The following is a 55761-nucleotide window of genomic DNA, read 5'->3' as shown; positions in this document are numbered from 1 at the left end:
ACGCGCGGCAGTTCCTCCCACTGGCGCCGGCTGGTGCGCGGAACGGTGACGCCCGCGTGCGCCCACGCCCGCGAGGTGAGGCCGGAGCAGTCGAACGCGTCGGGGCCCTCCGCGCCCCACGCGTAGGGCTTGCCGAGCTGGGACAGGGCCCACTCCAGCGCCAGTTCGCCGGCGGGTGACGGGGGCCGCGCGTCGTCGCCCAGGGCGCCGGAGGCCAGCAGGTCGCCCTGGGCCTCGTCGGCGCCGGCCCGGGCGAGGGCCGCGAGGTCGGCGGCCTCCTCGGGGGTCAGCCCGGCCAGCAGCGCGGTCAGCTCGTCCAGCCGCCGGTGGATCTCGTCGCGCTCCCGCCGCAGGCGCTCCGCCAGGGCCTCCTCGGCGTCGAGTGCCTCGCGGGCGGCGGTGGCCAGTTCGTCGGCCCGTTCCTCGTGGGCGACCAGCCGGTCGATCTCCGCCGCCTGGGCCGCCGCCGCGCGGGCCGCGACCGTTCCGTCGTGCAGGGCACGGCCCGGGTCCGCGCCGAGCAGCAGGCCCAGCGCCGGAGGGAGCGTCAGGCCGCCGCCGCGGGACTCCCCGGCGGCCAGCCGGCCCGCCAGGCGGCGGGCGGCGGCCAGGTCGGTGCGGGTGCCGGCCAGACGCTCGGTCAGCTCGGCGGGCTCGGCGCGCTGGGCGCGCAGCCGTTCGTCGGTCTCGTTGAACGCCTCGGTGGCGGCGCCCGTCTCCCGGTACAGCAGCTTCAGCTCCGTCAGCAGCGCCTCGGCGTCGGGCGGTTCGGCGGCGGCGGGCGGCGCGGCCAGGGCGGTGAGCGCCAGCGCGGTCAGGGCGCCGGCCAGGGTCTTGATCATCGACGGCACGCACGACACCCCAGCACGGCCCGCGCGGGGGCGCGCGCCGGGGCGTGCGAACGGGTGGTCAGCTCCGCCGTCGGTGGGCGCGGCCCGGCTCGGCGCCGGGCGCGTACACGTAGCGCCAGCCGCGCGGCAGGCGCAGCAGCCGGGTCGCCCCCGCGGCCTGGAGCCGGTAGACGTGCACCGTCCCGGGCCCGCCGTCCGCGTCGGGCACCGGCACCTCGTAGACCCGGGGCGGCTTGCCGGTGGGGCCGACGAGCACGGGCAGTACCCGGCCGTCCAGGGGGCCGCCGACGAACGGCGTCTCCTCGCTCCTCACGACTCGCCGGACCCCAGCGAGTCCACGGAGTCCAGGGACGTGACCGGCGCGACCGGCTTCCCGGACTCCGCCGGTTCCGCAGGATCGAGGGGGCCGAGCCGGCCGAGGTCCACCGAGGAGCCGAAGATGTCGAAGATGGCCAGCATGCGCATGATCAGGGAGTCGATCCGGCCGCCGGGCTCCTCGACGGAGGCGGCCACCAGCACGGCCCGCGCCGTCTCCTCGTCCCGCGCGGCGGTGGACGCGAGCTGGAGCAGGAGCTGGTCCACCAGCCAGTCCCGCAGCTCCTCCACCGGCTGCGCCCGGTCCTCGTCCAGCCAGATCAGCGACGCGGCCTCGACCGCGGTGATCCAGGTGCGCACGGCCATGGCCAGCCGGTGGCCGGGCGCCGGGGCCTGGAGGTGCGCGAACACCTGCTGGGCGGCGGCCCGGCGCACGCTGTCCACGATGGCGCTGGTGCCGGAGGTCTCGACCACACTGCCGCCCTTGAGCAGCGCGGCGAAGCCCTCGCCGTGCTCCACGACGAAGGCCAGGTAGCGGTCGAGGCCGCTGGCGAGGCGGTCGCTGAGCGGGCCCTCGGCGGGCACGGCGAAGCACAGCTCCAGTTCGGTGGCGGCGCTGCGCAGCGCCGCCTCGTAGAGCTGCTGCTTGCCGCCCGGGAAATACCGGTAGACCAGGGGGCGGGAGACCCCCGCCTCGCGGGCGACGTCGTCGAGGGAGACGTCCTCGGGCGGGTTGTGGGCGAACAGCCGCAGTGCCGTGGTGATCAGTTGCCCGCGGCGTTCCTCCACGGTCAGCCTGCGGTACGCACGGCCGGGTAGTGCGGGGCGGCTGCTCATGTCCTGAAGGGTAACCGCCGCCGCCCGCCCGCGTGCGGTCAGGTTCGCGGGCCGCGGCCCGCCCCCGACCTGGCCGGCGGCCCGGGGCGGCGCCCCGCCGGGCCCGGATTCACGAACGCGACGGAGAGCGGCAGGGCGGGCGCGCCGCGGACTGGTGCGCGCAAACGTTCGCGCGGCGGGCGGGCGTCGCGCGGCCGGTGCGCGGGCGTCGTCGCGCGCCGGCTGTACACCGATGCGGGCCCTGCCGTTCACCTCCGAGTTCACGCCGCCCGTTCATTTTCGCGACACGGGTTCCCGGCCCTCCGGTAACCGGCCTTCGGTGTGCTGGGTGACTATGACGCGACGAAGGACGGTCCGGCTGCCGAGCTGGAGCACCATCCGGGGCCGGGTGGCCATCGTGCTCGCCGTGCCCACCTGCCTCCTTCTCGTGCTGGCCGGTGCCGGGGTCGCCGACCGCGCGGCCGACTGGTCCGCCGCGCGCGAGAGCGGCGACCGGGTGAGCCTCGCGCTCGACGTGCAGAACCTCGTCCGCGAGTTGCAGCGCGAGCACGGGCTGACCAGCGGCCTGCTGGTCGGGGCCGGTCAGTACTTCCCCGAGCTGGCCGACACCCGGCGCCGGGTCGACGCCATCCTCGGCGAGCTGGACCGCCGGGTGGACGAGGGCGAGGCCCCGGCGTACGAGGACGCGCTGACCGGGCTCGGCCAACTGCCCGAGGTGCGCGTGACCGTGGACGACGACTCGATCGACTCGGCCGTCCGCGCGGAGAGCCTGAGCTACTACTCGGACGTCATCGCGGACCTCAACGACGCGCAACTCGCCGAGTACGGCGGCCATGGCGACCAGCGGCTGAGCGACGGCATGGCCGCGCTCCAGGCGCTGTCCGGCGCGATCGAGGCCCTGGCCCGTGAACGCGGCCTGATGAACGGGGTGTTCGTCGCCGGTCACTTCGCGGAGGGCCAGTTCCTGGACTTCGCGACGGCCCGCGCCGACCGTGAGTCGGCGCTGCGCTACTTCGGGCAGTTGGCCACCGAGGAGCAACAGGCCACGCTGGACGCCGCGTTCGCCACCGACGAGGCCGGCGTCGTCGAGGACATGGAGGCCCGGGCCGAGGCGGGCGCCAACGGCTCGGACCTGGACGTGGACGCCGACGAGTGGTGGGCCGCGGCCACCGGGCTGACCGACCGGCTGCACGAGACGCAGCAGCGCATCGGCACCGATGTCGCCGACCGCACCGACGCGTTGCGCGCGGCGGCCACCCGGGAGCTGGTCGGCTTCGTGGTGCTGGGCGCGCTGATCCTGGGCGTGGCGGTCGCGCTCGCCCTGCTGGCCTCGCGGTCGATCACCCGGCCGCTGGACGAACTGACCCGGCAGGCCGAGAACGTCGCCGGCCGCCGGCTGCCGGAGACCGTCCGCGCCATCCAGGAGGCCGAGCCGGAGGAGGCCGAACGTCTCGAACCGCCCGCCCCGGACCCGGGACTGGGCGGGGGCGCCGAGGAAGTGACCCGGCTGGCCGCCGCGTTGCACGACGTGGAACGCGCCGCCGTCGGCCTGGCCGCCGAGCAGACCGTGCTGCGCCGCAACGGCACCGAGTCCCTCGCCAACCTCGGCCACCGCAACCAGCGCCTGGTCCGCCGCCAACTGCGCCTGATCACCGCGCTGGAGAGCAAGGAGCTGGACCCGGACGCGCTGGCCGAGCTGTTCGAGCTGGACCACCTCGCCACCCGCATGCGCCGCAACGCGGACTCGCTGCTCATCCTCACCGGCCAGCCGCTGCCGCCCCGGGTGTGGACCGGCACCGCGCAGATCGCGGAGGTGGTGCGGTCGGCGGTCTCGGAGGTCGAGGACTACCGGCGGGTCTCGCTGGTCGAGGCGGAGCCGTGCCAGGTGCAGGGCTGGGTTGTGTACGAACTGTCGCACCTGCTCGCCGAGTTGATCGAGAACGCGCTGACCGCCTCGCCGCCCGCGCGGCCGGTCGAGGTGTACGGCTGGTGGGACGGCGCCGAGTACTGCCTGGCCGTGGTGGACCGGGGCAACGGCATGACGGAGGAGGAGCTGGCCCGGGCCAACGCCCGGCTGGCCGGCCAGGAGAACTTCCTGGTCGCGCCCACCCGCTTCCTCGGCCACTACGTCGTCGGCACCATCGCCGCCCGCCTCGGCGTCCAGGTCGAGGTCCGGCACACGCAGAGCGCGCCCACGACGTCGATGGCGCGCGGCGCGGGCGTCTCGGCCTATGTGGCGCTCCCGCCCAGACTGCTGAGCCCCGTCGTGGCACAGGAACACCACACGGACACCGTCTCCGCCTGACGGGCCGGTGCCCGCCGCTCAGGCGCGGCGCTCGGACGGTGGCGGCAGCAGCCGCGCGCGCTCGTCGTCGGGGGAGTCCAGCCAGAGCCGGTGCGAGCCGTCGGCGCCCACGGTGAGCCCGTACCGCTCCGGCCCCGGCCGCCCGGCCGCCGTCCAGTCGGCCAGCAGCGCCGCGCGCTCGGCCCACAGGTCGCGCGGGCCGTCGTACTGGATGCTGGCGGTGCCGTCGTCGCGGGGCGCCAGCCGCGCCCAGGACTCGCCGGCCGGGTGCACCAGCCCGTACAGCCGCCGCCCGTCCGCGTCGATCAGGCTCAGCTCGTGCACGTCGGGCTGCGCGAGCGCGCCGAGGAACCGCGCCATGTCGCCGCCGGGATCGGCGGGCACCCCCACGTCCGCCTGCCGGCCCAGCGGCACCAGGAGCGCCGGGATGTAGCTGCGGGCGGCGGGTGGGGTGACGGCGGACGGCCGGTCGAGGACCGGCAGGAACCGCCCGGCGGCCGAACCGTCCTCCCGGACGGTCAGCACCGCGACGCCCAGCCGCAGCGCGACGACGAGGTTCCCGCCGGGCACGACCTGAGCGGCCCACGCCGCCGGGACCCGGCCGCCGGTGCAGACGGCGAGCACCCCGGCGAAGGGCGCGTGCTCGGGGCAGCCGCGCGCCGGGTCCCCCAGCACGACCGTGGGCGCCGCCGAGGCCCGCGCCATCCGGGCCGCGGCGGCCTCGGTGGCCAGCGACACCACCCGTTCGTTCCCGAGCCCGTGACACAGGAGCGCCGCGCCGTACCCGTTGCCCTGGCCGACCTCCAGCACGCGCCCCCGGTCGGGCAGCCCCTCGCCGAGCGCCTCCAGCATGGCCGCCGCCGTGCCCGGCCGGACACCCAGCAGCGGTTCGTCGGAGTGGACCGCCGCCAGGTACTCGGGGTCCCCGGGCCGGTGGGTGTGGAAGGCGGAGACGAAGATCTCCCGGGGCACGGCGGCGAACGCGGCGTGCCAGCGGCCGGGGCGGAGCAGGCCCTCGGCGGCGAGCGCGTCGGCGAGCTCCCGGCGGAGCTCCGCGGCCGGTCGGGTGGCGGTGGTCATGGGCGGTTCCTCCAGGACGTCGGCGTCACACGGGGTGACTGCGGGGTGTCGCGGTGGTACGCGATACCCAACGACCGGCCGCGCGGGACGTAGTGCCACCGGAGGTTTCCTGCCGGACCGGAAACGCCGGGCGGCCGTTGCCCGTGGCCGCCCGGCGTCGTCCGGGACCGGGTGTCCGGCCGCCCGCGCGTCAGTCCCGGATGCCGAGGGTGTCCCCGGCCGCGTCGGCCAGGGCCGCCGGTTCGATGCCGAGCCGCTCCAGGACCCGGGCCGCCGTGCCGTGCCGCAGGTCGGTGACGGCCAGGACGATGTGCGCGCCGCGCAGCCGCCCGGGCCGTGCCTTCTTGGACAGCGCCGCGGCCTGCTGGAAGACCTCGCGCAGGGTGCCGGTGCTGCGGTACGGCGCGAGCCTGGGCGCGCGCGCCGGGGTGGCCTCCGCCAGGCGGGCGGTGGTGGCGTCGATGCCGAGCGGGCCGAGGGCGGCGGCGTGCGCGGCGCCGACCGCTCCCCGGCCGCCGTCCGCCGTGACGCCGAAGGCGGCGAAGGCCCGCCGGCCGGTGTCGTCCTCGCGCAGGGTGAGCGCCGCGAGCAGCAGGTGCTCGGCGCCGGGGACCTCGTCGCCGAGGGCGCGCGCCTCCCGCTCCGCCGTCGTGAACAGCTCGTTCATGATCCGGATGTTCGTCACCGCGTTCCGCAGTCCCATGGTTCCCCTCGTCCCCTCCGCCGCCGCGGTCAGATGTCGTCGTCGAGCGGCTTGCGCCGGGAGGGCGCCAGCCGCTTGTGCGCGGCCTGGCCCGTCATCCCGAGCGCCTCCCCGATCCGGCTCCAGGTCCATCCCTGGGCGAGCGCCTGGTCCACGGCGGCCCGCTCCAGGGAGGCGGCGAGCCGGCGCAGGGCGACCACGGCCGCGAAGGCGTCGTCGGGGCGGTCGGGCGGAGGGATGTCGGCCGCGTCGATCATGCGTCAACTTTAGTTGATGAGGAGAGAGTGCGTCAACCAAGGTTGATGAGCGGTGGGGGTGCCGGGCGGTCAGGCGTTGATCAGGGCCTGGAGCGCCGGGCGGAGCAACTCCGTGATGTCACGCGGCGGCAGGTCGCGCAACGCCTCGACGCCCAGCATCTGGTGACCGATCGTCACGCCGACCGCGACACAGATCAGCAGCGCGGCCCGCACGTCGGCGTGGGGGCCCGGCAGCACGGCGGTGATCTCCGCGACCTGCCGCCCGAAGGTCTCCCTGGCTATCTGCCCGGCCTCGGGGTGGGTGAGCATCGAGCGCAGCATCGCCACGGTGGTCGCGGGCAGGCCGTCGAGCTTGCCGCCGAGCGTCGCCAGCAGGGCCTCCACGATCTGGTCGGCGTCCCTGGTGGCGGCCGGCACCAGCGGGTCCGGCACCTGCGCGGCCCGCGCGAACAACTCCCGCTTGGAGCCGTAGTACTGCATCACCAGCGCCGGGTCCACCCCGGCGGCGGCGGCGACCGCGCGGATCGTGGTGCGTTCGAACCCCTGCTGGGCGAACAGGTCCCGTGCCGCGTCCAGAATCCGTTCCTGTGTCCGCCTGCGGCGCTCGGCGCGGGTGAGACCTGGGGGGCCGGACGACGCGGGGGACTCGCTCATGGGCCCAGACTCTACTGCCGTGTTCACGACGGGAAGCCGTCCTTCCATATCCCCCGCGAGACCCTCGCAGGTCAGCGCGACCCACGCGCCATACCCCCGCGTATGCGGCCCGCGTGCCGATCCGCCACACCCTTTCTAGACTGGCTCCATGGCCCGGCCGAACGAGGAGGTCGAGGCGCTCCTCCAGGAGTACGCCGACCTCATCGCGATCACCGGCGGAGACGCGTTCAAGCAGCGCGCCTACGAGAGAGCCGCGCGCGCCATCGGCCGCCACGCGGAGGACATCGCCACGCTCGACGCGAAGAGCCTGCGCGCGATCCCCGGCGTGGGACGGTCCATCGCCGACAAGGTCGAGGAGTATCTCCGCACCGGCCGCGTCGCCGCCGTCGAGGAGAGCCGCACCGCCGTGCCGCCCGGGGTGCGGGAGCTGATGCGGGTGCCCACCCTCGGGCCGAAGAAGGCGATGACGCTCTACCGGGAGCGGGGCATCGCCTCCGTGGACGAGCTGGTCACCGCGCTGCGCGCCGACGGGCTCGACGGCCTGAAGGGCTTCGGGCCCAAGTCGCGGGAGAACATCCTGCACGGCATCGACGTCCAGCGGCAGTCGGGCGGGCGCGTCCTCCTGGACGCCGCGACGCGCCTGGCGGACGAGGCCGTCGCCGGGATCGCGCGGGCGCCCGGCTGCGAGCGCTGCGCGTGGGCCGGGTCGCTGCGGCGGATGCGGGAGACCGTCGGCGACATCGACCTGCTGGCCGCCGCCGACGACCCGGAGCCGGTGATGGAGGCGTTCACCGCGCTGCCGCTGGTCGCCGAGGTGATCGCGCGGGGGCCGACGAAGACGTCGGTCAGGACCGCCACCGGCTTCCAGCTCGACCTGCGCGTCCTGCCGCCCGACGCGTGGGGCGCGGGCCTCCAGTACTTCACCGGCTCCCAGGCGCACAACATCCGCGTCCGCGAGATCGCGGTGCGCAAGAAGCTGAAGCTGTCGGAGTACGGGCTGTTCGAGGCGGAGAGCGGGAAACGGATCGCCGCCAGGACCGAGGAGGAGGTCTACGAGCGGCTCGGCCTGCCGTGGATCCCGCCCACGCTGCGCGAGGACCGGGGCGAGGTCGCCGCCGCGCTCCGCGGCGAGCTGCCCGAGCCCGTCACCGAGGACGACATCCGCGGCGACCTGCACACCCACACGGACCTGACGGACGGTCTGGACACGCTGGAGGACATGGTCCGGGCGGCGGCGGCGCGTGGCTATGCCTACTACGCCGTCACCGACCACGCGCCCGAGCTGCGGATGCAGCGCATGACGCGGGAGAAGACGCTCGCCCAGCGGGAACGGCTCCGCGCGCTGGACGGCGAGCACCGGCGGATGCGGCTGCTGCACGGCACCGAACTCAACATCGACCCCGAGGGGAACGTGGACTGGCCCGGCGACTTCCTGGCCGGCTTCGACCTGTGCGTGGCCTCGGTCCACTCACACTTCGGGCTGGACCGGGACGCCCAGACCCGCCGCCTGATCCGGGCCTGCGAGAACCCGTACGTCAACATCATCGGCCACCTCACCACCCGGAAGATCGGCCGGCGGGCGGGGATCGACGTGGACCTGGACGCGGTGTTCGCCGCCGCCGCCCGCACCGGCACCGCCGTCGAGGTCAACGGCCACCCCAACCGTCTCGACCCGCGCGACGAGCACATCCTGCTGGCGCGGCGGCACGGCGTGCGGTTCTCGATCGACAGCGACGCGCACGCGACGGCCGAGCTGGGCACCATGCGGTTCGGCGTCGGCACGGCGCAGCGCGGCTGGCTCACCAAGGACGAGGTGATCAACACCTGGCCGCTCACGCGGTTGAGGCACTTCTTGAAGAAGGGCCCGAAGCGGCGGCGGTGAAGTGGGTCAGGAACCAGTCGCGGGCCAGCTCGGCCACCTCGGACAGGGCGCCCGGCTCCTCGAACAGGTGGGTGGCGCCCGGGACCAGGGTCATCTCGGTGGGGCACCGCAGCGCCTGCCGGGCCGTCCGGTTCAGCTCGATGACCTGCGGATCGTTCCCGCCGACGAGCAGCAGCGTCGGGGCGGTGACCTCCGCCAGCCGGTGGTCGGCCAGGTCCGGGCGCCCGCCGCGCGACACGACGGCGGCGATCCGGTTCCGCCGCTCCGGCTCGGCCGCCGCCCAGAGCGCGGCGGCGGCCCCGGTGCTGGCGCCGAAGTAACCGATCGGCAGTTGCCCCGCGTTCGGGGCGGAACGCTCCACCCACCGGGTGGCGGCGGTCAGGCGGCGGGCCAGCAGACCGATGTCGAAGACGTTGGTCCGGTCGTGCTCCTCCTCGGCGGTGAGCAGGTCGAACAGAAGCGTGCCGAGGTTCGCGTGGTTGAGCGCCTCCGCGACGAACCGGTTGCGCGGGCTGTGCCGGCCGCTGCCGCTGCCGTGCGCGAACAGCACGACGCCGGCCGCGCCGACGGGCACGGACAGTTCGCCCGCCAGCTCCGCGTCCCCGGCCGGGAAGGTGACCTCGTGGGTGGTGCCGTGCTCCAGGCAGGCCACCACCTCGGCGTCCGTCGTCGGCTCGAAGTGCCGGTAGAACTGGCCGACCGCCGCGAACTGGGCCGGGGTGTCCGGGCAGATCACCTCGTCGGCGTCGCCTCCGATCCGCGCGGCCGTGCCGGGCGGCGCGACCGGGACGGCCAGCACGCCCCGCGCGGCGCCGCGCGCGCGGGCGGATCGGCAGGCGGCGCGGGCGGTGGCGCCGGTCGCGACGCCGTCGTCGACGAGCACGACCGTCCGCCCGGCCCCCGAGACCCGGGGCCGCTCGCCCCGGTACTCGCCGGCCCGCCGCGCCAGCTCGGCCCGCTCGGTCTCCTCGACGGCGGCGATCTCGCCGTCGCCGATCCCCGCCCGGCGCACCACCTCGTCGTTGATCACCCGGGCGTCGTCCTCCGCGATGGCGCCCATGGCGACCTCCGGCTGGAACGGGACGCCGAGCTTGCGCACCAGGCAGACGTCGAGCGGCGCCCGCAGCGCCCCCGCCACCTCGGCCGCGACGGGGACGCCGCCCCGGGGGAGTCCGAGGACCACGACGTCCCGGCCGCGCAGCGGCTCCAGCGCCCGGGCCAGCCTCCGCCCGGCGTCGACGCGATCGTCGAAGATCATGCCGGTACCTCCGGTACCTCCTCGGGAGTGCTCCCCTCCATGGAAGCGCCTCCGGCGGCCCCCCGCGCGGCGGGCGCCGGCCGTCAGCCGGCCGGGGCGACCTCCACGGCCAGGTCGTTGTCCACCGTGTAGTACGGGCGGACGGTGGTCGCGCCGACCGTCGCCGCCGGGTAGAGGAAGACCTGCTTCTTGTCCGCCACGTCGTCCAGCAGGCGGGCCACGCGGACCCGGGGCGCCTTCGCGGCGGGCCGGACGAACACGTCCCAGAACGCCGGTCCCGGTCCCGGCGGCGGCGGGAAGTCGTAGGCGGCGGTGAAGGAGAACGTGCCGGGGCCGTCCGTCCGTACGGGCGTCTCCACGACCGGGCCGCCCTTGCCCCGGCAGCGCAGCAGGGCCGCCGCGCCCTCGCCGAGGGTGGTGCCCAGCAGGCGGCCGGTGACCGTCATCGCGCCGTCCGTCACCTCGATCGCCGCCGCCTCCGCGTGCGCGGTGCGCAGCCAGGCGCGGAGGGCGAACCAGCGGTCCTTCGTCGCGTAGGGGACCCGGACGGCCAGCGGCGCCTCCGGGGCCTTGTCCGGGTGCCGCCCGGCGGCCAGGACCCGCAGGTCGCGCAGGCCCGGCCGCAGCCGGCGGCGCTCGGCGCCGGGGCCGGTCCGCGCGTACACGTCCCAGCGGCCCTCGGCCAGCACGGGCTCGGGCTCCAGGACGGCCCGCAGCCGGCCGGGGGAGCCGGGCACGGGGGTGAGGGCGAGGGTGTGGGTGGTGGTCTCCGGCTCGTCCTTCTTGGGGCGCAGCCGCAGCAGCAGCCGGGGGTCGTCCCCGGCCCCGGGCAGCGTCAGCTCGATCGTGGTGCGGCCTGTCGCGTCGATCGCGCAGTCCGCGCGCGGCGCCTCGTCGTTCCCGGTGCTCATCGCCGGCCCTCCTGGCCCTGCTGGTCCTGCCTGTTCCGAACGGTGCGCAGCGTGGTGAGGGCGACCGCCCAGGCGGCGTCCTTGACGGCGTGGCCGCTGCTGACCAGCCGTTTGCGGAGGGGGAGTGTCAGGCGGGCGTTCCGGCCGCGTTTGGCCGCCAGCAGCTCCGCGAACAGCTCCTCCGCCCGCTCGACCACGGGCACCGGGTCGTAGCGCCGCGAGTTCCGCAGCGCCGCGGCGCCCATCCGGGCCCGCAGCCCGTCGTCCCGGACGAGGTCCAGCAGGGCGGCGGCCAGGGCCTGTTCGTCGCCGACCGGGACGAGCCTGCCGTCCTCGCCGTCCCGGATGATCTCGGCCGGGCCGTAGGGGCAGTCGGTGGAGACCACGGGCAGGCCGCAGCGCATGGCCTCGACGATCGTCATGCCGAACGGCTCGAAGCTGGAGGTGACGCAGGCGATCGAGCCCTTGACCCACTCGGCCTCGATGGGGGTGACGGCACCCATCAGGAAGGCGTTGTTGTTCAGCCCGAGACGGTCGATGAGGGCGCGCAGGTCGTCCTTCTGGTCGCCCTTGCCGTAGATGCGGAGCTGCCAGTCGGGGTGCGCGGCGGCGACGTGCGCGAAGGCGCGGATCAGCAGTTCGTGCCGTTTGGAGCGGACCAGCCGCCCGGCGGCGACGATGATCCGGCCGCTGGTGTCGGCGGGCGGCAGGACGGGTTCGGGAACGCTGTTGGGCAGCGCGGTGACGCGGACGTCCGGCAGCCGCATCTTGCGCCGGTACGCCTCGGCGTCGGCGTTGGTGACGGTGGTCAGCGCGTCGAGGCGCGAGTAGACGCGGCGCAGCTCGTTGCGCAGGGCCGGGGGGTGGCTGTCGAGGGTGAGGTGCTCCTGCCCGACCAGCACGGCGTTCGGCGGGCCCTGGAGGGCGAGGTGCACGTTCAGCCCGGGGCGGGTGCCGATCACCACGTCCGCGTCGAGGGTGGCGAGGGTGTCGGCGATCCGCTCGTCGGTCAGCTCGCTGTACTGGTCGTGGCGGTATTCGGCGGCGGGGAAGACCCGCGGCGGCTTGAGGTGCCGGGGGTCGTCCTTCTCCGTCCGCAGGTCCACCAGGGCGCGCATTCGCACCTTCGGACCAAGGGTGAAGTTGGGCTCTTCCCGGTGTCTGTTGATGGAGATGATCTCGACGTCATGCCGTTCCGACAGGGCCTGCGCCAGGTTGAACGTGGTCTTGATGGTCCCCCCGATCCCGTAGCCGTTGTGGAGGAGGAAGGAAATCTTCATGGGGACGTAGACCTCTGTGGTGCGCGTGCGGTTGCCCGTCGTCTTCGCGGGACACGAACGTAGCGCAGCGGTCCGCGCCCGGACACTCACCCTGTGCGATCGGGTGGCTCCCGGCGCCCCCCGGGTGGCGTGCGGGGGTGGCGCGGGCGTCAGTCGCGCGTCCCCGCGCCGCCCTCCCACTGCCAGCCGGCGACCTCGGGCAGGTCGGTGCCCTTCTCGCGGATCCAGTGGTGGTGGCGGTAGCGGATGTCGGCCATCCGCTGGCGCAGGTGCGCGGCGCGGACCGCGAGGCCGGGTACGCGGTCGATGACGTCCATCACCAGCCGGTACCGGTCGAGGTCGTTGCTGACGACCATGTCGAACGGGGTGGTCGTGGTGCCGCGCTCCAGGTAGCCGCGCACGTGGGTCTGTTCGTGGTTGGCGCGCTTGTAGGTGAGGCGGTGGATCAGCCACGGATAGCCGTGGTAGGCGAAGATCACCGGCCGGTCGCGGGTGAACAGCGCGTCGTAGTCCCGGTCGGGCAGGCCGTGCGGGTGGGCCTCGGACGGCAGCAGGCGGGCGATGTCCACCACGTTGACGACGCGGACCGACAGGTCGGGCAGGTGCTCGCGCAGCAACTGCGCGGCGGCCATGACCTCCAGCGTCGGCACGTCCCCGGCGCAGGCCAGGACGACGTCCGGCTCGGTGCCGTCCACCTCGGTGCCCGCCCACTCCCAGATCCCGGCGCCGCGCGCGCAGTGGGCGCGGGCGTCCTCGATGCCGAGCCAGTCGAAGCACGGCTGCTTGCCGGCGACGACGACGTTGACGTACTCGCGGCTGCGCAGCACGTGATCCGCCACCGCCAGCAGGGTGTTGGCGTCCGGCGGCAGGTAGACGCGCACGACCTCGGGGGACTTGTTCAGCACGTGATCGACGAAGCCGGGGTCCTGGTGGCTGAAGCCGTTGTGGTCCTGGCGCCAGACGTGGGACGTGAGCAGGTAGTTGAGGGAGGCGATCGGTCGGCGCCAGGCCAGGCGGCGGGCGGTGAGGAGCCACTTGATGTGCTGGTTGGCCATCGAGTCCACGATGTGGATGAACGCCTCGTAGCTGGAGAACATCCCGTGCCGGCCGGTGAGGAGGTAGCCCTCCAGCCAGCCCTGGCAGAGGTGTTCGGACAGCACCTCCATCACCCGGCCGCCACGCGCCAGGTGTTCGTCCACGGGAAGGGTCTCGGCGTCCCACGCCTTGTCGGTCGCCTCGTAGACGGCCTGGAGACGGTTGGACGCCGTCTCGTCCGGGCCGACCAGCCGGAAGTCGCGGCGCTCGCGCGTCGCGTCCATCAGCCGGGCCAGCAACTCGCCGAGCACACGCGTCGGTTCGTGGGCGGTCGCGCCGGGGGTCGCCACCGGCACGGCGCAGTCGCCCAGCGGTGGCACGGGCAGCTCCCGCAACAGCAGGCCGCCGTTGGCGTGCGGGTTGGCGCCGAGGCGGCGCGGGCCCTCCGGCAGCGCGGCCAGCACCGGATCGGTGGGGGTGCCGTCCTTGTGGAACAGCTCGCGCGGCCGGTAGGAGCGCATCCACGCCTCCAACTGCCGCAGGTGGTCCGGGTTCTCGCGGGCGGAGTCGAGCGGGATCTGATGGGAGCGCCAGGTGCCCTCCACCGGCAGCCCGTCCACCTCGGCCGGGCCGGTCCAGCCCTTCGGGGTGCGCAGCACGATCACCGGCCACCGGGGGCGCTCGGTCGCGCCGTCGAACCGGGCCGCGCGCTGGGCGGCGTCGATCCGGTCCAGCGCGGTGTCCATGGCGCGGGCGAGCGCCTGATGCACGGTGGCCGGGTCGTCGCCCGGCTCGCCCGTGACGTACAGCGGCTCGTGGCCGTATCCGCGCAGCAGCGCGTCGAGTTCGTCCCGGGGGAGGCGGGCGAGGACGGTCGGGTTGGCGATCTTGTACCCGTTGAGGTGCAGGATGGGCAGCACGGCGCCGTCGTGCACCGGGTCGAGGAACTTGTTGGCGTGCCAGGACCCGGCCAGCGGCCCGGTCTCGGCCTCGCCGTCGCCGATGACGCAGGCCACCAGCAGCCCCGGGTTGTCGAACGCGGCGCCGTAGGCGTGCGCCAGGGAGTACCCCAGCTCGCCGCCCTCGTGGATCGAGCCGGGTGTCTCCGGCGCGACATGGCTGGGGATGCCGCCGGGGAACGAGAACTGCTTGAACAGCCGCCCCATGCCGGCCTCGTCGCGCGTGATGTCGGGATAGGTGTCCGTGTAGCTGCCGTCCAGCCAGGAGTTGGCGACGACGGCGGGACCGCCGTGGCCGGGACCCCACACGCAGATCGCGTCGAGGTCCCTGGCCCGGATCACCCGGTTGAGGTGCGTGTGCACGAGGTTGAGGCCGGGGGAGGTGCCCCAGTGGCCCAGCAGCCGGGGCTTGATGTGCTCCGGGCGCAGCGGCTCGGTCAGCAGCGGGTTGGCGAGCAGGTAGATCTGGCCCACCGACAGGTAGTTGGCGGCCCGCCAGTGCGCGTCGAGCGCGGCCAGCTCGTCCGGTCCGAGGGGGGTGGGCGGGGCGGTGGTGGGGGCCTGCGTCATGGTGGCGTGCTCTTCCTGTCCTGACCGAGGGGCCTGTCCTGACCGAGGGGCCTGTCCTGGCCTGGCCGGGTGTCGCTGTGCCGTGCCGCGGTGAGGTCCCGGGCGCTCAGCGGCCCCTGGCCTTGCGGGTGTCGGAGCGGTTCTCCTTGCGGATCGCGTCCAGCAGCTCGGACTTGCTCATCCGTGAGCGGCCCTCGACGCCGAGCTTCTTGGCCACGGCGTACAGATGCTCCTTCGACGCCTGCTCGTCCACGCCCTCACCGCTGCGCCCGCCCTGTCCCCGGGGCCGGGCCGACTGGGGGTCGGAGGGGCCCTTGCGGTTGTTCTCCTTGGGCTCCCAGTGGTCGCCCACCTTCTCGTGCGTGTGCTTGAGCGCCCCGAAGGCCACCCGGTGGGCGCGCTCGCCCTCGCCGTACTCCCGTACCGCGGAGTCGTGTGCCTTGATCCAGGTGCGCTGCGCCTTGGCGTCCGAGCGCTCCAGCGTCGACGGCAGTTCCTGGCGTCCCGGCACGGTCACCACCTCCATGATCGGACTTGGTTCGCATGTGATCGTTCGCGGGATCTCAGCGGGTACCCGTCCGGGTCGGCGCGAAACCGGCACATGCCGGGGCTCCGGGAACGCGGCCGGTTACCGCCGGGGGCGCGGGAGTGCGTAGCGTTCCCCGCGTGACGCTTTCCTCCGCTTCCCTCGCGCAGACCTCGGACCCCGGCGGGATCACCGGGTGGGCCACCGGGCTCATGGAGGCGCTCGGGGCGCCGGGCGCCGGTGCCGCCATCGCTCTGGAGAACCTCTTCCCGCCGCTGCCCAGCGAGGTGATCCTCCCGCTGGCCGGATTCACCGCGGCCCAGGGGAAGATGGGGCTGTGGGCCGCGCTGCTGTGGACCACCCTGGGATCCGTGGTCGGCGCGCTCGCGCTCTACGGGGTGGGGGCCGCGCTCGGCCGGGAGCGGCTGATCGCGCTCGCCGTCCGGCTGCCGCTGGTCAAGGTGAAGGACATCGAGAAGACCGAGCGGTGGTTCCTGCGGCACGGCGCCAAGGCCGTGTTCCTGGGGCGGATGATCCCCGTGTTCCGGAGTCTCATATCCGTGCCGGCCGGCGTGGAACGGATGTCGGTGCCGGTGTTCACGGTGCTGACCACCGTGGGGTCCGCGATCTGGAACACCCTGTTCGTGCTGGCCGGTTACCGCCTCGGCGAGGACTGGGAGCGGGTCACCGAGGCGGTCGGGCTGTACTCCAAGGCGGTCATCGGCTTCGCGGCGCTGGCCGTGCTGGCGTTCCTCGCCGTGCGCGTGGCCCGTCCCGGGTCCGGCCGGCGCCGGGCCTGAAACGGGCCTGAAGTCACGCGCGGGTCAGACGAGTTCGACGCCGGGGCGGCCGTTCTCGACGCGCAGCCGCGCCCCGGTGCGGGCCGTGGCCGCCGGCCGCAGCACGGTGTCCACCACCCGGAGCCGCGCGTCGACGCCGTCGCGGTCGATGTCGAACAGGTGGTAACCGCGGCGCGGGTCCAGCAGCTTCCAGTGCGGGTTGTCCGGCAGCCGCGGGTCCCACTCGGCGCGGAACGCGGCCTCGTCCTGGTCGCCGTTGGAGCTGATCGAGCAGCCGACGAACTCCGCGCCCACCACCCGCGACGACGGGTCGGCGAAGTCCCGCTTCAGGTCGGCGACCATCGTCAGGTGCCGGTCGCCGGTGAGCACCACCGGGTTGGCCACCTCGTCCAGCACGCCCAGCAGCTCGTCGCGTTCGGCCTGGTAACCGTCCCACGCGTCGTAGTACCAGCGCTTGCCCGCGCCCGGCAGCAGGTCGGTCTCGGCCATCATGATCTGCGAGCCGATGAGGTTCCAGCGGGCGGGCGACCGGCGCAGCCCGTCGATCAGCCACTCCTTCTGCTCGGCGCCGAGCATCGTCGTCCAGGGGCTGCGCGCGCCCTCCTCGCTGGTGGCCTGGTCGCTGCGGTACTGCCGGGTGTCCAGCACCTGGAGCCGGGCCAGCCGCCCGAAGTCGAGCCTGCGGTGCACGCGGATGTGGGCGCCGTCGGGGACGGCGGTGGCGCGGACCGGCATGTGCTCGTAGTACGCCTGGTAGGCGGCGGCCAGCCGCAGCGCGAACGCGGCGGGCGACTGCTTGTCCGGGTCCTGCGGGATGCCGCCCGCGTAGTCGTTGTCCACCTCGTGGTCGTCGAAGGTGACGATCCACGGCGCGGAGGCGTGCATCCGGGCCAGGTCCGGGTCGGAGCGGTACTGGGCGTAGCGATTGCGGTACTGGGCCAGGGAGTACGGCTCGCCCGTGCCCTCGTGGGGCCGGACCGCGGTCGAGGACGGGCCGGACTCGTAGATGTAGTCGCCGACGAACAGCACGGCGTCGACGTCCTGTTCGGCCATGTCGGCGTAGGCGTTGAAGTAACCGTGCTGCCAGTTCTGGCACGAGGCGAGGGCGAGCCGCAGGCGCCCGCCGGCGGCGAGCGGGTGCGGCGCGGTGCGGGTGCGGCCGGTCGGCGACAGCTCGCCCCCGGCGCGGAACCGGTACCAGTGGTCGCGGTGGGCCCGCAGCCCGCGCACGTCCACGTGGACGCTGTGGCCGTAGGCGGGTTCGGCCGTGGCGGTGCCGCGCTTGACGATCCGGCGGAACGCGGCGTCCTCGGCGACCTGCCACTCCACGTCCACGGCGCGATCGGGCATGCCGCCGCCCGCCAGCGGGTCGGGGGCCAGCCGTGTCCACAGCACGACGCCGTCGGGGAGCGGGTCGCCGGAGGCGACGCCGAGGGTGAACAGATCCGGGGGGAGGGGGCGGGTCGCGGCGCGGACGGAGCCGGTCATCGGGCCGACGGCTGCCGCCCCGACCGCCGCCGCGCCACCGACGAGGAATCGACGCCTGGCGGTTGCGGACATGTGGGGTCCCTCTCGTCGATCGTGCGATCTGGCTTGGTGACCGAGAGGGACGGTGACAGCCGAGCGGGACGGTGCCCTGGCCGCGTCCTGAACGTCCGGGATCGGGGACATGACAGCCTGTTTCCGCGGTACGGAAACGGCCCGCCCCCGGCGAAGTCCCCGCGCGGCCGAACGGGCGGCCCGAACAGGCAGCCCGGCCGGGCCCGTTGATCGGGCCGGTGGGACGGGGGGCCAGAAAGGGTGAGCAGAAAAGAGAGCTGTCGAGCCGGGTGGGCGCCCCGGCACTCTGTGGGCATCGGTCCCCATCAGCAGCCGAGGAGACACCTCTCATGGCAGTGACCACCAACACGCTTACCGAGAACGGCACCCCCCTGCCCGGCGGCGGCGCCCGGGCCACCGCGCGGCCGGACCACGCGATCCGGTCGAGACTGACCGCGCTGAACGCGTTCCTGCTGAGCGGCCTCACCCTCTGGCTGGGCCTGGTCACGCTCAACAACGTGGACGACTTCGGCACCAACAAGGCCCTCATCACCAGCATGATCACCATGGGTGACCTCAAGGACGACCCGGTGCGGGGCAACGGCCTGGAGTGGCGGGCCTTGCCGGAGGCCATGGCGACCCCCGCCCTCCTCGGCGTCATCGTCTACGAGGTGCTGGCCGTGGCCCTGCTCGCCTGGGCGGCGACCTCGATGTGGCGCCGGGCCCGCGGCGAGACCGTCAGCATCAACACCACCCAGCGCGCCAACTACGCGCTCGCCGGATTCATGGGCCTCTTCTTCGTGTTCCTGTGCGGCGGCATGTTCTACGGCTACTGGATCTACATAGGTGCCGCACAGCAGGTTCACTTCACGGGCCTGATGATCGGTCTGCTGACGACCGTGCTGGTGAATCTCCCGTCGGTGACGGGGGCCCAGAAGGAACACTGACCGCCCCTCCGGCCACCCCAGGCCGCCGCCGTCCGGCGGGTCTTTCGATACCTCTCCTTCCCCCAAAGGGGTATCGCCGGACCCGCCGGACGGGGCATGCGCGGCCGTGCAGAGACTGGTTAATGTGCGCACATGTGGGATTACGCCCCTCAGCGACGACAACGGGAAAACCTCTTACGGAATTCAGCGGTCGAGGCGCGGGACGTCCTCCTCTTCGCCGAGGAGACGCGTCCCAGCGTGCAGGCGATTTTCCTTCTGCGCTTTCTCGTCGGCGCCGCCCTCGCGGCCGGCGGCGGCCTGACGGGCTGGGGCCCGTGGCTGATCGGCCCCGCGCTGGCCTGGACGCTGTGCGCGGCGTTCGCCTACGGCCTCAACGGCGTCTGCGACGTGGCCGAGGACCGGGTCAACGCCACCGGCCGGCCCATCGCCCGGGGCGAGCTGGCGCCCGAGTCCGCCGCGCGGCTGACCTGGCTGTGCGCGGCGCTGGCCCTGCTGTTCGCACTCGCGGCGGGCAACGCGGCGCTGGTGGGCTGCGTGCTGGCGTTCCTGCTCCTGGGCTACGCCTCCTCGGCCGGGCCCCGGCCGCTCAAGCGCTCCACCTCGGCGACCTCCGCCGCGGTGTTCGCGATGGGCCTGCTGTCGTACGCGGCCGGCTGGCTGGCGGCCGGCGCGGGGCGGCCGTCCGGCACCGCGGTGGTGCTGGCCGTCGGCATGGCCGCGTGGATGGCCGCGGTGGGCGCGGTCACCAAGGACTTCGCGCACGCCCGGGGCGACGCGGCGGCCGGGCGCCGCACGTCGGTGACCGCGTGGGGCGCGTCCGCCGCGCGCTGGGTCGCCGGGCTGGGCGCCCTGGCGGTGGCCGCCGGGTTCGCCGTGGCGGCCCGGCCGTACGGCGAGGCGCTGGCGCCGGTGACCGTGGTGATGGCGGCCGGGGCGTGCGTCGTGGCCGCGCTGTGCCGGACCACGCTCCGCGACGCCCGGCGCGCCCGGCGGCCGTACCAGGCGTTCATGGTGACCCAGCACGCGGCGCACGCCGTGCTGCTGGCCAGGCTGGCCGAGGTCGTGTGAGACGGCGCGGCGCGGACGCGCGGACCCCGGTCCCGGGCCGCGGGGGCGGCCGGGACCGGGGTCCGCGCGCTGTTCCCCACCCGCCGTGGCGGGCACGGCCGTCGGTGTCAGAACCGGCGGGCGGGGAGCGGCAGTGCCGCCGCGCCACCCTGACCCGGCGCGACGGCGGCCGGCTTCTGCCGTGGCAGCAGGGCCCGTTCGGTCGCCTTGTTCACGGCGTCGATCCGGGACACGGCGTCCAGCTTGGTGAAGATGTTCCGCATGTGGCGCTTCACCGTGCCCTCGGCGATGCCGAGTTCACTGGCGATCTGCCGATTGCTCATCGCCCGCGACACCCGCGTGAGGACCTGCACCTCACGCTCGGACAGCACGTCGTCGTCCTCCCGCTCCGGCGACGTGCCGCGCAGGCTGTGCGCGGAGACGGACAGGGTGACCGTGCGGCGCTCCCCGTCGTCCCGGCCGCGCACCGCGGTGACCAGCGTCTCGCGGCCGGTGCTCTTGTGCAGGTACCCCCGCACGCCGAGGGCCAGCAGATCCTGCACGAAGTGCGGCCCGTCGTACATGCTCAGCACGATGATGCGGAGCATCGGGTCCCGTTCCAGCAACCGCCGTACGGTGACCGCGGGTTCGTTGCGGGGCATCTCGATGTCCAGGAGCACGACGTCCGGCCGGTGCTCCGCCGCCAGCCGCACCACCTCCTCCCCGTCCCCGGCCTGGGCGACGATCTGGAGCCCGGGTTCCGAGCGGAGCAGGTCGCACAGCGCCTCGCGCAACAGGATGTGGTCGTCCGCGACCAGGATGCGGACCGTTCTCGGCGCCGCCGCGTCCGCCGGTCCGGGCGTCGCGAGGCCGGCCGGCGGGTGGGCCGGCGGATGGGCCGGTAGGTGGGTGGGTCTGTCGGTGACGCTCTCCGTCGTGCTCTCGGGCGCGCGCCTCGATTCAGCGCCGCCTGTCAGCTCGTTCATCGGTCTCCGCCTTGATCGGGATCCAGATGGTGACGTCGGTGCCCCGGCCCGGTGAGGAGTGGATGTGCAGGGTGCCGCCGAGCAGCTCCGCACGCTCCCTCAGCCCGGTCAGGCCGTTGGTGCTGCCCCGGCAGGACACCGTGGTGACATCGAAGCCGCGTCCGTCGTCGATGATCTCGGTCTGGATCTCGTGCGGCGCGATGTCGATGTTGACCACGATGTTTCCGGCCGCGGCGTGGGCGAACGCGTTGCGCAGGCATTCGCGGACCATGATGTACAACTCCTCGGCGAGCGGGCCGGGCATCCACTCGTCGAGGCCGCGCACCCACACCTGAACGGACACACCCGGCTCGCCCATGGACTCGACGAACCGGGTGAGCGCGGCCTCCAGACCGCCGCCCACGGCGGGGCGGCGCAGCTCGGTGACGAGCTCCCTGGTGCTGGCGAGGGTTTCGAGAATGGCCGCCTGGGCGGCCTGTACGTGCTCCGGCAGTTGATGCTGCTGCCGGGTCAACTCGCTCTCGAACAGCTCCAACTGGCGCATCGCCAGACTGAGCGAGTTGCCGATCTGGTCGTGGATCTCCCGGGCGAGCCGGCGGTGGCCCTGGTCGTGGACCTCCCGCACCCGGTCGAGCATGAACGAGTCGTACCCGATCGAGCCGGCCTCCAGCCGCCTGCCGATGCCCTGTTGCAGGGAGCGCACGGCGGCCGAGTAGGTCTGCCAGGAGATCCCGGTGTCCTCGGCGAACTGGATGATCCGGTCGAGGACGACCTCGAACAGAACAACCCCCGCCCGGACGGAATGGGTGAGGTGGATGCCCTGCCGGACCCGCTCGCCGCCGAGGTCGACGACTTCCGCGATGTGGGTGTCCGACACGGCCGCCCGGCCCTGGGCGAGACTTGCGACACAGTCCCGGAATATGCGGCGGCCCTGGAGTTCGCACTGCGCCCAGGCTTCGGGAGCGGCGGCCAGCGGACTGTTCATCGCGCGGAGCCGGGCGCGATATTGCTCGATTACCGAATCCTCTTGTCGTCGTAAGGATGCCACGAGGAGGGTGTCGGCGGATCTGTCCGGGACAGCGCTCACCGGGCCGTCCTCCCCGCCTGCCGGACGGCGACCGCTCTCCCGCCTGTCCACTATACACCCCCGACCCCTTCGTCGGCATCGTCATAGGTGTATAAGAGACAGGGTGGGAATACGACTGCATGCCGGTAATCGTCAAGAGCTTTCCCCCTCCGGGCGATGCCGGATAGCACTGCACATCTTGCGGCAGCATAACCGATAGTCAGTTCGGTTCGTAAAGAGTGCCTTGTGGTCCCTTACCCGGATCGGGTGCGGGCAATTGTTTTTCTGTCCGGCCGGGCCAATGGTCGGTGGCCGCGGGTGGGGGACGGCCGGCGCCGTCCCCCACCCGGGGCCTTGGCCCGCCGCTTCGGTGGGGCTCCGGTCAGGGCCTGCGCGAGCGCAGCAGCGCGGCCCTTCCCTTCAGCAGGACCGGAACCAGGGCGTAGACCACGACCGGCACGACGAGCCCGGTGATGATCAGGACGCGCACGGGCACCGAAAGGTTCTCGATGGACGGCCCGAGCAGCATCTGCACGATGGTGATGGACGGGTAGACGGCCAGCCACGTGACGAACACGCGCATGTGAACGGACGGCAGCGGGACCGGCGCCGGGGCCGGGGTGGCGCCGGCGGCGGGCGCGGTGGACGCGGCGGGCGCGGTGACGGTCGGGACGGTGGTCTGTGTGTGCATGGTCTCGGTCTCAGTCCTGTTCGTCCGGGACGGAAGGGGGCTTGGCGGGTCAGGCGAGCGCGTAGGGCGAGGACGGCTGCGGCCCCCGGCCCTCGCGGGCGGCGATCCAGACGTCGTGCAGCCACATCTGCGTGCCGCGCCGCCCGGCAACGGCGTCCCAGCGGATGTCGCGCTCGTAGGTGAGCACGGTGCCGCCGGGGCCGATCACCACCCAGGCGTAGAGCCCGTCGCGGTGGCGGGTCTTGACCTTGACGCCGGAGACGACGGCCGGGCCGTCCGGCCCCGCCACGTGCTCGTCGTGCCGCGCGATCCACTGCACGGTCAGCCCGGCCGCGTACGCCGGGTCGAACGCGGTCACGAAGGCGAACGCGGCCTCGCGGGCCTCGTGCTCCGCCGGGAGCGGGCCGGCCAGGGACGGGTCCTCGGGGTCGAGCCGGGTGTAGCCGAGCAGGACGCCGTCGTCGTCGAGCACCACCGTGAGGTGGACGCCCTCGCCGGGGCGCGCCTCCTTCAGGAAGCGGACGACGGTGACCGGACGGCCGTCGTGCTCCTCCCGGCGGATGTGCCGCGGCACCCAGCCCTCGCGCAGGGGCAAACCGGCCTGGATCAGCGCCTGGTCGGCGCGGGCGACGTCGTGGAGGGCCGCTGCGGTGTCGGTCATCGGATTCCTCATTCGGAAGGCTGTGAAGGGTCCGACGCGGAGTACGCGTGCGGGTGGGATGTGCGAAGTCCTGGGACCGCGGACGGCGTTGGCCGCGGTGACTCTTCGACGGTAACCAACTGACTAGTTGGGCGTCAACCAACCAGATGGTTGGAATGCTGCCCTCCGGGTCCTAAGCTGGGGGGATGACGCAGGATCCGACTCCCACCAAACAACGGCTCCTCTCCGCCGCGAGGGAGGAGTTCGCAGCTCACGGCATCGCGGGGGCCCGCGTGGACCGCATCGCCGCCCTCGCCAACGTCAACAAGGAGCGCATCTACGGGTATTTCGGCAACAAGCAGAAGCTCTTCGACCAGGTCGTCGGCCAGGCCCTGGACGAGCTGGCCGCCGCCGTGCCGCTGGCCCCGGGCGACGACCCCGCCGAGTACGTCGGGCGGGTGTACGACTTCCACCGCGCCAACCCCACCCTCGTGCGGCTCTTCCTCTGGGAGGCGCTGCACTACCGCAACGACCCGCTCCCCAACGAGACCGAGCGCACCTCGCTCTACGAACGCAAGGTGGCCAACCTCGCGCAGACCTTCGGCACCGGCGTGTCCCCCCAGGTGGCGGCGTGCCTGCTGAGCCTGATCGGCCTGGCGGCCTGGCCCAACGCCGTGCCGCAGATGGCCCGCATGATCCTGGGCACCGCCTCGCCCCACCCCGAACTGCGCGACTCGGTCGTGGAGTTCGCCCGCAAGGCCCTCGCCCTGTCTCTTTTTCTCCTCCTCCGCCGCCGCCGCCGCGGACACCGAGCGCGTCGGGCGCACCGTCGGACTGGTGGAGTGGGCTACGAGAACAACAAGTGCTAGCGTCAGCAGCGGCAGAGCCGGATGAGTGAAAGGGAACGCCGTACGGCCCCTCCGTACGGCGCGGCCATGCCGTACCGCCCCGACCGGACCGGTCACGCCGGTACTCCTTTCGGCCACCCCAGGTCCGGAGTTGGAGGCAGTGACCCCCTCCCGGGCCCCCCGCCGCCGCTAGCGTCGACCGCACGGATGAACCCATCCGGCTCAACCGGAATCACCCGTGGGGGAAACACTCATGTCGCACAGCCGCGCGGCCCTGCGAGCCGCCACCCGACCGCTGAACATCTTCCTGGCCATCCGCAACGACCTCCAGCGCTACGGCGTCGAGGCCATGCTCCGCTCGCTGGACACGGTCGGCCACTGCTCCGCGTACCCCGATCTCGGCGCCGCGGTCGAGGCCGTGCGGGACCCGGACACCGACATCCTGCTGACCGCGTCCGACACGGCCGACCACGCGGGGGAGATCGCGCTGCGCCGCGCGGCCCACCGCGGCATCCGCGTCCTGCTGCTCCTCCCGCGGCCCAGCGAGGTCAACCTCGACCAGGTGACCTCCCTGCCCGGAGCCTCGCTGCTGCCGATGGACGGACTCGACCCCCGCGCGCTGGACGAGGTGCTCACCGCCATGGACGCCGGCGAGGTGCACATCCCGCCCGCGCTCACCCGCGCGCTCCTCCACCGCGCCGGGCGCGGCGAGCCCCGCGCACAGGCCGCCCCCCGGCTGACACCGCGCGAGAAGGAGGCGCTGGTGCTCCTGGTGGACGGCTACAGCAACAAGCAGATCGCGCGCCGGCTGCGGATCTCGGAGCACGGCGCGAAGCGGCTGGTGGCGAACATCCTCGCCAAGCTCAACTGCCCCAACCGCACCCTCGCCGCGGCCCGCGCGCTGCGCGAGGGGCTGTGCGGCGACCGCGCCGAGGCGGCGCTCCCGACCGCACCGACCCCGATCCCCACCCCCACCCTTATCGACGCGACCTGGCGGTGACCGGACTCATGACCGATGTGGAAACCCAGACGACGAACAGGACCGCGACCCGGGCGGCCTTCTTCGACGTTGACGAGACACTGCTCAACGTCAAGAGCATGTTCCACTTCCTGCGCTACTGGATGGCCCGGCACGGCGACGACGGCAGCGGCCATGACGCCGTGATGGCGGAGGTCCGCGCGCAGGCGGCCGGCGGGGTGCCCCGCACCGAGATCAACCGGCGCTACTACCGGCGGTTCGCCGGTGTCGAGCACCGGGAGCTGGCCGACGCCGGGCGCGAGTGGTACGAGGAGTACCGCGCGAGCCGCACGGCCGTCGTGGTCTCGGCCTGGGCGGCGGCCTCCCGGCACCGGAACGCGGGCGACACCGTCGTCCTGGTCTCCGGGTCGTTCCGCGGGCTGCTGGAGCCGATGGCCGACGACCTGGGCGCCGACGTCATCCTCTGCTCGGAGCCGATCGTCGGCCCGGACGGGCGGCTGACGGGCGAGATCCAGCGGCCGATGATCGGCGAGAACAAGGCCGCCGCGGTGCGCGCCACCATGGCTCGCCTGGGGCTCGGTCCCGACGACTGCACCTGCTACGGCGACCACTCCAGCGACCTGGACATGCTGATGGCCGTCGGCAACCCGGTCGTCGTGGGCGCCGATCCGGTGCTCATCGGGCAGGCGCAGACCCTGGACTGGCCGGTCCTGCCGGCCACCCCCGGCCCGCTGCGGAACACCGGCGCGCTGGCGGCCATCGAGCTCACCGGGCGCGCCGGTCCCCGAGCCACCCGCGCGGGGCTCTGAGCCACCCGCGCGGGTCGTCCACCGGCCCGCGCGGGCCCCGGCTCAGACGGCCTGGAGCACCCGCCGGCCGGCGGTGACCCCAGCGGTCACGGGCAGGGCGATCGCGGTCAGCACCAGCCCTTCCTCCACCGCCCACCGGCCGGTGAACTCGTCGATCCCCACACCCTCCACCACCGGGCCCGGCTGAAGCAGCCGGGCCCGGAACGTGTGCGTGGCCGGGTCGAGACTCAGCCGGGCGTCGCGGAAGCCGAGCCAGCGGCCGGTCAACGGGTTGAACGCCTTGTAGACCGTCTCCTTGGCGCTGAACAGCACCGTCTCCCAGTGCACTCCGGGGTGGTCCCCGGCCAGTTCCGCCAGATGCTCCCGCTCCGCCGCCACCGTGACGTGCCGCGCCAGCTCGGCCGTCAGCGGCGCGTGCCGCTCGGCGTCGATGGCCACCGCGTGGACGTCGTCGGTCCTGGAGACCGCCGCGGCCCGGTAGCCGTCGCAGTGCGTCATGCTGCCGGTCAGCCCGGCCGGCCAGCGCGGTTCGCCCTTCGGCCCGGACGGCACCCCGGCCGGGGGCACGCCCAGCTTGACCATCGCCGCGCGGGCGCAGAGCCGGGTGGTGCGGAATTCGCGCCTGCGCCGTTCGCCGCAGGCGGAGGTGAGGGCCGCCGCCTCCTCGGGCAGCGGGCCCGTGTCCGGCGCGTCGGCGGTGGCGACGGCGGCGGCGACGGTGGGCGGCAGCAGTCGCTGAATCATGGGGTCTCCTGGGACGGCGGCGGGGACGCGGCGGGGACGGCCGCGATGCCGGCGGCGGTGCCGGGCGCGGTGCGGACCGCGAAAAGGAATATGCGCGTGGAATATCACTGCGCGTTCACGCGGAATGCCCGCGTGATGTCCGGCTCGCCATCCCAGGACAAGGTCATGGCACAACCTTTGCGTTCCCACGATGCCGGAATTATGGGCTCCAAGGCCATTGCCCATTCGAGGCTACCCATTCGGCTACCCCGCCCGAGGTCACAGGAATGAGGCATTGAAGCCGAATTGAATTGGCTTTTAGAGTCCTCATTCGTAGGCGAACGCATAAATGTCTGGACGGCGATGAAAGGAGATGAGTGAGTGATGGCGCATCCGTTGCTCGACCGCCTGGAAACGTTCGGTGATAAACAAGCCGTGGTTTTCGGAGGGCAGACGTGCGGTTATGACGATCTGCTGCGTCTGGTGGACCGGTGGCGTTCCTTCCTCGACGCCCATGGCGTCGCGGCCGGGGAGGTCGTGACGCTGGAGGGCACGTATTCCCCCGAGGCGTGCGCCGGGCTGCTGGCGCTCATCGAACGCGGGGTGATCGTCGTCCCGCTGACCGTCCTGCCCGCCGCCAAGCGCGCCGACTTCCTCGACATCGCCGAGGTCGAGGTGGTCGTCCGGGTGGACCCCGGCGGCGCCCACACGGCCGAGCGGACCGGCCGGACCGCCGGTCACGAGCTGTTCGCGAAGCTCCGCGAGACCGGCCACGCCGGCCTGGTCCTCTTCAGCTCCGGCACCTCCGGCCGCAGCAAGGCGTCGGTCCTGGACTTCGAGAAGGTGCTGGCCCGTTACGGCGAGCCGAAGCGCCCGATGCGCATCCTGTCCTTCCTCAGCCTGGACCACATCGGCGGCGTCAACACGCTGCTGCACACGCTGAGTCAGGGCGGCACGGTGATCACCGTGGGCGAGCGCACGCCGGAGTCGATCTGCCGCACGGTGCAGGAGCACGGCGTCGAGGTGCTGCCGACGACCCCCACGTTCCTCAACATGCTGCTCATCTCCGGTGCCCACCAGCGGTACGACACCGGCTCGTTGAAGCTCATCACCTACGGCACCGAGCCGATGCCGATGCGGACCCTGGAGCGGCTGCACGCCGCGTTCCCCGAGGTGCGGCTGAAGCAGACGTACGGGCTGAGCGAGCTGGGCATCCTGCCGACGCGCTCGCGCGGTGACGACACGCTGTGGGTGAAGCTCGGCAGCGGCGCCGGGTTCGAGCACAAGATCGTGGACAACGTCCTGTGGATCCGCTCCGAGATGGCCATGCTCGGCTACCTCAACGCGCCCGCGCCCTTCGACGAGCAGGGCTACTTCAACACCCAGGACGTCGTCCAGGTGGACGGCGAGTGGATCCGCATCCTGGGCCGGGACTCCGAGATCATCAACGTCGGCGGGGAGAAGGTGTACCCCAGCGAGGTCGAGTCGGTCCTGCTGGAGGTCCCGAACATCGCCGAGGCCATGGTCAGCGGCCGGCCCAGCCCGGTCATGGGCATGGTGGTGAAGGCCAGGGTCACCCTGATCGAGGACGAGGACCGGCGCGAAGTCGCCCGCCGGGTGCGGGAGTTCTGCGCGACCAGGCTGGAGCCGTTCAAGATCCCGGCGCTGGTCGAGATCGCCGACGCCCCGCAGCACTCCGACCGTTTCAAGAAGATCAGGAGCGCGGCGTGAGCACGCCCGACGAGGAGCGCGTCGCGATCGTCAGCGGCGGCAGCCGGGGACTCGGCGGGGTGCTGGTCGAGCGGCTCCTCGCGGACGGCTGGCGGGTCGCCACGTTCAGCAGGTCGGCCAACGAGACCGTCAAGGACCTCCAGGCCGAGCTGCCCGACCGGTTCCTGTGGGAGGCCGCCGACCTGGCGGACCCCCCGTCGCTGCGGGCGTTCGTCCGCACGGTCACCCGCCGCTTCGGCCGGGTGGACCTGCTGATCAACAACGCGGCCGTGCTGCACCAGGAACTCTTCCTGACCACCGGCTCCGACACCACCGCCAAGCTGATCGCCGCGAACCTCGTCGCGCCGATCACCCTCGCCCAGGCCGCCGCCCGCGCGATGACGCGGCAGGGCGGCGGGCAGATCCTCAACGTCTCCTCCATCAACGCCATCCGCGGCTACCGGGGGGTGGCGGTCTACTCCGCCACCAAGGCCGGGCTCGACGGATTCAGCAGAAGCCTGGCGCGCGAACTCGGAGCGTTCAAAATCCGGGTCAACTCCATCGTCCCCGGCTTCTTCGACAGCGACATGACGGCGGAGGTCACCGACCGCAACCGGGAGCGCATCCAGCGCCGGACGCCCCTGGGCCGCCTCGCGGACATCGGCGAGATCGCCGACGCCGTGCTCTACCTCACCTCGCCCGGTGCCTCGTTCATCACCGGCCAGACCATCGTCGTCGACGGAGGAATCACATGCTGACCAGCGACGCCATCAAGGACACCGTCCGCCGCGAGATCAACGCCCTGCTGGCGGAGGCCGAGTTGCCGACGCGCACGCTCTCGGGCGACGAGCCGCTCAACGAGCTGAGCCTCAACTCCCTCCTGCTCGCCCGCCTGGTGATCCAGTTGGAGAGCGAGTTCGGCGTGGACCCGTTCGAGGACGGCGACTACGTCATCTCCGACATCCGGACCGTCGACGCCCTGGCCGACGCCTACGAGAACACGTTGAAGGCGACGACCGCCGCGGCCTGACCCGCCCGCCCACGACCGGGCGTACCCGGGCACAACCAGACGCGCCCGGGCGAACACGGACCAAGACCGATCACGACGGAGAAAGGACCGGACGATGTCGCCAGAAGCACTCGTCGTCGTAGGGGACCGCTTCGAGGAGTTCCTCGCCAACCGGGGGACCGTCCCCGTCAGCGTGCTGCTGGACCGGCTCCGCGCCGGCGAACTGCCGGAGAGCCTGGCCCTCGCCATCGGACAGGGCCTGACCGACAACCAACTCGCGGAATTGCGCGACCTGATGAGCGGCGCGGCGGCCGGGATCCCGCACCGGGCCGAGCGGGCCCTGACCCACAAGCACCGGGCGGAGAACGTCCTCGTCGGCCCGGTCCGGCGGCTCGCCGAGGACCGGTTCACCGCGGACCTCGTGCTCGACGAGCGGGTCGAGGTGCTCGCCGACCACCTGACCGGACAGCACATCCCGGCCATCACGATCCTGGAGGCGGCCCGCCAGTTGTGGACGGTGGTCACCGAGCAGTACCTGATCGCCGGCACCGAGCGGACCCGGTTCGTCATCGGCTCGGTCAACTCCTCGTTCCACAGCTTCGTGTTCCCGATGCCCGCCACGCTCCGCTACGAACTGCTCGGCCACTCCACCACCCCGGTCGGCGCGATCTACCGCTGCCGCGTCGGCGTGCACCACGGGGACGAGCCGGCGGCGGCGGTGGTCGAGGCCGAGTACCGCGTGATCCCCGAGAAGCTCAGCGCCAAGCAGGAGGCCATGGCGGCGCGGCGCGCGATCGCCGCGCAGGTCGCCGCCCTCTCCGAAGCCGCCGAAGCGGAAGCCGGAGCCGCCGCGGAACCGGAGCGGGCGGCCGTCCCGGCCTAGGCTGGCGGACCGACCCGATCGACCGCACGAGAGGAACGACAAGCGCATGTTCTGGGCGATCCACTGCCTCGACCGGCCGGGCACGGCCGCACTCCGGGCCGCCGCACGGCCCGAGCACTCCGCCAGGCTCCGGTCGGGCACCGGCCCGCGACCGGTGTTCTACGGCCCGCTCGTCGCCGACGACGGGACCACCGCGATCGGCAGCCTGATCGTGGTCGAGGCCGGCACCCGGGAAGAGGTGGCGGACTGGGTCGCCGGGGACCCGTTCACCACCGAGGGCGTCTGGGAGCGCGCCGACATCAACGCCCTGCTGCCGTCCCAGAACGCGCCGGTCCGGCTGACCACGCCGGCGCCGTAGGAGCGAGACCCGCGGGCCACCGTGGGCGAGGAACGGAGACAGGACCATGGACACGATCAGCACTTCCGGGACGGCCGGGGCCCGCGCGGACACCATCCGTGTCCTGAAGGGCGACCCCACGCGTGAGGAACTCGCCGCCGTCGTCGCCGTGCTGACCGCGCGCACCACCCCGTGCGCCGAGAACCCGCCGTCGGGCGGCGGACGGGTGACCCCCGCCCCCTGGGCCACCCGTGACAACCGCCCGGCGCGCGGCTCCCGTTGGTACCTGGCGCGATGACGGCGCGGCGGCCGGGGCGGTGGGCCCCGGCCGCCGTCCCGGCCGCGCCGGGACCGGCTCAGGGCAGGGGCAGCCGCACCACCTGCGGATCGTGGTCGCTGATCTGCGCGGCGAACTCGCTGTTCACATGGACCACGTCGTACGCGTACGACGTGGCCGCCAGCGAGGGCGACAGCAGGATGTGGTCGAGGACCTGGGAGTTGCCCTCGAAGACGTACGTGTAGCGCTCCGCCGCCGGCAGGGTCGCGGGCAGATCCGTCAGGGCACCGCCCGCGGTGAGGATGTCCGTCGTCGCGGAGAACTCGAAGTCGTTCAGGTCGCCCAGCACCACGATCGCCGCGTCGGGATCGACGGCCCGGATGTCGTCCACGAAGTCCCGGACCACGGTCGCCTGTTGGTGCCGCTGCGTCTCGGTGGACCGCACCGGCGGCTGGGTGCGGCCGAACAGCGGGTCGTCGCCGCCCTTGGAGTTGAAGTGGTTGGCGATGACGAAGATCCGTTCCCCGTTCCACGTGAACTCCCCGGCCAGCGGCTTGCGGCTGGAGGCGAACGCGGAGTTCTGCGGATCGACGCGGCCCGGCGAGAAGCTGAGCTGCGGCTGCCCGCCCACGGAACTCACCGTGGTGGCCGCCGTCGCCGTGCCGCCCGCCCGGTCGGTGAACGACAGGCCCCGGTCCGTGCGGTACAGGAACGCCACCCGGATGTTGCCGCCCGCCTCGCCGCCGTCCGCGTCGTCGGCCGGGTCGATCTGCCGCCACGTGTACGAGGGGCCGCCCGCCGCGCTGATCGCAGCGACGAGTTCGGCGAGCGTCTGGTCGGCGGCCACCGTGCCGCTGTCGGTGGCGCCGTCGTTGTCCTGGATCTCCTCCAGCGCGATCAGGTCGGGGGAGCGGAGGTTGGTGACGATCGCGTCGGCCAGCGCGTCGAACTTCGCCTGCGGGTCGCCCGGGTCGAGGTTCTCCACGTTGAACGTGGCCACCGACAACTCGTCAGCCGCCGCGGCCTGCGTCGTCTCCGGGGCCACCCCGCCGTCCGCCACCACCGGGCTCGCCCCGGGCAGCAGCTTGAAGTTGCCGAACGAGTAGTCCAGCACGCCCGTCACCGAGCCGGAGAGCGTGTCCCCGGTGTGGGCCGCGGGCGTGGCCGCCAGTACGTCGTCGACGATGATCCGTTCGGGGTTGAAGTCGTCGGCCTGGACGGCGATCCCGCCGCGCGCGGTGCGGGTCGTGGAGCCCGCCGGCACGACCGGGATCTCGCCGAAGTCGTTGCGCGGGCCGACCACGGGGGCGTTGTCCAGCCGCACCCGCATGCCCTCCATCGACTCCCAGAAGTCGATGCCGTCGGTGGTGGCGTCGAAGGTCCCCGAGGTCTCCACGTCGCCGGTCGCGTCGTTGTCGACGACCTTCGCGGGCGGCACCCGGCCGCCCGTCCCCACCAGGGTGGCGGCGGGCAGCGCGGCGCCCGCCGACACCAGGGTGACCGTCGGCGAAGTGAGCTGCGTCGTCGTGAGGTTGTCCGTCCCGCCGGTGCCGCCGGGCCGGTACTCCGCCACCGTGCCGGTCACCGTCACGCTGTCCCCGGCCTGCCTTCCCGGCGCCGAACCGGTGTGGACGAACAGCCCCTCGCCGGTGGCCGGATCGGCGTCCGGGCTCGGGTCCTGCATCCAGAAGCCGTTGGTGGTGACGGCCGTGACCACGCCCGGAACGGCCTGCACCTGCTGCCCGTTGAGCGGCGAGCGGTGCGCCCGGCCCTGGATGTCGCGGATACGGGTCCCGCTCCCGCTCCCGCCGCCGGTGAACGCCGAGTTGCGCGGCGCGGGCGAACCGGCCGCGAAGTCCGCCGCGTTGTGGTCGGTGTCGGTCTGCCCGGCCGCACCGCGCAGCGCGGCGGTGGAGTTGGACAGCGTCGGCGCGGGTCCCGCGCCCTCGTAGGAGGAGACGCCGCTGCCGTAGCCGGTGAAGTCCCGGACACCGCTCTGCGTCGCGCAGCCGGTCGAGCAGGTGAGCGCGGTCGTCGTGGTGCGCAGCGCGACCTTGCCGGAGGTGGCGCTCATCGCGATGGAACCACTGGCGTCGGGCGCGGGCAGCGCCTGCCCGGCCCCCGAGCCGGCCCCCTCCCGGATCAGGTAGTACCGGCCGGGCGCTATCGAACCCGACAGCGCCGTGACCTGCCAGCTCGATCCGGTGGCGGAGGCGTACTGCACCGACCAGCCGGACAGCGAGGCCGTGGTGGTGCCCCGGTTGTACAGCTCTATGTAGTCGTGCGTGTACGGCGCGCCGCTGTTGCCGCCGCCTCCGTGGACCTGGCTGATCACGACGTCGGGGGAGACGGCGGATGCCGGTGCGGACGGGAAGGCGATCAGCGAACCGACGACGGCCGCCACGGCGGTGGCGACGACGGCGGAACGGCGCCGGACGCCCGGGAAGAGGACCATGACATCACTCCAGAAGTGTGCCGGTGGAGGACCTGCGCCTGCCCTTGATGTCTCCCCGTGCGGAGACGGGGGGCGAGCCGTCCCCCGCGTGAACTTCGCGTGAAGGTGACGCGGTGCGCGCGGCGCCTGCCCGTCTGATTCGATGGGGGGATGGAGACGACCAGGGAACTGTCCGAGCTGTCCTCGTCCGTGGTCCTGATCACGGGCGTCATGGCGGCCGGCAAGTCCACCGTCGCACAACTCCTGGCCGAGCGGCTTCCCAGAGCCGTCCACATCCGGGGCGACGTCTTCCGCCGCATGATGATCTCCGGCCGCGCCGAGCTGACGCCCGAGCCGACCCCGGAGGCCCTGGCCCAGCTCCGCCTGCGGCACCGCCTGTCGGCGGCGACGGCCGACGAGTACGCGGCGGCCGGCTGGACGGCGGTGGTCCAGGACGTGGTCCTCGGCCACGCCCTGGCCGACTTCGTGACCCTGGTCCGCACCCGCCCGCTCCACGTGGTGGTCCTCGCCCCCAGCCCCGACACGGTCGCCCGCCGCGAGGGCGCCCGCGCGAAGACCGGCTATGGCGCCTGGTCCGTGCCGGCCCTGGACCATGTTCTCCGCGTGGACACCCCCCGCATCGGCCTGTGGCTCGACACGACCGACCAGACCCCGTCGCAGACGGTGGACGCGATCCTGTCCCGCCTCCCCGCGTCCCGCCACGAACCGGGTCTCACGTCCTGACCGGCCCTTCCCGCCCGGCCGGGCGGGTGACGTTTCCGTCCGAGGGGGTACTCGGCCCCGCATGAACGGCAAGGATCCGCAGTCGCAGCCGCTGACCCCCGATCTCCCGCCGACGGTCCAGGTGCCCGACGCCGAGCGGCCGGAGGACGAGGAGGTCCGCGCGGTGCCGGCGGACGAGCGGGATCGGGACGACAGCGGGGAGCCCGTCGCCCCCGAGCCGCCCGATTGAGCGGCGCGTGAAGCGTGGAAGGGCAGGACCGCCATGATCACGACCGATTTCATCCCGGGTTCGCCCGCCTGGCTCGATCTCGGGGTTCCCGACACCGACGCCGCGGCCGGCTTCTACGGCCCGGTGTTCGGCTGGGAGTTCCAGTCCCTGGGGCCCGAGGCGGGAGGGTACGGCTTCTTCCGTCTCGACGGCCGCACGGTCGCCGCCGCGGGACCGCTCACCGAGCAGGGCGCGCGCCCGGCCTGGATGCTCTACTTCAGGACCGAGGACGCCGACGCCTCCGCCCAGGCCGTGGAGAACGAGGGCGGCACGGTACGGGCCGCGCCGACCGGCGTGGACGGCGCGGGCCGGATGGCGCAGTTCACCGACCCCCAGGGCGGCGAGTTCGCCGTCTGGCAGCCCGGCGAGAACCGGGGCCTGGAGGCGGTCGACCAGCCCGGCACCCTCGTCTGGTCCGAGCTGTATACGACCGACGCGGCGGCGGCCAAGGGCTTCTACCGCGCCGTGTTCGGCTGGGAGACCGACGACATGCCGCTCCCGGGCGGCAGCGAGGGCGGCGCGGGCGGTGACACGTACACGCTCGTCGGTCCGCCCGGCGGCAGCAGCGACGACCCCGCCCAGGACCGGATGCACGGCGGCATCATGCAGCTTCCGCCGGAGAACCTGGCGGTGAACGGCTTCCGCCCCTACTGGCACCCGGTCTTCGGCTCGGCGGACTGCGACGGCACGGTCGCCTCCGTCCCCGCGAACGGCGGCAGCGTCCAGATGGGCCCCGAGGACGCCCCGGGCGTCGGGCGGCTGGCCGTCTGCCTGGACCCGTTCGGCGCGGACTTCGTGGTCCTGACGCCGGTCATGCCCACCTGACAGGAGTGATCGGCCGGGAGTGGGGCACCCGGACGTGTGTCATCCATGACGAAAGGGTGCGAAAAATGGAGATTTCCGGAATTATCAGCGCGATCATTATCGGCCTGATCATCGGTCTGCTGGGCCGTCTGGTCCTGCCCGGCCGCCAGCACATCGGCATTCTGTGGACCATCGCCGTCGGTATCGTGGCGGCGCTCATCGGCTCGGCCATCGCCGCCGGGCTGGATGTGAACGACACCGATGGCGTGGACTGGGTCGAGTGGCTCATCCAGATCGCCCTGGCCGCCGTGGGCGTGGCCGCGCTCGACCGGGTCAAGGTCCGGCGCTGAGCCCGGGTTCTCCCGGTTCCGGGTGGGCGGCCCGCGCCAGGGCCGCCCACCGGCCGGCCCGGAGCCGCCGCGGGTGAACAGCAGCGGTCGCCCGCCCAGGGCACGGCGACGAGCGAACGAACTCCGTACGACCCCTGACCCCTTGGGGTTACCCGCTTGTAGCATCGTCGTTCGTGACCCACGCCGCCCCCGCGTCCCAGGCCGCCCCGAGCCGCCGCACGGTGGTCACGGCCGCCGCCGCGACCGCCGCCGTTCTCCCCCTCGCCACCGCCGGCCGGGCCGGAGCCGCCGACGCGCCCGCGTTCCACCACGGCGTCGCCTCCGGCGACCCGCTGCCGGACGGCGTGGTGCTGTGGACCCGCGTCACACCGGTACCGGAAGCCGTGCCCGGCTCGGGCACCGGGCCCGACACGGACGTCACCTGGGAGGTCGCCGAGGACGCCGCGTTCCGCGCGGTCGTCACCTCGGGCCGGACCACGGCCACCGCCGCCTCCGACCACACCGTCAAGGCCGACGTGCGCGGCCTGCGCCCGGACACCGTCTACCACTTCCGCTTCGCCGCCGGCGGCGTCGTGTCCCCGGCGGGCCGCACCCGCACCGCCCCGGCGGACGGCACCCGCGTCGCCAACCTCCGCCTGGGCGTGGTCTCCTGCTCCAACTACGAGGCCGGCCACTTCGCCGCCTACCGCCACCTCGCGGCCCGCGACGACCTGCACGCCGTGCTCCACCTGGGCGACTACATCTACGAGTACGGCACCGGGCAGTACCCCGCCGAACCGGTCCGCGTCCAGCAGCCGGCGCACGAGATCGTCACCCTGGCCGACTACCGTGCCCGGCACGGCCATTACCGCACCGACCCCGACCTGCGCGCCCTGCACGCCGCGCACCCCCTCATCGCGGTCTGGGACGACCACGAGATCGCCAACGACACCTGGCGGGACGGCGCGGAGAACCACACACCGGGCACCGAGGGCGACTGGTCCGCCCGCCGGAACGCCGCCGTCCGGGCCTACTTCGAGTGGATCCCGGTCCGCCCCGCCGTCGAGGGCACCACCTACCGGCGGCTGCGCTTCGGGGACCTGGCCGACCTCCACCTCCTGGACCTGCGCTCGTTCCGCGACCAGCAGGCCGCCACCGGCGACGACGCCGTGGACTCCCCGGACCGCACCCTCACCGGCCGCGCCCAACTCGACTGGCTCACCGCCGGGTTGTCCGCCTCCACCACGCGCTGGCACCTGATCGGCAACTCGGTGATGATCTCCCCGGTCGCCTTCGGCTCGGTCCCCGCGTTCCTCCTCGGCCCGATCGCGGAATGCCTCGGCATCCCCTCCGGCGGCCTGGCCATCAACGTCGACCAGTGGGACGGCTACACGGCCGACCGCGACCGGCTCCTCGACCACCTGCACGAGAACCGCATCACCAACACCGTGTTCCTGACCGGCGACATCCACATGCACTGGGCCACGGACGTTCCCCGCGACGCCGCCACCTACCCCGTGTCGCCGCCCGTCGCCACCGAGTTCGTCGTCACGTCGGTGACCTCCGACAACCTCGACGACATCCTCGGCGTTCCCCCGAACACCCTGTCCCCCCTCGCCGGCACGGCGATCCGCGCGGCCAACCGCCACGTCCACTGGGTGGACATGGACGCCCACGGCTACGCCGTTCTCGACGTCACCGAAGAGCGCGCGCAGATGGACTACTTCACCCTGTCCGACCGCGCCGACCCCGCCGCGACCAGCAGCCTGACGCGTTCCTACGCCACCAGGACCGGCACCCAGCACGCCACCCGCACCACGACTCCCATCCGCTGACCGCCCGCCGAGGACCCATGACCGTGACGTCCGAAGCCGATGCCCCCCGCGTCACCGTGCGCGGCGAGGCCCGGCTCGAAGCCGATCCCGAGATCGCCGCCATGAGCATCACCGTCCACGCGCGCGGCACCGACCGCCGCGCCGCGCTGACGGACCTCACCCGGCGCAACGACGACGTCCTCGGCCTGCTGCGGTCGTACGGCGAGGCCGTGGAACGCGTCGAGACCGGCGCGCTGACCATCACCCCCGAACTGACCCGGCACGGCCGGGGCGAACGGGTCCGCGCCCACCACGGCCGCGTCGTCGTCCAGACCGTCGTCACCGACTTCACGGTCCTCGGCGAACTCACCACCCGCCTCGCCGACCTCGACCTCACCCGCGTCGACGGCCCGCGCTGGTCCCTGCGCCCCGCGTCGCCCGTACACGCCGAGGCCCGCCGCCAGGCCGTGCGCGACGCGGTCACCCGCGCCCGGGGCTACGCCGAGGCGCTGGGCTCCACCCTGGTCACGCTGGTGGAGCTGGTCGACCAGGGCGCCGAGGGAGCCGTCCCCCGGGCCGGCTACGGCATGGCCGCCGGCAGACCCGTCTCTTATACACATCCCACACCCCCACCCCTACCCGTAGTGTAGATCTTTGTGTTTTTGACAAGCATAAAACGGCATCCAACATTTCTGCCTTTCTCGTGGGCTCGGAGATTTGTAGAAGAGCCAGGCCTCCATCATGCCCGCCCCGAGGTGATCGGCCGGGCATGATGGAGGCATGCCCGAAGGCGACACGGTCTGGCAGGCCGCCCGGCGGCTCGACGCCGCGCTCGCCGGGCATGCCCTCGTCCGCTCCGACCTGCGGGTTCCCCGGCTGGCCACCGCCGACCTGCGCGGCCGGACCGTGCTGGAGGCCGTCGCGCGCGGCAAGCACCTCCTCACCCGCGTCGAGGGCGGGCTGACCCTCCACTCGCACCTGCGCATGGACGGCGCGTGGAAGATCTTCGCCCCGCGCGAGCCCTGGCGCGGCGGCCCCGCGCACCAGATCCGCGCGATCCTGGCCGCCGACAACGGACGTACCGCCGTCGGCTACCGCCTCCCCGTCCTCGACCTCCTCCGCACCGCCGACGAGCAGCGCGTCGTCGGCCACCTCGGCCCCGACCTCCTCGGCCCCGACTGGGACCCGGACGAGGCTCTGCGCCGCCTGCTGTCCGACCCGGCCCGCCCCCTCGGCACGGCCCTCCTCGACCAGCGCAACCTCGCCGGTGTCGGCAATGTCTACATGGCGGAACTGTGCTTCCTCGCCCGCGTCACCCCCTGGCTCCCGGTCGGTGAACTCCCCGCCCCCGAAGAGCTGGTCGCCACGGCCAAGCGCCTCCTGGAGGCCAACCGCACCTCCCCGAACCGCACCACGACACCACCCGCCGCCCGTGCCCGCACCCGCCTCCACGTCTACGCCCGGGCCGGCCGCCCCTGCCTGGTCTGCGGCCCCCCCGCCGCCCCTTATCCACCCCTGACCTCAGGTAGTGCTTGGGATGTTCGTGAACGCGTGGTCGAGTGTTTGTGCCTGTTATTGAGTTGTTGAATGATGCGGCGACCTCCGAGATCTTCACTATCCTCTTCGTCGGCAGCGTCGGATGTGTAGAAGAGACAGCTGGTGCCCCCACTGCCAACACGGCCCCGGCCCGCGGCCGGAGTAGGACCGAGGCACCGGATCAGGAGCAACGGCGGTACGGAACACATCCGTTGTTCTTCTCCGGGAAACTTGTGGACACTTGTCGACTCCCGTGCGCAGAACCTAGAGTCGTGCCACCTCTTCACCACCTCCGCACCACACGGCACACCGAACACCGGACACCGGACACCGAACCCAGGCCACTGGGTCACTCGGACACGGGCGAGAGAAAGCAGCCATGAGAAACAGCGCGGTCGTGAAAGTCGCACGCTTCGCCGGCCTCCTCTTCGCCGGGATCTTCGCCGGATTCCTCGTCGGCGTGCTGGTCCTGGAGACATCCCTGCGGGACTACGACCGCTACGTCTACGCCCAGCTCCGGAAGGTCGAGCTGGACGCGCTCGACGTCCTCGCCTCGGTCACCCTCATCCCCGCGCTGCTCGCGGTCGCCGTGCTGGTGATCTCCGCGTTCCGCGCCAAGGGCCCCGCGCTGTGGCTGCCGCTGGCCGCGTTCGCGCTGCTGCTGGTCGTCTTCGTCACCACCCTCGTCGTGAACCTGCCCATCAACGGCGACCAGGCCGACTGGGACGTGCAGGCGCCCCCGTCCGACTGGGCGGACGTGCGCGACCGCTGGCAGACGGCCCACGTCGTGCGGACCGTCGCCGCCGTGTTCGCCTTCGGCCTCCTCGCCGTCTCGGCCCTGCGCAAGTCGCCGCCGGCGCCCGCCGCCTTGCCGCCCTCCACCTGAACGAGGGCGGGCGGCGCGGAGGTTACTCCCGTTCCTCGCGCAGGCACTCGATCGCGTAGTCCCCGGTCACCGGATCGACCGTGACGCCGTGCGTCTCGCTCCCGAAGCCGGGGAACTCACGGTCGAACGCCTCCAGCGCCCCGAGATACCGCAACAACGGCCCGCCGTCGTCGCCCACCGCTTCCCCGGGCATCAGCACGGGGATGCCCGGCGGCGTCACGGTGACCATCGCGGCGGCCACCCGCCCCGCCGCGTCGGCGATCCGCACCCGCTCCGTGCCGCCGCGGATCAGCCGCCCGTAGCACCACTGCGGCGACGCCACCGGCACCGGCAGCTCCTGGAACGCCGTGTCCAGCAGCGCCACCAGACCGGCCCGCCGCAGATGGTCGTGCATGGCCCGGCACAGGTCCGCCAGCGTCATGTCCGCGTAGCGGCGCGGGAAGCGCTCGACCAGGCCGGGCAACACCCGCTCCAGCGGCGCCCCTTCGTCGTACAGGGCCTTGAAGTCCGTCAACGCGTCCAGCAGCGTGCCCCACTTGCCCTTGGTGATGCCCATGGAGAACAGCACCAGCGTCGTGTAACTGTCGGTCTTCTCCACGACGATGCCCCGGCGCTCCAGATACGCGGTCAGCACCCGGGCGGGAACGCCCCAGTCCGCCGTCTCGCCCAGGGCGTCGACACCGGGGCAGGTGATCGTCACCTTCACCGGGTCCACCATGCAGTAGCCGTCGTCCAGTCCGGGGAACCCGTGCCACGCCGCTCCCGGTTCGAGCTGCCAGCAGCGGGGCTCGGTCCGCAGCAGTTCGAGGGGCGCGTCGGCGAAGGTGACCGTCTCGCCGGTCGCCGGGTCGGTCACCGTCTCCGGCTGCCAGACCCCGAAGAACCACGCGGGCCGGTCGCCCGCCGCCGCGACGCGCGCGCCGGTCCGGACGACCGCCTGCCGGAAACGGATCGCCTCGGTGATCGCCTCGTCGATCAGCCAGTGCCCCTGCGGGCCGTCCATCATCCCGGCCGCCACGTCGAGCGACGCGATCGCGGGATAGAGCGGGGAGGTGGTGCCGTGCATCATGAACGCCTCGTTGAACCGCTCATGTTCGACCGGCGCCCTCGGCGCCGCCTTGACGTGCACCATCGCGCTCTGCGACAGCGCGGCCAGCAGCTTGTGCGTGGACTGGGTCGCGAAGACGGTGGGCCGGTCGGGGCCCGGGAAGGTGTCCGGTCCCACGGCCATGCCGTAACGCCCGGCGTAGAGCGGGTGGAAGCGCGCGTAGGCGAACCACGCCTCGTCGAAGTGCACCCGGGGCGTGCTGGGCGCCAGCGCCCGTGCCACCCCCACCGCGTCGTAACACAGCCCGTCGTACGTGGAGTTGGTGACCACCGCGTACTGCGCCCCGGACGGGACGGCGTCCTGGGCGAGCGGGTTGCGCGCGACGCGGGCCGCCACCGCGCCCGCCTCGATCCCGGCCGGCGGCAACGGCCCGGCCAGTCCGTAGCCGTTGCGCGTGGGGACGAGGTAGACGGGACGGGCGCCGGAGAGGATCAGGCCGTGCAGCACCGACTTGTGGCAGTTCCGGTCCACCAGCGCGATCTCGTCGCGCCCCACGCAGAAGTGCCCGACCATGCGGTCCGCCGTCGAGTCGCCGTGCAGCACGAAGTACGTGCGGTCGGAGCCGAAGATCCGGGCGGCGTTGCGCTCGGCCTCGCCGATCGGGCCGGTGTGCTCGAAGAGCGACCCCAACTCCCCGACGGAGATGGACAGATCGGTGCGGAACAACCGCTCCCCGTAGTAGTCGAAGAAGGCGCGCCCGACCGGTGACTTCAGGAACGCCACCCCGCCGGAGTGCGCCGGGGTGTGCCAGGAGTACTCGTGCGCGTCCTCGAACCGCCGCAACGCCCGGAAGAACGGCGGCAGTACGGCCTCGCGGTACGCCCTGGCCGCGCTGACGACCCGGCCCGCGATGAAGGCGGGGGTGTCCTCCAGCGGCCAGACGTAGCCGACCACGACCTCCGAGACCCACAGCGGCAGCCGCCCCAGGTCGTCGTCACCCTCGCCCGTCATCACCAGGAAGACGGGCAGATCCTTGAACCGCCGCCCGATCAGCTTCAGTACGGACGCCCCGCCCGGCTCGCCCCCGCCGAGGTCCCAGCCGACGACGGCGGCGGCCAGCCCGGCCTCCGTCCGCAGCACGGCCCGCGCGTCGGCCTCGCTCCCGGCCCACCGCACCTCGAACCCGCGCGCCTCGACCGCCTCGCGGATCCGCCGGACCTGCTCACCCCCGGCGTTTCCCCCGAGCGGACTCTCCCGCAACGCGAACAACACTGTTCCGTCGGCCATGTCGCCCCCATCAGAGCTTCACCGGGCTTCTCATCGGCCAGTATTCGCAGGCTCCGCCCGTTCGGGCCCCGCCGAACGGCCAAACCACCCACAGGAGTGGATCAGCCCCCCACCACCCGCCACCCGATCCCGCGCCCCCGCGCACGCCCGCCGCACGCCCCCGGTTCAGTCCTCGACCGACGCGATCCGCAGGCGGTTGCCGTCCGGGTCGTGGAGTTCCACCTCGCGCGTGTCCCAAGGGGTCTCGGTCACCGCCACCCCGAACTCGGCGGCCACGGCCGCGAGATCGCGCACCCGCAGATACACCAGCGTGCCGGGCCGGGCATCGCCCTCGTGTTCCGAGAGGAACAACCGCAGCCCACCGCGCGCCACTTCCACGAACGCCGGCATGCCGGGGCCGAACCGGTGCTCCCACTGCGCGACGAACCCGAGCCGCGCGTACCACCCGGCGGCGACCCCGGCCTCCCGTACCCGCAGGACGGGGATGACTTCCTCCGGCGCGGACCCGGACGGTTCTCTCGTCGTCGTCATGCGGGCATGGTGGCAGCCCGCACCGACACGCGAGCCGCGGAGCGGATCAGCCCAGGTGCTGGGCGAGCACGTCCAGGTAGGTCCGGCGGGCCTCGGCGTGCACCTTGCGGCCGGCCTCCGTGGGGGTCACGAACACGCCGCGGCGGTCCGTGTCGCACATGCCCCGGCACACCAGGCCGCACTTCTCCAGCCGGGCGACGGTCCGCGACATGGCGCTCTGGCTGAGATGCATCTCGTCCACCAGGTCCTGCACGCGCACCTTGCCGCGGTTCTCGTCCGACAGCAGCCGGTCCAGGGCCTCGTAGTCGCTGACGGTCAGGCCGTGCCCCGCCTGGAGCACGCGATCGAGCTCATGGGCGATCCGGCTGTACTGCGACAGCAGGGTTCGCCAGCGGTCGATGAGCTCGGCATCTGCGGACACGGGGGAACGCTAGCGCACCGCCCAACAACATGCAAGTGAATTTATTGCCTGTGCATTTTATGCGTAGACAGTAGATGCTCATGCATGTAATGTCTCGGGCCATGTCCCCTTCCATCGACGCTCCGGTGATCCCGCCGCCGACCGCCCAGGTCTCCGTCTCGCGGCCCGAAGAACAACGCTGGACCCCGCGCCTGTGGGGCGTCCTCGCCGTCCTGTGCCTCGTGCTGTTCCTCGACGGCCTCGACGTCTCGATGGTCGGCGTCGCCCTGCCGTCCATAGGCAACGAACTGGGCCTGTCCGCCACGTCGTTGCAGTGGATCATCAACGGCTACGTGCTCGGCTACGGCGGCCTGATGATGCTCGGCGGCCGGATGGCCGACCTCCTCGGGCGCCGACGGGTCTTCCTGATCGCCCTCGCCGTCTTCGCCGCCGCCTCGCTCCTCGGCGGCCTGGTCGACAGCGGCCCCCTGCTGATCGCCAGCCGCTTCATCAAGGGCCTGGCCGCCGCCTTCACCGCGCCCACCGCGCTGTCCATCCTGACGACCACGTTCCACGAGGGCCCCGCCCGCAACCGGGCGCTCTCCGTCTTCTCCCTCTTCGGCGCCACCGGATACTCGTCCGGCCTCATCCTCGGCGGACTCCTCACCGGCTTCGGCTGGCGCTGGACGTTCCTGACCCCCGTGCCGCTCGCCGTGCTGGCCCTCGTCCTCGGCTACGTCCTGATCCCGCGCGACCGCCCCGCCGAGACCGGCGGCCACGACATCGCCGGCGCCGCCACCCTCACCGGCGGCATGCTGCTCGCCGTCTACACCGTGGTCTCCGCCCCCGACCGCGGCTGGGGATCGCCCGGCACCCTGGGCCTGGCCCTGCTCGCCGTCCTGCTGCTGACCGCCTTCGTGCTGATCGAACAGCGCGTCGCCCACCCGCTGGTCCGCTTCGGCATCCTCCGCGTCGCCACCGTCGTACGGGCCAACCTCAGCATCATCGCCCTCTTCGGCTCCTTCCTGAGCTTCCAGTTCCTCATGACGCTCTACCTCCAGGACGGCCTGGAGTGGTCACCGCTGCGCATGGCGATGGGCCTGCTCCCGATCGGCCTGGTCGTGGCGTTCGGATCGCCCTTCGTCGGACGCCTCATCACCCGCTACGGCACCCCGCCGCTGATCCTGGCCTCGATGAGTTCGCTCAGCCTGGGCTACGTCTGGTTCCTGGCGACCGCGGGCACCACCCCCGACTACGTGGTGTCGGTCCTGCCCGCGATGCTGCTCCTCGGCGGCGGCTTCGCCTTCGGCTTCAGCGCGATCATGGCCCAGGCCACCGAGGGCATCGACGACTCCGAACAGGGCCTGGCCTCCGGCCTGGTGCAGACCTCCGGCCAGGTCGGCGCCGCGCTGGTCCTGGCCGTCGTCACCGCGCTGGCCACGGACACCACCGCGGGCAGCGCCGACATCGGCCCCTACCGGCCCGGCATCAACCTGGTCACCGGCGTCGCCCTGCTCGGCCTCCTGCTCAACGCCATCCCCCTCCTCCGCACCCGCCGCAAGGCAACGCCCCACGCCTGACCCGACCCAGCGACCGGCCCCGCGACCCACGAACGCTCGCGGGGCCGCCGCACGCGCGGCCGCCCCCCCCGCCGCGTCCCCCCTGCCCGAGGCCGCTCCGGACGGCCCCGAAAGCCACGACAACCAGAAGGGGAGCGAACAGGGCGGCCACACTCACCGCCCAGTACCGCCGGGCAGGCAGCAACCGGGCCGGAGTGCCGTCGCGCACCAGGTAGTTGGCGAGGAACCAGATCGCGAGGAACACCCCCTCGACCAGGACGAGGATGATGACCCACGGCAGAACCCCGTCGTTCTCCGTCGGATCGCGCTCGGTGAAGCCCAGTTCCCGGAGCGGGAAGCTGACGACGAAGTACCAGAGCACGAAGAACGGCACGATGCCGACCACACCGAGAACGGTGTTCAGGCAGACCGGCGCGAGCCAGATCAGCCGACGAGGACGATGCATGGCGAGAACCTCACAGGGAGCGCGGCGGACCGTAACAGCTCTCGACAACAGATCTGCCCGAGCCGTTCTGGGACCCGATGGGCTGCGGGAGTAGCGTCGGACACGAACAGCCGGGGAGGTGCGGCGTATGGCGTCGGGTTGTGCCGAGGAGGCGGCATGGGCTGTGCTGACCGAGGCGTGCCGTGTCGTCGGCCTGGATCCGGCTGGGGCCGCGTTGCTGCGGCTCGGGTCGAACGGGGTGTTCCGGCTCGCCTCGTCGCCGGTCATCGTACGGATCGCGCAGAACCCGGAATCGGCGGGGGAGTTGGAACGGGCCGTCCGGGTCGCCCGCTGGCTGGCCACCGAGGACTTCCCGGCGGCGCGTGTCCTGCCCGGTGTCCGGCAGCCGGCCGCGTTCGGCGGCCGGGTGGTGACGTTCTGGGAGAACGCCCAGGACCGCGTGGAGTACGCGCGCCTCGACGAGCTGGCGGACCTCCTCCAGCGACTCCACCGGCTTGAGGTGCCGGAGACGCTGGGCCTGCCGTACTTCGACCCGTTCGCGAGAATCCGGGACGCACTGCGCGCGCTGGACGGCATCGCCGACGACGACCGGCAGTTCCTCGACCAGCGGGCCGCGAAACTCCAAGAGGAGTACGGTCGACTCGACTTCGTTCTCCCCTCCGGGGTGATCCACGGGGACGCCAACGTCGGCAACGCGCTCCGCCACCGGAACGGCCACGCCATCCTCATCGACCTCGACGGGTTCTCGCTCGCGCCTCGCGAATGGGATCTCGTCCTGACCGCGATGTACTACGAGCGGTACGGCTGGCACACGAAGGCCGAGTACGAGTCGTTCGTCCACCACTACGGCTTCGAGCTGATGAACTGGCCCGGCTACCCGGCTCTGGCCGACGTGCGCGAGCTGATGATGACCCTCTGGCTGGGCACGCGGACATCGAACGACCCGAAAGCCGCCGAGGAGTTCGCCCGCCGTGTCCGCGCCTTGCGCGACGGTGGCAGCCGTCGCGACTGGCAGCCCTTCTGATCCGCCGCTACCGCCTCGCCGGCGCTTAGGAGGCCGGGGTGTAGATCTGGTTGATCACTCCGGTGGTGAACGTCTCGGCCGAGGTCAGATGGAGCTTGGTGGTGGCGAGGGTGTCGTACCAGCGGGCGCCCTCGCCCAGGACGATGGGGTGGACGAACAGTTGCAGCCGGTCGAGGAGTCCGGCCCGGAGCAGTGACCGCACGAGGGTGAGGCTGCCGGTCACGGCGATGTCGCGGCCCGGGGAGGACTTGAGCCCGCGGATGCCGTCCAGGACGTCACCGCCGATGATCTCGGTGTTGTTCCACGTGGCCTCGGTCAGGGTGGTGGTGGCCACGTACTTCTTCTGGCCGTTCATGAAGCCGGCGAACTCGTCGTCGCTGGTCGGCCAGTAGGCGGCGAACTGTTCGTACTGGACGCGGCCGAGCAGCATCGCGTCGCAGTCGGCCATGGCCGCCCCGACGGCGTTGCCCATCTCGTCGTTGAAGTAGGGGAAGTGCCAGGTGTCCGGCGCCTCGGCGACACCGTCCAGGGAGACGAACAGGCTCGAGATGATCTGGCGCATCAGGCGCTCCTCAGGTCGCTCGCGGCGGACCGCGATGTGATTCGATGGGGAGATAGTACGGCAGCGAACTATCAGAAATCAAATAGTATGGTGGCATGCGTGAAGATGACGAGGTGGACGCCGTGATCGCGCAGTGGCGGCACGAGCGGCCCGATCTGGACCTGTGGCCGGTCGAGGTCCTAGGGCGCGTGACGCGGTTCGCCGCCCTGATGCACCGCTCGTTCGACGAGGTCTTCGCCCGGCACGGGCTCCGCAACGGCGAGTTCGACGTGCTGGCGTCGATCCGCCGGTCCGGACCGCCCTACACGGTGACGCCGTCGGTGCTGTCCCAGCAGTTGATGCTCTCCCGGGCGGGGATGACCAGCCGGCTCGACCGGCTGGAGGCGGCCGGCCTGGTCCGCCGCAGGCTCGACCCCGCGGACCGCCGGAGCTTCCTGGTGTCCCTCACCGAGCCGGGGATGGCCACCATCGACGCGGCCATGAGCGACCACGCCGCCAACGAGGCCCGTCTGCTGTCCGGCCTCTCCGAACAGCGACAACGACAGCTCAACGACGCCATGTACACATTGCTGCGAGCACGCGACCACGAGGAACTCTGACGCCCGCCGCCGGCCGTTCCCGTTCGGATCACCGACGGACGCGGCGGCGCCGGTGGGAAGCGTGACAGCGTCCACCGGAACGGGAAAGGGCCTCAGCACGACGAAACCGGGCCAGGCGAGCGAGGATCGGCCGGGCATCGATCTGCCGCGGGTACGCCGCCCACGTCCGCGAACCGGGAACGACGCGGCGGCCCTCCGGGGCAGCCCGCACTCTCTTCGCGAAGCTTCTGGTCAGAAAAAGCTTGCAACCGGTCGATCTTCTCGGTGGCGGCGAGCGTGGCTGCTTCGCGCCGGCGTGCGGAGCGGTCATGCCGGTGCGAGTTCTGCGCAGAAGTGGGTGATGGCGTCGATCATCTGGTCCAGGCCGGGCTGTTCGAGCGGGTAGTGGCCGGCGTTGTCGAGGGTGGTCTTCGTCACTGGCACCTTCGTGATCTTGTTCAGGAATGGTTCGGACAGGTGCAGTGGCGTCCACCGGTCGGCGGCGGGCTGGGTGAGCAGCACGGGGCAGACGTCGAAGTCCTCGGGTTCGGTGACTGGCTGGTAGTTCAGGTAGGAGTCGAGGAACGCGATGGACGCGCGGTTGCCCGCCGAGGTCTTGTCGGCGTAACAGGCGCGGGCCGCGCTGCGGTTGTTGACCAGGGCGCGCATCTTGCTGACCAGTCGCATCGGCAGTCGCAGGCGGCGCAGTGGCGTTCGCGCCAGGGCCTTCATCACGCCGGCGCCGACGAAACCCGATACGGGGTCGAAGGCGGTCTCGACGCGGACGCGGCGCGAACGCTGGTCGAGGAAGGTCATGCCGACGATTCCCGCGACGTGCTTGTTGACGGCGGCGACGTGGTAAGCCTGCATGCCGCCGGCGGACAGACCGTAGAGAACGATCGGGCGGTCGTCGTTCGCCCGTTCGGCGTCGATCAGGTCCGAGCCGGTCCGGACCCACTCGTCGTAGGTGACCAGGGCGCCATCGGCCACCTCGGTCACACCATAGGTGGGCATGTCGATCGCGATGGTCTCGTAGCCCCGCTCGGCGAGCGGGCGGCCCAGGATCGTGGACATCTGCCGGCCGTTGGTGCCGACGCCGTGGAACAGGATCACCTTGAGCGGTGCCGCGGGCCGGCGGTAGGTGTCCAGGTGGATGCGGTGGCCGTTGTGGTCCCACCACTCCTCGGCCGGCTCGGTATCCGGCGTCAGCCGGAACTTCTCGGGCAGGAACTCTTGGATGGCTCGCCACTCGGGCTGCTCGCGGTAGGTCGTCATGTGCACGACTGTGGTCCAGCCCCGGCTGCTAACGCAAGTCACACTTGCGTTTAGCATGGGAGGTATGAGCAACGCCATACCGCGCCCAGGCGGACGTACGGCGCGCACACGTAAGGAAGTCATCGCCGCCGCCATCACCCTGCTTGGCGAGATGCCGCCCGCCGACCTGACCGTCGGGCGCATCGCCGCGCGCTCTGGCGTGCACGAGTCGACGATCTATCGCAAGTGGGGGACCCGAGAGGCGCTGATCACCGACGTGCTGCTCACCGTGTCGGCCGAACGTCTGACCCCGCCGGACACCGGCTCGCTGCGCGGGGACCTGGTCGAGACCATCGCGGCCGTCGCCGACTTCCTGCGCACGCCCGCAGGCTATGCGCTCGCCTACCTCGGTGCGACCGCCGACGACAAGACGACCGCCACGGTGCGAGACGCGTTTTGGGCCGACCGGTTCGCCAAGGCCCAGACCATCTTCCAGCGGGCAACCGAGCGCGGCGAGATCGACGACGCATCGTCCGCGCAGCTCGCCTATGAGGCGCTGATCGGCACGATGCACTTCCGCATCCTGTCCAGGCGCCGCCCGCTCGACCCCGACATCGCCGAACGCCTCGTCGATCTCATCCTGAACGGCGTGCGGTAAACCCGCCGGATCATCGCGGACCGGGCCTGAGAGCGGTCGGCATCGCAACGACCTCGAAGCCCAGCGGAAGGCACCCCTGGCAGTCGTGGCCGACCTCGACCAGGCCGACGCCGCCGGGCCGCACCGGCCAACCATGGAAGCGGCCGACCTCCTCGACGCCCTGCCGTACCCCAGCCCGCACCTGCCCGACGCGCCCGAAGACCTTCAGCGGCGGCTGTTCGACGTGACTCACCTGGAGACCGACCCGCACCACGACAGCGATGACATCACGTTCACGATCAGGCTCCCCGCCGACCAGCTACCCGAGGTCACCCACAGGGCAGAAACGATCTCCGCCACGCCCGAGCAAGCAGAACGGCCCGTGCCCAGCGAGGGGAGCACGAGCCGTCATGTAGATGTTGTTGGTGCCCCCGGCAGGATTCGAACCTGCGCACACGGCTCCGGAGGGCATGATTGCTTCATGCTGCCATGGGCCTCTCACCTGGACATACGCGCCATGAGATACAGCGCATGGCCCATCTCACTCGCCACTCACTCGTGGTGAGGGGCGGAGGAACCGACACCGGCTTGGTCTTGGTTGACCTCGGGATGAGCCGAGCCCTGGCATCGAAGCCCCTGGGCCTGGGCAACCGCACCTACCGCGCGCTGGACGCCGAGGCGTACCTCCACGCCGACGCCTGCGGATCCAGACCCGCATCCACCGCGCCGCCGGACGCCTGGAACAGGCCCCAGCAGCGCATGAGGAAGTCCTCACTCTCCTCACGGCGTTCACCGACACCGAAGCCACCGCCCTGCGCGAACACCTCCGCGCCCTCACTCGCTGATAAACAATCGAACCGTACCCGTGTTCGGGGGTGGTGAAGGCGATGTTGGACAGCCATCCGCGTCGCAGCAGGGACCAGATGCCCTCGACCGGGTTGAGGTCGGGTGCGTAGGGCGGGAGATAGTAGATGGTCAGCCAGTCGCGGGAGGCGGCGAACTCGCGCGTGCCGGCGGCCTTGTGGGTGTTGAGGTTGTCCCGGATGAGGACGATGGGGCCGCCGAGTTGCTGGTGGGCGGCGATCAGGAGATCGCGGTAGTCGCTCCAGGCGAAGCTCTTGCGCCCGCTGGCGGGATCATCACGCCGCGGGCGGTGTATCAGCCGTGATCTTTCGCCGGGTTTGTAGCAGGTCAGCGCGGCGATGGAGACCCTGCGGCGAGGACGGCCGCGCACCCGCACCACCGGGGTGCGTCCGCGCCGGGCCCAGGTCCTTGCGTGCGGCGGCGTCATGGGGAAGCCGGCCTCGTCCTCGAAGACGATCCAGGCTCCACGGGCCGCCGCGAGGCTTCCGTGCAGGGCCAGACCTCCTTGACCCAAGCCCGCGACCTGGTCCTCGTCCCGCTCCAGGGCGCGGCGGGTCGGCACCTGGGGCAGTACCAGCCGTTGCGGACCAGCAGCTTGCGCACGCCCTGGATCGTGCAGGTCATGTGGAAGCGTCGGCCGATCACCGTCTTCACCCGGGCGAGGGTTCAGCGCTGGTCTTCCCAGCCGTGTGCGGTCGGCCCCCTGGCCAGCTCCCGCTCCAGTACCAGGAACTGCTCCTCGCTCAGCCGGGGCAGGGACGGCGGCCCCGCCGAACGCAGCGCCTGCGGACCGCCTTCGCTCCAGGCCTTGCGCCACCGCTGTACCGTCCGCACGCTCACCCGCAACTCCCGGGCGATCAACGCGTTCGGCTCACCCCGCTCGAACCGTCCGGCCGGCTGAAGCCGTAACTCTTCCCGGACACGCTGCCGTTCGGCGCTCAGACCGCCGCCCTGTGGATACCGCGCACCACCGGAATACCGCAGGAACAGTGAACGCCACCACCCCACGACATCACGAGTTCAACCTCAGTAACCGTAATCAGCTACGAAAAGAGCGGGTGACATCGCGAGCTTCGGTACCGATACGGCGAGTTTTGCTATGGCAGCACCATGGCCACTCGCAATGACATCGCCAAAAACCCTCACCAGGCGTGGTCGAGCGATAACGGCAGTATGGCGGTCAGGCACCAGACCCTACGTGTAAGCGAAGTTGGGAAGAAGCGCTCGAACGCCTCGCTGTTATCTACAGGGCAAGGTCTGTAGTGCCAATTCCAGTTCACATGCTACTGCGGCAGGAGCAATTATCTACTCTGTCCCCATATCTTGCCGCGAGTTCTTCTCTTGTGGCTGACAAAAAGGCAGCGAACTCTCCCGGGTTATCAACTGCGTTTAAGATACCCGCATGTGACTGATTGCACAGCTTGATGTCACCGAACGGGGAGAGGACAATTCTGTCGATGCTCCGGTTGGATACAGGTCGAGATGCTGGCGGCGAACCAACGGTTACTCGCCCAGAACAGGAAAGGCTCCGCCACGCATCTGAGACCCGCTCCGCGAATGTTTGCGGAGAAATCTCCAAATCAGAACGACTGGCTCCACTCCCGGTTGGGTGCATACAGTTAAGGACCACAGACCGCAAGCCGAGCACCTTAGCAATATCTACTACATGTCTCACGTGCGCTTCATTGAGGGAGGTCACGACACAGCTCAACGTGGTAGCGATCCCGTGCTCAGTGCCAAGGGCCAGGGCCCGAACGGCAGACTTCCAAGACCTTCCCTTGGCCAACTGGTCATGCACTGAAGGATGATGAGAGTGAACCGGGACGCTAATCTGAGTTACCCCCGAACTGACTAAACTCCTCATTTTCTTGCGCGTCATGCTACGGCCGTTTGTGGTTATACCAACACTCCGGCAGGCATTCCTGTGAATCAAAGCAAAAAGCTCGCGTAAAAGAGGGAACATAAGAGGTTCGCCACCCGAAAGAGTGACATGGCGTATATGTACAGCAGACATGATGGAGTCGACAAGATCCATATAGTGCTCCGCTAAAAGCGGCACAGATGCACCCCTCCCCTTCGGGCGCCATGAATTGTAACAGAATAAACAATCCAGATTACAATCCTCCACGAGTTCAAGCCAAAGCGAGTAGGCCGTAAGAGGGCGGGCTGCACTAGTCTGCCCGTCAGGACTGCAATCACAGTTGTCATCCGGATCAGGAAGCTGCTGAGCAGGTATCGCCTTGCGCCAGGATGATAGTTCTTCCCTCGCTTGAGCTGCCTCTTCCGGAATCCCGGAAAACATTCTCATGATTGATTGCGGGATATCCTCGGCTGCAAGCATCTAAAAGCCCTCAATCTGCTAGTGATCTAAATACTTAGACCTCAGGTTTAACTGTTTCTCCGACTTTCCAGGCAAGCGGCCAGATCGGCCTCTACTTGACTACGGTCGGGCGCATCTTGCTCTTGAAAAATCAGCAGCGCCTCCCGCAGATTGCTTTCCGCCTTTGCCCAGTCCCTTCTTTCCCTGTATAGATTCCCAATGGAGTGGAGGATTCGCGCTCTTCCATATTGATCACTGATCTGGGATCGAAGCCTAAGAGCCTGTTGGTAAAAATCAATAGCTTCGTCACCCTGGGATAGTCTGGAGTAGGCAAAGGCGACAATACTGAGGGAAATCGCTTCACCTCGCGCGTCCGCGATGGCATGGGCGATTGTTCTCGCTTCGACGGCAATCTCCGCTGCTTCCTCATACCTCCCTTCCGCGTTCAAGAGCGCTGCCATGGACGTTAGAGTTACGGCACGCCCACGCCTTCCATCAGGCAGCGAGTGGAAGATGCTCAACGCGCGTTCAAAATGATTGAGCGCGGAGTCCGGTGATCCTGCGGCGCTCTCAGCGTTGGCAAGATTCTGCAGGGCATAGGCAAGACCGAGAAGATCCCCAGTTTCTTCGAATAGCTGTACTGCTGATGCCTGGTATCTAACTGCTTCCTCGATCCGCTGGAGATTCAGATGAACCACTCCCTGGCTCATCAGCAGGTATGCCTCTGATCGAGCATCATCCGCCGCGCGAGCTGCCTCAAGTCCCAAATTATTGCATTCGATCCAGTCGGACCAATGCTTAGTCAGATTGAAATAACTCCACATCAAATCTGGGATTACTGCGGCAGGCCTGAGTTCGCCAATTTCTGTCGCACGGCGGACGATATCGATAAGGTTGCGTCGCTCCTCATCGAACCAGTGAAGCGCTTCGTCGAATGAAGCAAAATTTTCACCCTCCGCTTGGAAGGCTTCAACATCCTCCCGCCTAACCCCTCCAGGAGTGAGAAACTTACTCGCGTTCTCTGCCGAGGCCGCGTACCAGTGAATCAGTTGCCGAATTGCCTGATCTTTTTCATTCATGTGTCCTGAACTTTCTGCAAGACTGCAGCCATAAGATCGCAGTAAGTCATGGAAGCCGAAGAATTCTCCAGCCATCTCCTGCATGAGATGAGAGTGAACTAGCGTTTGAAGCATCTTCCGCACGGTCCTGATCTCGGTTCCACATAGCGCTGCAATAGCTGGTGCCTTAAAAGCCCAGCCTGGTGCCGCAGCGAGCAATCGGAAGAGGCGAGACGTCGGATAGTCTAGCTTCCTATAAGACCAAGAAAAAATCGCCGTGATATTTGTTCTATCATCATCCCCTAAGGTGAGATTTTCGAGCAAAGAACCTTCTTCTGACAGGGCTTCGAGGTGTCGCCTTAATGAGAGCTGCGGCCGAGAAGCTATTTGTTCTGCGACTATCCTAAGGCTAATAGGTAGATGGCCGCATACGCTAACAAGTTTGTCGGCGACGGCCAATTCGGCTCTTACGGCGTCCCGACCAACAGCATTTGCCAGAAGGGTCAGCGAGTCTGCGTGAGGTAATATGTCTACCTGCATCAGGCGAACGCCATCCCGAGCGGATAGACCAGAGAGTCGATTTCGGCTCGTGATCAATAACGTTCCGCTAGCATTAGAGAGAAAAGGTCGGATGCTTTCAGCGGAAGTTGCATTGTCTAGAATTATCAGCAATTTGCGTCCGGCAGCCAGACTTCTGAACAGCGACTCCTGAGAATTGAGATTCCCCGGCATTTCTTTAGGGGGCACCCCTAGTGCTCTCAGGAAGCTGTCGAAGACTTCCGCGATAGATATCGGTTGCATCAGGTCGAAACCGCGCAGATCAGCGTAGAGATGACCATCGGTGAAGAAGTCTCGGACCTGGTGCGCCCACTGAATAGCGAGTGCCGTCTTTCCCACTCCAGGGGGGCCACAGAGCAAAACTGACCTGAGCGTACTACCTCCCCCAGACCCGGGTAAATATTGATCCAGTTCCTCTAACTCTCCCAATCGCCCCGCGAAACCGTGTACAAGTGGTGGCAGCTGGCGAGGAACATTCCTACTGGATGGAGCTGCCGAACCGCGCCTGTCCCAAGTCGATCCCCCCTTTTCATCGTCAGCAGGGACATCACTGGAAAAATCTAGGCGCCTGAGACCTCGGCTGGCAGCAGATCGGGTGGTGTGATAAACTTGCCACCGGTCGATGAGGATTCCGTTGGAGTTCAGGACTTGGTCAGCTAGGCGTGCGAATTGGGCGGATGGCGCTTGACGGCAGGACTCGATATGACTGACATAAGATGGATCGAATCCCATCTGTCGGGCTAATGTCCGCATAGACCATCCCCGCTCAGCACGCATTCGGGCCAGGTCTCGCGCGAATGCGACGGCCGCCTCCTGTACCGGGTCGTCTCCACCGGACGCCTCGCCCATATCCACCTTCCTGGCTCGGAGTGGTCTGGTGATCTGCCCCATAATGCCATGCTATTGCTGACATGGACGGGAGAATCCTAACCGACATCGTCCCACAACTGCGCGGGCACAGGCAAGGGGCAGGGGACGCGGTAGGGAAGACCGAGAGTAATCAATGCCTCGACTCGCACACGCCCTACGATCCCCGGTGCTCCAGTTGCAGTTCGTCATCTCGGCTGCTGAGAGGGACATTCGTGAGTGCGCCGAGCTTGTGGGGCGTCTGGTTCTCTATATCACGCGTGTGTCAACGGCATCATGTTCTCATCAGCTCAAATTCTTGCACCGCTTCTTCAGTTCTCCTCCACGTGGAGCTCAACCTCTCCAATATCTCTAGAAATCATGTTACGGAGTGGTCTGCGTTAACCTCATACTGGAGGTTGTCCCGTAACTGCTGATCAGGCCTGAGATGATCTTGCCGTGGCTGGTGTGATCACTACGTCGGAGCACTCGTGGATAGGTCCGTTCAGCGGGCTGACCCGGCAGCAGTTCAACAAGCTGATCACCGCGCTGCGTCGCGAAGGGGCCGCTCCGATCCGCAAGGGTCGGCCTTGGTCTCTCCCGCTGAGGACCAGGTGCCTGCTGGTGGCCGCGTACTGGCGCACCAACCTCACCCTGCGCCAGCTCCGCCCCGCTGTTCGGCGTCTCGAAGTCGGCGGCCGACCGGATCGTCGATCACCGGTTCTCGCACTCCAGCCCCGGCGGCGTTTCCGCAAGGACACCGTGCTCATCGTGGACGGCATCACCCGACGCTGAGAACGGGAAGCGCGTCGGCACCCTTTCCTCTCGTGGCCACCCCGGGAGGGCTTGACGTGCCGCGAGGTATCTGCCCAGGTGAGAGCCGCGCTTGTCGGGGGTGTTCGCGGAGCAGTGGGTGGGCATCTCGCGGGATGAGTTCACCCGGGCCAAGGACTCCGGTATCCGGTATGCGGTCAACCGGCATCCGCTGCTGGAGATGGACTGGACACGGGTCGATTGCCGCCGCTACCTCGCGCGGCACCGTGCATGCACCAACCCCGAAGCGGTTGAGCGCTGGGGCGGATCGTTGAAGGAGGTTGTGTGCCGCAGGCCAGTCCCCGAGGACCCACAAGGATGACGAACCCCCGGAGGACATCGCCGCCGCCTGCGCTTGGCTTGCCACACACTCGCTGCGCCTTTCGTCCCTCTCGGACCCGAAGGTCGTGCGGGAGGTTCATTACCG

At 71.1% G+C, this 55761-nt stretch carries 53 protein-coding genes and 2 pseudogenes (1 of these 55 running past the window's edge); 27 read left to right on the top strand and 28 right to left on the bottom strand.

The window, feature by feature from the left end; genetic code table 11:
- From BN2279_RS21840 to BN2279_RS21830, 3 genes are all read right to left on the bottom strand, one after another.
- Nucleotides 1-842: the 5' portion of a C40 family peptidase gene (locus BN2279_RS21840; protein WP_059012176.1), read on the bottom strand. It extends 172 nt beyond the left edge of the window; 842 of the gene's 1014 nt are visible here — the first part of the coding sequence; the start codon lies at nt 840-842; its stop codon lies beyond the left edge, outside the window.
- Between the two features lie 67 nt (nt 843-909).
- On the bottom strand, nt 910-1164 hold the full coding sequence (locus tag BN2279_RS21835) for a hypothetical protein (RefSeq protein WP_059012175.1): 255 nt from the start codon (nt 1162-1164) through the stop codon (nt 910-912).
- Nucleotides 1161-2003: a TetR/AcrR family transcriptional regulator gene (locus tag BN2279_RS21830; RefSeq protein ID WP_079032373.1), complete on the bottom strand. Its 843-nt coding sequence runs from the start codon at nt 2001-2003 to the stop codon at nt 1161-1163. The genes BN2279_RS21835 and BN2279_RS21830 overlap by 4 nt, the downstream gene beginning before the upstream one ends.
- 334 nt (nt 2004-2337) lie before the next feature.
- On the opposite strand from BN2279_RS21830, the gene BN2279_RS21825 reads away from it, so the two are divergent.
- Nucleotides 2338-4308: an ATP-binding protein gene (locus tag BN2279_RS21825; protein ID WP_079032372.1), complete on the top strand. Its 1971-nt coding sequence runs from the start codon at nt 2338-2340 to the stop codon at nt 4306-4308.
- Nucleotides 4309-4326: 18 nt separating this feature from the next.
- Here BN2279_RS21825 and BN2279_RS21820 read toward each other — a convergent pair whose 3' ends face one another.
- The 4 genes from BN2279_RS21820 to BN2279_RS21805 form a co-directional block, all read right to left on the bottom strand.
- Nucleotides 4327-5388 (bottom strand): protein-L-isoaspartate O-methyltransferase family protein, encoded by a 1062-nt coding sequence (locus BN2279_RS21820; protein WP_059012167.1) that lies wholly within the window; start codon nt 5386-5388, stop codon nt 4327-4329.
- A gap of 190 nt (nt 5389-5578) precedes the next feature.
- Nucleotides 5579-6091, bottom strand: a complete 513-nt coding sequence (locus BN2279_RS21815) for a Clp protease N-terminal domain-containing protein (protein WP_059012161.1) — start codon at nt 6089-6091, stop codon at nt 5579-5581.
- A gap of 29 nt (nt 6092-6120) precedes the next feature.
- Entirely contained in the window at nt 6121-6348 is a 228-nt protein-coding gene (locus tag BN2279_RS21810; protein WP_059012159.1) for a hypothetical protein, read from the bottom strand.
- A gap of 69 nt (nt 6349-6417) precedes the next feature.
- Nucleotides 6418-7002, bottom strand: coding sequence for a TetR/AcrR family transcriptional regulator (locus BN2279_RS21805; protein WP_059012157.1), 585 nt, complete (start codon nt 7000-7002; stop codon nt 6418-6420).
- Between the two features lie 148 nt (nt 7003-7150).
- On the opposite strand from BN2279_RS21805, the gene polX reads away from it, so the two are divergent.
- A complete protein-coding gene (gene polX, locus BN2279_RS21800; RefSeq protein WP_059012155.1) occupies nt 7151-8884 on the top strand; it encodes a DNA polymerase/3'-5' exonuclease PolX in 1734 nt (577 codons plus the stop codon).
- On the opposite strand, the gene BN2279_RS21795 is transcribed toward polX, so the two are convergent.
- The 5 genes from BN2279_RS21795 to BN2279_RS21775 form a co-directional block, all read right to left on the bottom strand.
- Nucleotides 8835-10142 (bottom strand): phosphoribosyltransferase family protein, encoded by a 1308-nt coding sequence (locus BN2279_RS21795; RefSeq protein WP_059012153.1) that lies wholly within the window; start codon nt 10140-10142, stop codon nt 8835-8837. The genes polX and BN2279_RS21795 overlap by 50 nt on opposite strands.
- Before the next feature lie 83 nt (nt 10143-10225).
- Complete coding sequence (locus tag BN2279_RS21790) at nt 10226-11053, bottom strand: hypothetical protein (RefSeq protein WP_059012151.1); 828 nt, start codon at nt 11051-11053, stop codon at nt 10226-10228.
- Complete coding sequence (locus BN2279_RS21785; protein WP_059012149.1) at nt 11050-12333, bottom strand: glycosyltransferase family 4 protein; 1284 nt, start codon at nt 12331-12333, stop codon at nt 11050-11052. Before BN2279_RS21785 ends, BN2279_RS21790 begins: the two co-directional genes overlap by 4 nt.
- 149 nt (nt 12334-12482) lie before the next feature.
- The gene (locus BN2279_RS21780; RefSeq protein WP_059012147.1) at nt 12483-14897 is read right to left on the bottom strand and encodes a phosphoketolase family protein; all 2415 of its coding nucleotides are present in this window, start codon (nt 14895-14897) and stop codon (nt 12483-12485) included.
- Nucleotides 14898-15003: 106 nt separating this feature from the next.
- On the bottom strand, nt 15004-15408 hold the full coding sequence (locus tag BN2279_RS21775; protein ID WP_059012659.1) for a ChaB family protein: 405 nt from the start codon (nt 15406-15408) through the stop codon (nt 15004-15006).
- A gap of 227 nt (nt 15409-15635) precedes the next feature.
- Between BN2279_RS21775 and BN2279_RS21770 the strand changes: the two genes are divergently transcribed.
- Nucleotides 15636-16223, top strand: coding sequence for a DedA family protein (locus BN2279_RS21770; protein WP_059012657.1), 588 nt, complete (start codon nt 15636-15638; stop codon nt 16221-16223).
- Nucleotides 16224-16247: 24 nt separating this feature from the next.
- Here the strand turns inward: BN2279_RS21770 and BN2279_RS21765 are convergent, their stop codons facing one another.
- Complete coding sequence (locus BN2279_RS21765; protein WP_059012144.1) at nt 16248-17783, bottom strand: alkaline phosphatase D family protein; 1536 nt, start codon at nt 17781-17783, stop codon at nt 16248-16250.
- Nucleotides 17784-18112: 329 nt separating this feature from the next.
- On the opposite strand from BN2279_RS21765, the gene BN2279_RS21760 reads away from it, so the two are divergent.
- Nucleotides 18113-18709, top strand: coding sequence for a DUF2165 family protein (locus BN2279_RS21760; RefSeq protein ID WP_059012142.1), 597 nt, complete (start codon nt 18113-18115; stop codon nt 18707-18709).
- Nucleotides 18710-18946: 237 nt separating this feature from the next.
- The gene (locus tag BN2279_RS21755; RefSeq protein ID WP_059012140.1) at nt 18947-19777 is read left to right on the top strand and encodes a UbiA family prenyltransferase; all 831 of its coding nucleotides are present in this window, start codon (nt 18947-18949) and stop codon (nt 19775-19777) included.
- A gap of 107 nt (nt 19778-19884) precedes the next feature.
- Here the strand turns inward: BN2279_RS21755 and BN2279_RS21750 are convergent, their stop codons facing one another.
- The 4 genes from BN2279_RS21750 to BN2279_RS21735 form a co-directional block, all read right to left on the bottom strand.
- A complete protein-coding gene (locus tag BN2279_RS21750) occupies nt 19885-20742 on the bottom strand; it encodes a response regulator (RefSeq protein ID WP_079032370.1) in 858 nt (285 codons plus the stop codon).
- Nucleotides 20717-21727 carry a sensor histidine kinase gene (locus BN2279_RS21745; RefSeq protein WP_079032369.1) on the bottom strand — a complete coding sequence of 337 codons (1011 nt, stop codon included), beginning with the start codon at nt 21725-21727 and terminating at the stop codon, nt 20717-20719. The genes BN2279_RS21750 and BN2279_RS21745 overlap by 26 nt, the downstream gene beginning before the upstream one ends.
- Before the next feature lie 463 nt (nt 21728-22190).
- Nucleotides 22191-22499: a hypothetical protein gene (locus tag BN2279_RS21740; protein WP_059012136.1), complete on the bottom strand. Its 309-nt coding sequence runs from the start codon at nt 22497-22499 to the stop codon at nt 22191-22193.
- Nucleotides 22500-22548: 49 nt separating this feature from the next.
- On the bottom strand, nt 22549-23160 hold the full coding sequence (locus tag BN2279_RS21735) for a hypothetical protein (RefSeq protein WP_059012134.1): 612 nt from the start codon (nt 23158-23160) through the stop codon (nt 22549-22551).
- A 185-nt stretch (nt 23161-23345) separates the two neighbouring features.
- On the opposite strand from BN2279_RS21735, the gene BN2279_RS21730 reads away from it, so the two are divergent.
- From BN2279_RS21730 to BN2279_RS21720, 3 genes are all read left to right on the top strand, one after another.
- A complete protein-coding gene (locus tag BN2279_RS21730; protein WP_079032368.1) occupies nt 23346-24008 on the top strand; it encodes a TetR/AcrR family transcriptional regulator in 663 nt (220 codons plus the stop codon).
- A gap of 232 nt (nt 24009-24240) precedes the next feature.
- The gene (locus tag BN2279_RS21725) at nt 24241-24987 is read left to right on the top strand and encodes a helix-turn-helix transcriptional regulator (protein WP_059012132.1); all 747 of its coding nucleotides are present in this window, start codon (nt 24241-24243) and stop codon (nt 24985-24987) included.
- A gap of 8 nt (nt 24988-24995) precedes the next feature.
- Nucleotides 24996-25775, top strand: coding sequence for an HAD family hydrolase (locus BN2279_RS21720; RefSeq protein ID WP_059012655.1), 780 nt, complete (start codon nt 24996-24998; stop codon nt 25773-25775).
- Nucleotides 25776-25817: 42 nt separating this feature from the next.
- On the opposite strand, the gene BN2279_RS21715 is transcribed toward BN2279_RS21720, so the two are convergent.
- On the bottom strand, nt 25818-26519 hold the full coding sequence (locus BN2279_RS21715) for a 4'-phosphopantetheinyl transferase family protein (protein WP_059012130.1): 702 nt from the start codon (nt 26517-26519) through the stop codon (nt 25818-25820).
- A 363-nt stretch (nt 26520-26882) separates the two neighbouring features.
- On the opposite strand from BN2279_RS21715, the gene BN2279_RS21710 reads away from it, so the two are divergent.
- The 6 genes from BN2279_RS21710 (at nt 26883) to BN2279_RS21685 (ending at nt 30735) form a co-directional block, all read left to right on the top strand.
- Nucleotides 26883-28229, top strand: coding sequence for a class I adenylate-forming enzyme family protein (locus BN2279_RS21710; protein WP_059012129.1), 1347 nt, complete (start codon nt 26883-26885; stop codon nt 28227-28229).
- Complete coding sequence (locus tag BN2279_RS21705) at nt 28226-28966, top strand: SDR family NAD(P)-dependent oxidoreductase (protein ID WP_059012127.1); 741 nt, start codon at nt 28226-28228, stop codon at nt 28964-28966. The genes BN2279_RS21710 and BN2279_RS21705 overlap by 4 nt, the downstream gene beginning before the upstream one ends.
- Nucleotides 28960-29238, top strand: a complete 279-nt coding sequence (locus BN2279_RS21700; RefSeq protein ID WP_059012124.1) for a phosphopantetheine-binding protein — start codon at nt 28960-28962, stop codon at nt 29236-29238. The genes BN2279_RS21705 and BN2279_RS21700 overlap by 7 nt, the downstream gene beginning before the upstream one ends.
- Before the next feature lie 94 nt (nt 29239-29332).
- Nucleotides 29333-30100: an AfsA-related hotdog domain-containing protein gene (locus tag BN2279_RS21695; protein ID WP_059012122.1), complete on the top strand. Its 768-nt coding sequence runs from the start codon at nt 29333-29335 to the stop codon at nt 30098-30100.
- Between the two features lie 46 nt (nt 30101-30146).
- Nucleotides 30147-30458: a YciI family protein gene (locus BN2279_RS21690; protein WP_059012120.1), complete on the top strand. Its 312-nt coding sequence runs from the start codon at nt 30147-30149 to the stop codon at nt 30456-30458.
- Nucleotides 30459-30504: 46 nt separating this feature from the next.
- Nucleotides 30505-30735, top strand: coding sequence for an acyl-CoA carboxylase subunit epsilon (locus BN2279_RS21685; RefSeq protein WP_059012119.1), 231 nt, complete (start codon nt 30505-30507; stop codon nt 30733-30735).
- Between the two features lie 58 nt (nt 30736-30793).
- On the opposite strand, the gene BN2279_RS21680 is transcribed toward BN2279_RS21685, so the two are convergent.
- On the bottom strand, nt 30794-33169 hold the full coding sequence (locus BN2279_RS21680) for a lamin tail domain-containing protein (RefSeq protein ID WP_059012117.1): 2376 nt from the start codon (nt 33167-33169) through the stop codon (nt 30794-30796).
- A gap of 150 nt (nt 33170-33319) precedes the next feature.
- On the opposite strand from BN2279_RS21680, the gene BN2279_RS21675 reads away from it, so the two are divergent.
- The 7 genes from BN2279_RS21675 to BN2279_RS21645 all read left to right on the top strand — a co-directional run bounded on the left by BN2279_RS21675 (nt 33320) and on the right by BN2279_RS21645 (nt 39529).
- Entirely contained in the window at nt 33320-33892 is a 573-nt protein-coding gene (locus tag BN2279_RS21675; RefSeq protein ID WP_059012115.1) for an AAA family ATPase, read from the top strand.
- Nucleotides 33893-33953: 61 nt separating this feature from the next.
- Nucleotides 33954-34121 carry a hypothetical protein gene (locus BN2279_RS29565; protein WP_159037305.1) on the top strand — a complete coding sequence of 56 codons (168 nt, stop codon included), beginning with the start codon at nt 33954-33956 and terminating at the stop codon, nt 34119-34121.
- 33 nt (nt 34122-34154) lie between these two features.
- Nucleotides 34155-34985 (top strand): VOC family protein, encoded by an 831-nt coding sequence (locus BN2279_RS21670; RefSeq protein WP_059012113.1) that lies wholly within the window; start codon nt 34155-34157, stop codon nt 34983-34985.
- Nucleotides 34986-35050: 65 nt separating this feature from the next.
- Nucleotides 35051-35314: a hypothetical protein gene (locus BN2279_RS21665; RefSeq protein WP_059012111.1), complete on the top strand. Its 264-nt coding sequence runs from the start codon at nt 35051-35053 to the stop codon at nt 35312-35314.
- 173 nt (nt 35315-35487) lie between these two features.
- On the top strand, nt 35488-37128 hold the full coding sequence (locus BN2279_RS21660; RefSeq protein ID WP_059012109.1) for an alkaline phosphatase D family protein: 1641 nt from the start codon (nt 35488-35490) through the stop codon (nt 37126-37128).
- Nucleotides 37129-37145: 17 nt separating this feature from the next.
- The gene (locus BN2279_RS21655; protein ID WP_059012107.1) at nt 37146-37757 is read left to right on the top strand and encodes an SIMPL domain-containing protein; all 612 of its coding nucleotides are present in this window, start codon (nt 37146-37148) and stop codon (nt 37755-37757) included.
- A gap of 1283 nt (nt 37758-39040) precedes the next feature.
- Nucleotides 39041-39529 carry an anthrone oxygenase family protein gene (locus tag BN2279_RS21645; RefSeq protein WP_059012105.1) on the top strand — a complete coding sequence of 163 codons (489 nt, stop codon included), beginning with the start codon at nt 39041-39043 and terminating at the stop codon, nt 39527-39529.
- Nucleotides 39530-39551: 22 nt separating this feature from the next.
- Here the strand turns inward: BN2279_RS21645 and BN2279_RS21640 are convergent, their stop codons facing one another.
- From BN2279_RS21640 to BN2279_RS21630, 3 genes are all read right to left on the bottom strand, one after another.
- Complete coding sequence (locus BN2279_RS21640) at nt 39552-41864, bottom strand: Orn/Lys/Arg family decarboxylase (RefSeq protein ID WP_059012103.1); 2313 nt, start codon at nt 41862-41864, stop codon at nt 39552-39554.
- A 165-nt stretch (nt 41865-42029) separates the two neighbouring features.
- Nucleotides 42030-42395, bottom strand: a complete 366-nt coding sequence (locus BN2279_RS21635; RefSeq protein ID WP_059012101.1) for a glyoxalase superfamily protein — start codon at nt 42393-42395, stop codon at nt 42030-42032.
- A gap of 46 nt (nt 42396-42441) precedes the next feature.
- Nucleotides 42442-42816 carry a MarR family winged helix-turn-helix transcriptional regulator gene (locus BN2279_RS21630; protein ID WP_059012098.1) on the bottom strand — a complete coding sequence of 125 codons (375 nt, stop codon included), beginning with the start codon at nt 42814-42816 and terminating at the stop codon, nt 42442-42444.
- Between the two features lie 101 nt (nt 42817-42917).
- Between BN2279_RS21630 and BN2279_RS21625 the strand changes: the two genes are divergently transcribed.
- Nucleotides 42918-44375 (top strand): MFS transporter, encoded by a 1458-nt coding sequence (locus BN2279_RS21625; protein ID WP_059012096.1) that lies wholly within the window; start codon nt 42918-42920, stop codon nt 44373-44375.
- Here BN2279_RS21625 and BN2279_RS21620 read toward each other — a convergent pair.
- Nucleotides 44323-44820, bottom strand: coding sequence for a hypothetical protein (locus tag BN2279_RS21620; protein ID WP_059012094.1), 498 nt, complete (start codon nt 44818-44820; stop codon nt 44323-44325). The genes BN2279_RS21625 and BN2279_RS21620 overlap by 53 nt on opposite strands.
- A gap of 127 nt (nt 44821-44947) precedes the next feature.
- On the opposite strand from BN2279_RS21620, the gene BN2279_RS21615 reads away from it, so the two are divergent.
- On the top strand, nt 44948-45844 hold the full coding sequence (locus tag BN2279_RS21615; RefSeq protein ID WP_059012093.1) for a phosphotransferase family protein: 897 nt from the start codon (nt 44948-44950) through the stop codon (nt 45842-45844).
- Nucleotides 45845-45869: 25 nt separating this feature from the next.
- Here BN2279_RS21615 and BN2279_RS21610 read toward each other — a convergent pair whose 3' ends face one another.
- Nucleotides 45870-46406 carry a dihydrofolate reductase family protein gene (locus tag BN2279_RS21610; protein ID WP_059012091.1) on the bottom strand — a complete coding sequence of 179 codons (537 nt, stop codon included), beginning with the start codon at nt 46404-46406 and terminating at the stop codon, nt 45870-45872.
- Between the two features lie 95 nt (nt 46407-46501).
- On the opposite strand from BN2279_RS21610, the gene BN2279_RS21605 reads away from it, so the two are divergent.
- Nucleotides 46502-47005, top strand: a complete 504-nt coding sequence (locus tag BN2279_RS21605; RefSeq protein WP_059012089.1) for a MarR family winged helix-turn-helix transcriptional regulator — start codon at nt 46502-46504, stop codon at nt 47003-47005.
- Between the two features lie 306 nt (nt 47006-47311).
- On the opposite strand, the gene BN2279_RS21600 is transcribed toward BN2279_RS21605, so the two are convergent.
- A complete protein-coding gene (locus BN2279_RS21600) occupies nt 47312-48259 on the bottom strand; it encodes an alpha/beta hydrolase (protein ID WP_059012652.1) in 948 nt (315 codons plus the stop codon).
- A gap of 64 nt (nt 48260-48323) precedes the next feature.
- Between BN2279_RS21600 and BN2279_RS21595 the strand changes: the two genes are divergently transcribed.
- Complete coding sequence (locus tag BN2279_RS21595; RefSeq protein ID WP_159037304.1) at nt 48324-48896, top strand: TetR/AcrR family transcriptional regulator; 573 nt, start codon at nt 48324-48326, stop codon at nt 48894-48896.
- 85 nt (nt 48897-48981) lie between these two features.
- Complete coding sequence (locus BN2279_RS21590; RefSeq protein ID WP_059012085.1) at nt 48982-49440, top strand: hypothetical protein; 459 nt, start codon at nt 48982-48984, stop codon at nt 49438-49440.
- Nucleotides 49441-49740: 300 nt separating this feature from the next.
- Here the strand turns inward: BN2279_RS21590 and BN2279_RS31785 are convergent.
- The 3 genes and pseudogenes from BN2279_RS31785 to BN2279_RS29560 form a co-directional block, all read right to left on the bottom strand.
- Nucleotides 49741-50723: pseudogene (locus tag BN2279_RS31785) on the bottom strand (IS630 family transposase); the annotation flags it as partial.
- A gap of 292 nt (nt 50724-51015) precedes the next feature.
- Nucleotides 51016-52041 (bottom strand): radical SAM protein, encoded by a 1026-nt coding sequence (locus tag BN2279_RS31595; RefSeq protein WP_407702294.1) that lies wholly within the window; start codon nt 52039-52041, stop codon nt 51016-51018.
- Nucleotides 52042-52127: 86 nt separating this feature from the next.
- Nucleotides 52128-54524 (bottom strand): ATP-binding protein, encoded by a 2397-nt coding sequence (locus BN2279_RS29560; RefSeq protein ID WP_407702293.1) that lies wholly within the window; start codon nt 54522-54524, stop codon nt 52128-52130.
- Between the two features lie 456 nt (nt 54525-54980).
- Between BN2279_RS29560 and BN2279_RS28020 the strand changes: the two are divergent.
- Nucleotides 54981-55301, top strand: a pseudogene (locus tag BN2279_RS28020) (helix-turn-helix domain-containing protein); the annotation flags it as partial.
- Nucleotides 55302-55761 lie beyond the last annotated feature (460 nt).

The organism is Streptomyces specialis (genome assembly GCF_001493375.1).
Classification (GTDB): Bacteria; Actinomycetota; Actinomycetes; order Streptomycetales; family Streptomycetaceae; genus Streptomyces; species Streptomyces specialis.
The sequence above is the reverse complement of the archived record's forward strand: the minus strand, read 5'-3'. Positions and strand labels throughout refer to the sequence as shown.

Coding starts and splice junctions, on each gene's coding strand:
- BN2279_RS21770 (WP_059012657.1), top strand. CDS start 15,636: ATGGAGGCGCTCGGGGCGCCGGGCGCCGGTGCCGCCATCGCTCTGGAG.
- BN2279_RS21600 (WP_059012652.1), bottom strand. CDS start 48,259: ATGACGACCTACCGCGAGCAGCCCGAGTGGCGAGCCATCCAAGAGTTC.
- BN2279_RS21805 (WP_059012157.1), bottom strand. CDS start 7,002: ATGAGCGAGTCCCCCGCGTCGTCCGGCCCCCCAGGTCTCACCCGCGCC.
- BN2279_RS21640 (WP_059012103.1), bottom strand. CDS start 41,864: ATGGCCGACGGAACAGTGTTGTTCGCGTTGCGGGAGAGTCCGCTCGGG.
- BN2279_RS21615 (WP_059012093.1), top strand. CDS start 44,948: ATGGCGTCGGGTTGTGCCGAGGAGGCGGCATGGGCTGTGCTGACCGAG.
- BN2279_RS21625 (WP_059012096.1), top strand. CDS start 42,918: ATGTCCCCTTCCATCGACGCTCCGGTGATCCCGCCGCCGACCGCCCAG.
- BN2279_RS21780 (WP_059012147.1), bottom strand. CDS start 14,897: ATGACGCAGGCCCCCACCACCGCCCCGCCCACCCCCCTCGGACCGGAC.
- BN2279_RS21730 (WP_079032368.1), top strand. CDS start 23,346: ATGACGCAGGATCCGACTCCCACCAAACAACGGCTCCTCTCCGCCGCG.
- BN2279_RS21685 (WP_059012119.1), top strand. CDS start 30,505: ATGGACACGATCAGCACTTCCGGGACGGCCGGGGCCCGCGCGGACACC.
- BN2279_RS21740 (WP_059012136.1), bottom strand. CDS start 22,499: ATGCACACACAGACCACCGTCCCGACCGTCACCGCGCCCGCCGCGTCC.
- BN2279_RS21785 (WP_059012149.1), bottom strand. CDS start 12,333: ATGAAGATTTCCTTCCTCCTCCACAACGGCTACGGGATCGGGGGGACC.
- BN2279_RS21690 (WP_059012120.1), top strand. CDS start 30,147: ATGTTCTGGGCGATCCACTGCCTCGACCGGCCGGGCACGGCCGCACTC.
- BN2279_RS21700 (WP_059012124.1), top strand. CDS start 28,960: ATGCTGACCAGCGACGCCATCAAGGACACCGTCCGCCGCGAGATCAAC.
- BN2279_RS21830 (WP_079032373.1), bottom strand. CDS start 2,003: ATGAGCAGCCGCCCCGCACTACCCGGCCGTGCGTACCGCAGGCTGACC.
- BN2279_RS21695 (WP_059012122.1), top strand. CDS start 29,333: ATGTCGCCAGAAGCACTCGTCGTCGTAGGGGACCGCTTCGAGGAGTTC.
- BN2279_RS21795 (WP_059012153.1), bottom strand. CDS start 10,142: ATGATCTTCGACGATCGCGTCGACGCCGGGCGGAGGCTGGCCCGGGCG.
- BN2279_RS21765 (WP_059012144.1), bottom strand. CDS start 17,783: ATGTCCGCAACCGCCAGGCGTCGATTCCTCGTCGGTGGCGCGGCGGCG.
- BN2279_RS21680 (WP_059012117.1), bottom strand. CDS start 33,169: ATGGTCCTCTTCCCGGGCGTCCGGCGCCGTTCCGCCGTCGTCGCCACC.
- BN2279_RS21820 (WP_059012167.1), bottom strand. CDS start 5,388: ATGACCACCGCCACCCGACCGGCCGCGGAGCTCCGCCGGGAGCTCGCC.
- BN2279_RS21825 (WP_079032372.1), top strand. CDS start 2,338: ATGACGCGACGAAGGACGGTCCGGCTGCCGAGCTGGAGCACCATCCGG.
- BN2279_RS21595 (WP_159037304.1), top strand. CDS start 48,324: ATGAGCAACGCCATACCGCGCCCAGGCGGACGTACGGCGCGCACACGT.
- BN2279_RS21665 (WP_059012111.1), top strand. CDS start 35,051: ATGGAGATTTCCGGAATTATCAGCGCGATCATTATCGGCCTGATCATC.
- BN2279_RS21670 (WP_059012113.1), top strand. CDS start 34,155: ATGATCACGACCGATTTCATCCCGGGTTCGCCCGCCTGGCTCGATCTC.
- BN2279_RS21710 (WP_059012129.1), top strand. CDS start 26,883: ATGGCGCATCCGTTGCTCGACCGCCTGGAAACGTTCGGTGATAAACAA.
- BN2279_RS21735 (WP_059012134.1), bottom strand. CDS start 23,160: ATGACCGACACCGCAGCGGCCCTCCACGACGTCGCCCGCGCCGACCAG.
- BN2279_RS21810 (WP_059012159.1), bottom strand. CDS start 6,348: ATGATCGACGCGGCCGACATCCCTCCGCCCGACCGCCCCGACGACGCC.
- BN2279_RS21655 (WP_059012107.1), top strand. CDS start 37,146: ATGACCGTGACGTCCGAAGCCGATGCCCCCCGCGTCACCGTGCGCGGC.
- BN2279_RS21675 (WP_059012115.1), top strand. CDS start 33,320: ATGGAGACGACCAGGGAACTGTCCGAGCTGTCCTCGTCCGTGGTCCTG.
- BN2279_RS21725 (WP_059012132.1), top strand. CDS start 24,241: ATGTCGCACAGCCGCGCGGCCCTGCGAGCCGCCACCCGACCGCTGAAC.
- BN2279_RS21760 (WP_059012142.1), top strand. CDS start 18,113: ATGGCAGTGACCACCAACACGCTTACCGAGAACGGCACCCCCCTGCCC.
- BN2279_RS31595 (WP_407702294.1), bottom strand. CDS start 52,041: ATGTTTTCCGGGATTCCGGAAGAGGCAGCTCAAGCGAGGGAAGAACTA.
- BN2279_RS29560 (WP_407702293.1), bottom strand. CDS start 54,524: ATGGGCGAGGCGTCCGGTGGAGACGACCCGGTACAGGAGGCGGCCGTC.
- BN2279_RS21620 (WP_059012094.1), bottom strand. CDS start 44,820: ATGCATCGTCCTCGTCGGCTGATCTGGCTCGCGCCGGTCTGCCTGAAC.
- BN2279_RS21720 (WP_059012655.1), top strand. CDS start 24,996: ATGACCGATGTGGAAACCCAGACGACGAACAGGACCGCGACCCGGGCG.
- BN2279_RS21815 (WP_059012161.1), bottom strand. CDS start 6,091: ATGGGACTGCGGAACGCGGTGACGAACATCCGGATCATGAACGAGCTG.
- polX (WP_059012155.1), top strand. CDS start 7,151: ATGGCCCGGCCGAACGAGGAGGTCGAGGCGCTCCTCCAGGAGTACGCC.
- BN2279_RS21790 (WP_059012151.1), bottom strand. CDS start 11,053: ATGAGCACCGGGAACGACGAGGCGCCGCGCGCGGACTGCGCGATCGAC.
- BN2279_RS21610 (WP_059012091.1), bottom strand. CDS start 46,406: ATGCGCCAGATCATCTCGAGCCTGTTCGTCTCCCTGGACGGTGTCGCC.
- BN2279_RS21715 (WP_059012130.1), bottom strand. CDS start 26,519: ATGATTCAGCGACTGCTGCCGCCCACCGTCGCCGCCGCCGTCGCCACC.
- BN2279_RS21635 (WP_059012101.1), bottom strand. CDS start 42,395: ATGACGACGACGAGAGAACCGTCCGGGTCCGCGCCGGAGGAAGTCATC.
- BN2279_RS21745 (WP_079032369.1), bottom strand. CDS start 21,727: ATGAACAGTCCGCTGGCCGCCGCTCCCGAAGCCTGGGCGCAGTGCGAA.
- BN2279_RS21750 (WP_079032370.1), bottom strand. CDS start 20,742: ATGAACGAGCTGACAGGCGGCGCTGAATCGAGGCGCGCGCCCGAGAGC.
- BN2279_RS29565 (WP_159037305.1), top strand. CDS start 33,954: ATGAACGGCAAGGATCCGCAGTCGCAGCCGCTGACCCCCGATCTCCCG.
- BN2279_RS21605 (WP_059012089.1), top strand. CDS start 46,502: ATGCGTGAAGATGACGAGGTGGACGCCGTGATCGCGCAGTGGCGGCAC.